General features: G+C 61.9%; 53 protein-coding genes (2 of these 53 cut by a window edge). 25 read left to right on the forward strand and 28 right to left on the reverse strand.

Features of this window, described 5'->3' with window-relative positions:
* Both ACSQ2W_RS10055 and ACSQ2W_RS10060 read right to left on the reverse strand, forming a co-directional pair.
* Positions 1-772: the 5' portion of an NAD(P)/FAD-dependent oxidoreductase gene (locus tag ACSQ2W_RS10055; RefSeq protein WP_436086114.1), read on the reverse strand. The gene continues 560 nt to the left of window position 1, outside the view; only the first 772 of its 1,332 coding nucleotides appear in the window; it begins with the start codon at positions 770-772; its stop codon lies beyond the left edge, outside the window.
* 104 nt (positions 773-876) lie between these two features.
* Complete coding sequence (locus tag ACSQ2W_RS10060) at positions 877-1,914, reverse strand: LacI family DNA-binding transcriptional regulator (protein WP_436086115.1); 1,038 nt, start codon at positions 1,912-1,914, stop codon at positions 877-879.
* A gap of 137 nt (positions 1,915-2,051) precedes the next feature.
* On the opposite strand from ACSQ2W_RS10060, the gene ACSQ2W_RS10065 reads away from it, so the two are divergent.
* The 8 genes from ACSQ2W_RS10065 to ACSQ2W_RS10100 all read left to right on the forward strand — a co-directional run bounded on the left by ACSQ2W_RS10065 (position 2,052) and on the right by ACSQ2W_RS10100 (position 9,882).
* Positions 2,052-3,077, forward strand: a complete 1,026-nt coding sequence (locus ACSQ2W_RS10065; protein WP_436087741.1) for a Gfo/Idh/MocA family protein — start codon at positions 2,052-2,054, stop codon at positions 3,075-3,077.
* Between the two features lie 13 nt (positions 3,078-3,090).
* Complete coding sequence (locus ACSQ2W_RS10070) at positions 3,091-3,993, forward strand: sugar phosphate isomerase/epimerase family protein (RefSeq protein WP_436086116.1); 903 nt, start codon at positions 3,091-3,093, stop codon at positions 3,991-3,993.
* A gap of 109 nt (positions 3,994-4,102) precedes the next feature.
* On the forward strand, positions 4,103-5,335 hold the full coding sequence (locus ACSQ2W_RS10075; RefSeq protein ID WP_436086117.1) for an ABC transporter substrate-binding protein: 1,233 nt from the start codon (positions 4,103-4,105) through the stop codon (positions 5,333-5,335).
* A 288-nt stretch (positions 5,336-5,623) separates the two neighbouring features.
* Positions 5,624-6,526: a carbohydrate ABC transporter permease gene (locus ACSQ2W_RS10080; RefSeq protein WP_436086118.1), complete on the forward strand. Its 903-nt coding sequence runs from the start codon at positions 5,624-5,626 to the stop codon at positions 6,524-6,526.
* Positions 6,523-7,350 (forward strand): carbohydrate ABC transporter permease, encoded by an 828-nt coding sequence (locus tag ACSQ2W_RS10085; protein WP_436086119.1) that lies wholly within the window; start codon positions 6,523-6,525, stop codon positions 7,348-7,350. The genes ACSQ2W_RS10080 and ACSQ2W_RS10085 overlap by 4 nt, the downstream gene beginning before the upstream one ends.
* Positions 7,347-8,414 (forward strand): ABC transporter ATP-binding protein, encoded by a 1,068-nt coding sequence (locus ACSQ2W_RS10090; protein WP_436086120.1) that lies wholly within the window; start codon positions 7,347-7,349, stop codon positions 8,412-8,414. Before ACSQ2W_RS10085 ends, ACSQ2W_RS10090 begins: the two co-directional genes overlap by 4 nt.
* A gap of 123 nt (positions 8,415-8,537) precedes the next feature.
* A complete protein-coding gene (locus tag ACSQ2W_RS10095) occupies positions 8,538-9,275 on the forward strand; it encodes an SDR family oxidoreductase (protein WP_436086121.1) in 738 nt (245 codons plus the stop codon).
* A gap of 199 nt (positions 9,276-9,474) precedes the next feature.
* Positions 9,475-9,882, forward strand: coding sequence for a winged helix-turn-helix domain-containing protein (locus tag ACSQ2W_RS10100; protein WP_436086122.1), 408 nt, complete (start codon positions 9,475-9,477; stop codon positions 9,880-9,882).
* On the opposite strand, the gene modC is transcribed toward ACSQ2W_RS10100, so the two are convergent.
* From modC to modA, 3 genes are all read right to left on the reverse strand, one after another.
* A complete protein-coding gene (gene modC, locus ACSQ2W_RS10105; protein WP_436086123.1) occupies positions 9,857-10,924 on the reverse strand; it encodes a molybdenum ABC transporter ATP-binding protein in 1,068 nt (355 codons plus the stop codon). The genes ACSQ2W_RS10100 and modC overlap by 26 nt on opposite strands.
* Entirely contained in the window at positions 10,921-11,622 is a 702-nt protein-coding gene (modB, locus tag ACSQ2W_RS10110; protein WP_436086124.1) for a molybdate ABC transporter permease subunit, read from the reverse strand. The genes modC and modB overlap by 4 nt, the downstream gene beginning before the upstream one ends.
* A 72-nt stretch (positions 11,623-11,694) precedes the next feature.
* Positions 11,695-12,489 carry a molybdate ABC transporter substrate-binding protein gene (modA, locus tag ACSQ2W_RS10115; RefSeq protein ID WP_436086125.1) on the reverse strand — a complete coding sequence of 265 codons (795 nt, stop codon included), beginning with the start codon at positions 12,487-12,489 and terminating at the stop codon, positions 11,695-11,697.
* Between the two features lie 185 nt (positions 12,490-12,674).
* Between modA and ung the strand changes: the two genes are divergently transcribed.
* Entirely contained in the window at positions 12,675-13,382 is a 708-nt protein-coding gene (gene ung, locus ACSQ2W_RS10120) for a uracil-DNA glycosylase (RefSeq protein ID WP_436086126.1), read from the forward strand.
* On the opposite strand, the gene ACSQ2W_RS10125 is transcribed toward ung, so the two are convergent.
* The 3 genes from ACSQ2W_RS10125 to ACSQ2W_RS10135 form a co-directional block, all read right to left on the reverse strand.
* The gene (locus ACSQ2W_RS10125; RefSeq protein ID WP_436086127.1) at positions 13,367-14,275 is read right to left on the reverse strand and encodes a DMT family transporter; all 909 of its coding nucleotides are present in this window, start codon (positions 14,273-14,275) and stop codon (positions 13,367-13,369) included. The genes ung and ACSQ2W_RS10125 overlap by 16 nt on opposite strands.
* A gap of 125 nt (positions 14,276-14,400) precedes the next feature.
* Positions 14,401-15,669 (reverse strand): HlyD family type I secretion periplasmic adaptor subunit, encoded by a 1,269-nt coding sequence (locus ACSQ2W_RS10130; RefSeq protein ID WP_436087742.1) that lies wholly within the window; start codon positions 15,667-15,669, stop codon positions 14,401-14,403.
* A 56-nt stretch (positions 15,670-15,725) separates the two neighbouring features.
* Complete coding sequence (locus ACSQ2W_RS10135; RefSeq protein ID WP_436087743.1) at positions 15,726-17,429, reverse strand: type I secretion system permease/ATPase; 1,704 nt, start codon at positions 17,427-17,429, stop codon at positions 15,726-15,728.
* 417 nt (positions 17,430-17,846) lie between these two features.
* Here ACSQ2W_RS10135 and cobF point away from each other — a divergent pair, with 417 nt between their 5' ends.
* From cobF to ACSQ2W_RS10160, 5 genes are all read left to right on the forward strand, one after another.
* Entirely contained in the window at positions 17,847-18,617 is a 771-nt protein-coding gene (cobF, locus tag ACSQ2W_RS10140) for a precorrin-6A synthase (deacetylating) (protein WP_436086128.1), read from the forward strand.
* A 147-nt stretch (positions 18,618-18,764) separates the two neighbouring features.
* On the forward strand, positions 18,765-20,135 hold the full coding sequence (gene cobG / locus ACSQ2W_RS10145) for a precorrin-3B synthase (RefSeq protein WP_436087744.1): 1,371 nt from the start codon (positions 18,765-18,767) through the stop codon (positions 20,133-20,135).
* Positions 20,136-20,137: 2 nt separating this feature from the next.
* Complete coding sequence (locus ACSQ2W_RS10150) at positions 20,138-20,770, forward strand: precorrin-8X methylmutase (RefSeq protein ID WP_113004303.1); 633 nt, start codon at positions 20,138-20,140, stop codon at positions 20,768-20,770.
* Complete coding sequence (locus tag ACSQ2W_RS10155; RefSeq protein ID WP_436086129.1) at positions 20,767-21,504, forward strand: precorrin-2 C(20)-methyltransferase; 738 nt, start codon at positions 20,767-20,769, stop codon at positions 21,502-21,504. The genes ACSQ2W_RS10150 and ACSQ2W_RS10155 overlap by 4 nt, the downstream gene beginning before the upstream one ends.
* Positions 21,501-22,265 (forward strand): precorrin-3B C(17)-methyltransferase, encoded by a 765-nt coding sequence (locus ACSQ2W_RS10160; RefSeq protein ID WP_436086130.1) that lies wholly within the window; start codon positions 21,501-21,503, stop codon positions 22,263-22,265. The genes ACSQ2W_RS10155 and ACSQ2W_RS10160 overlap by 4 nt, the downstream gene beginning before the upstream one ends.
* Here ACSQ2W_RS10160 and ACSQ2W_RS10165 read toward each other — a convergent pair.
* The gene (locus ACSQ2W_RS10165) at positions 22,229-22,999 is read right to left on the reverse strand and encodes a cobalt-precorrin-6A reductase (protein WP_436086131.1); all 771 of its coding nucleotides are present in this window, start codon (positions 22,997-22,999) and stop codon (positions 22,229-22,231) included. The two genes, ACSQ2W_RS10160 and ACSQ2W_RS10165, sit on opposite strands and share 37 nt — an antisense overlap.
* On the opposite strand from ACSQ2W_RS10165, the gene cbiE reads away from it, so the two are divergent.
* Together cbiE and cobM are read left to right on the forward strand one after the other, a co-directional pair.
* Positions 22,998-24,260 carry a precorrin-6y C5,15-methyltransferase (decarboxylating) subunit CbiE gene (cbiE, locus tag ACSQ2W_RS10170; RefSeq protein ID WP_436086132.1) on the forward strand — a complete coding sequence of 421 codons (1,263 nt, stop codon included), beginning with the start codon at positions 22,998-23,000 and terminating at the stop codon, positions 24,258-24,260. The genes ACSQ2W_RS10165 and cbiE overlap by 2 nt on opposite strands.
* The gene (gene cobM / locus ACSQ2W_RS10175; RefSeq protein WP_436086133.1) at positions 24,257-25,015 is read left to right on the forward strand and encodes a precorrin-4 C(11)-methyltransferase; all 759 of its coding nucleotides are present in this window, start codon (positions 24,257-24,259) and stop codon (positions 25,013-25,015) included. The genes cbiE and cobM overlap by 4 nt, the downstream gene beginning before the upstream one ends.
* Positions 25,016-25,024: 9 nt before the next feature.
* On the opposite strand, the gene mnhG is transcribed toward cobM, so the two are convergent.
* The 13 genes from mnhG to ACSQ2W_RS10240 form a co-directional block, all read right to left on the reverse strand.
* Positions 25,025-25,405: a monovalent cation/H(+) antiporter subunit G gene (mnhG, locus tag ACSQ2W_RS10180; protein ID WP_436086134.1), complete on the reverse strand. Its 381-nt coding sequence runs from the start codon at positions 25,403-25,405 to the stop codon at positions 25,025-25,027.
* A complete protein-coding gene (locus ACSQ2W_RS10185; protein WP_436086135.1) occupies positions 25,402-25,683 on the reverse strand; it encodes a K+/H+ antiporter subunit F in 282 nt (93 codons plus the stop codon). The genes mnhG and ACSQ2W_RS10185 overlap by 4 nt, the downstream gene beginning before the upstream one ends.
* Complete coding sequence (locus ACSQ2W_RS10190) at positions 25,680-26,168, reverse strand: Na+/H+ antiporter subunit E (protein ID WP_436086136.1); 489 nt, start codon at positions 26,166-26,168, stop codon at positions 25,680-25,682. The genes ACSQ2W_RS10185 and ACSQ2W_RS10190 overlap by 4 nt, the downstream gene beginning before the upstream one ends.
* A gap of 3 nt (positions 26,169-26,171) precedes the next feature.
* Positions 26,172-27,788 carry a monovalent cation/H+ antiporter subunit D gene (locus tag ACSQ2W_RS10195; protein ID WP_436086137.1) on the reverse strand — a complete coding sequence of 539 codons (1,617 nt, stop codon included), beginning with the start codon at positions 27,786-27,788 and terminating at the stop codon, positions 26,172-26,174.
* A 6-nt stretch (positions 27,789-27,794) separates the two neighbouring features.
* Positions 27,795-28,130, reverse strand: coding sequence for a Na+/H+ antiporter subunit C (locus ACSQ2W_RS10200; protein ID WP_113004313.1), 336 nt, complete (start codon positions 28,128-28,130; stop codon positions 27,795-27,797).
* The gene (locus ACSQ2W_RS10205; protein WP_436087745.1) at positions 28,130-31,042 is read right to left on the reverse strand and encodes a monovalent cation/H+ antiporter subunit A; all 2,913 of its coding nucleotides are present in this window, start codon (positions 31,040-31,042) and stop codon (positions 28,130-28,132) included. The genes ACSQ2W_RS10200 and ACSQ2W_RS10205 overlap by 1 nt, the downstream gene beginning before the upstream one ends.
* A gap of 608 nt (positions 31,043-31,650) precedes the next feature.
* Positions 31,651-33,099, reverse strand: a complete 1,449-nt coding sequence (locus tag ACSQ2W_RS10210; protein WP_436086138.1) for an efflux transporter outer membrane subunit — start codon at positions 33,097-33,099, stop codon at positions 31,651-31,653.
* Positions 33,100-33,521: 422 nt separating this feature from the next.
* The gene (locus ACSQ2W_RS10215; RefSeq protein WP_436086139.1) at positions 33,522-36,182 is read right to left on the reverse strand and encodes a bifunctional diguanylate cyclase/phosphodiesterase; all 2,661 of its coding nucleotides are present in this window, start codon (positions 36,180-36,182) and stop codon (positions 33,522-33,524) included.
* A 114-nt stretch (positions 36,183-36,296) separates the two neighbouring features.
* Positions 36,297-36,485, reverse strand: a complete 189-nt coding sequence (locus ACSQ2W_RS10220; protein WP_436086140.1) for a DUF3008 family protein — start codon at positions 36,483-36,485, stop codon at positions 36,297-36,299.
* Between the two features lie 45 nt (positions 36,486-36,530).
* On the reverse strand, positions 36,531-38,180 hold the full coding sequence (locus ACSQ2W_RS10225) for a cisplatin damage response ATP-dependent DNA ligase (RefSeq protein ID WP_436086141.1): 1,650 nt from the start codon (positions 38,178-38,180) through the stop codon (positions 36,531-36,533).
* 3 nt (positions 38,181-38,183) lie between these two features.
* Positions 38,184-39,194: a ligase-associated DNA damage response exonuclease gene (locus ACSQ2W_RS10230; protein WP_436087746.1), complete on the reverse strand. Its 1,011-nt coding sequence runs from the start codon at positions 39,192-39,194 to the stop codon at positions 38,184-38,186.
* A gap of 60 nt (positions 39,195-39,254) precedes the next feature.
* A complete protein-coding gene (locus ACSQ2W_RS10235; RefSeq protein ID WP_436086142.1) occupies positions 39,255-40,214 on the reverse strand; it encodes a nucleoside hydrolase in 960 nt (319 codons plus the stop codon).
* Between the two features lie 198 nt (positions 40,215-40,412).
* The gene (locus tag ACSQ2W_RS10240) at positions 40,413-41,648 is read right to left on the reverse strand and encodes an NAD(P)/FAD-dependent oxidoreductase (RefSeq protein ID WP_436086143.1); all 1,236 of its coding nucleotides are present in this window, start codon (positions 41,646-41,648) and stop codon (positions 40,413-40,415) included.
* A 189-nt stretch (positions 41,649-41,837) separates the two neighbouring features.
* Between ACSQ2W_RS10240 and ACSQ2W_RS10245 the strand changes: the two genes are divergently transcribed.
* Together ACSQ2W_RS10245 and ACSQ2W_RS10250 are read left to right on the forward strand one after the other, a co-directional pair.
* On the forward strand, positions 41,838-42,119 hold the full coding sequence (locus tag ACSQ2W_RS10245) for a hypothetical protein (RefSeq protein WP_436079982.1): 282 nt from the start codon (positions 41,838-41,840) through the stop codon (positions 42,117-42,119).
* Positions 42,120-42,341: 222 nt separating this feature from the next.
* Positions 42,342-43,130 (forward strand): hypothetical protein, encoded by a 789-nt coding sequence (locus ACSQ2W_RS10250; RefSeq protein ID WP_436086144.1) that lies wholly within the window; start codon positions 42,342-42,344, stop codon positions 43,128-43,130.
* A 44-nt stretch (positions 43,131-43,174) separates the two neighbouring features.
* Here the strand turns inward: ACSQ2W_RS10250 and ACSQ2W_RS10255 are convergent, their stop codons facing one another.
* The 3 genes from ACSQ2W_RS10255 to gltX all read right to left on the reverse strand — a co-directional run bounded on the left by ACSQ2W_RS10255 (position 43,175) and on the right by gltX (position 46,435).
* Entirely contained in the window at positions 43,175-43,348 is a 174-nt protein-coding gene (locus ACSQ2W_RS10255; RefSeq protein WP_264266696.1) for a DUF1328 domain-containing protein, read from the reverse strand.
* Positions 43,349-43,470: 122 nt separating this feature from the next.
* Positions 43,471-44,967 carry a lysine--tRNA ligase gene (gene lysS / locus ACSQ2W_RS10260; RefSeq protein WP_436086145.1) on the reverse strand — a complete coding sequence of 499 codons (1,497 nt, stop codon included), beginning with the start codon at positions 44,965-44,967 and terminating at the stop codon, positions 43,471-43,473.
* 10 nt (positions 44,968-44,977) lie between these two features.
* On the reverse strand, positions 44,978-46,435 hold the full coding sequence (gltX, locus tag ACSQ2W_RS10265; RefSeq protein ID WP_436086146.1) for a glutamate--tRNA ligase: 1,458 nt from the start codon (positions 46,433-46,435) through the stop codon (positions 44,978-44,980).
* Between the two features lie 279 nt (positions 46,436-46,714).
* Here gltX and ACSQ2W_RS10270 point away from each other — a divergent pair, with 279 nt between their 5' ends.
* From ACSQ2W_RS10270 to ACSQ2W_RS10280, 3 genes are all read left to right on the forward strand, one after another.
* Positions 46,715-47,062, forward strand: a complete 348-nt coding sequence (locus ACSQ2W_RS10270) for an ArsR/SmtB family transcription factor (protein ID WP_436079986.1) — start codon at positions 46,715-46,717, stop codon at positions 47,060-47,062.
* On the forward strand, positions 47,046-47,540 hold the full coding sequence (locus ACSQ2W_RS10275) for an SRPBCC family protein (RefSeq protein ID WP_436086147.1): 495 nt from the start codon (positions 47,046-47,048) through the stop codon (positions 47,538-47,540). Before ACSQ2W_RS10270 ends, ACSQ2W_RS10275 begins: the two co-directional genes overlap by 17 nt.
* Positions 47,541-47,623: 83 nt before the next feature.
* Positions 47,624-48,160 (forward strand): SRPBCC family protein, encoded by a 537-nt coding sequence (locus ACSQ2W_RS10280; protein WP_436086148.1) that lies wholly within the window; start codon positions 47,624-47,626, stop codon positions 48,158-48,160.
* A 315-nt stretch (positions 48,161-48,475) separates the two neighbouring features.
* Here ACSQ2W_RS10280 and ACSQ2W_RS10285 read toward each other — a convergent pair whose 3' ends face one another.
* From ACSQ2W_RS10285 to ACSQ2W_RS10295, 3 genes are all read right to left on the reverse strand, one after another.
* Complete coding sequence (locus ACSQ2W_RS10285) at positions 48,476-49,225, reverse strand: TerC family protein (protein WP_436086149.1); 750 nt, start codon at positions 49,223-49,225, stop codon at positions 48,476-48,478.
* Positions 49,226-49,370: 145 nt separating this feature from the next.
* Entirely contained in the window at positions 49,371-50,210 is an 840-nt protein-coding gene (locus tag ACSQ2W_RS10290; RefSeq protein WP_436086150.1) for an AraC family transcriptional regulator, read from the reverse strand.
* 113 nt (positions 50,211-50,323) lie between these two features.
* The gene (locus ACSQ2W_RS10295) at positions 50,324-50,995 is read right to left on the reverse strand and encodes a TetR/AcrR family transcriptional regulator C-terminal domain-containing protein (protein ID WP_436087747.1); all 672 of its coding nucleotides are present in this window, start codon (positions 50,993-50,995) and stop codon (positions 50,324-50,326) included.
* Between the two features lie 164 nt (positions 50,996-51,159).
* Here ACSQ2W_RS10295 and ACSQ2W_RS10300 point away from each other — a divergent pair, with 164 nt between their 5' ends.
* The 4 genes from ACSQ2W_RS10300 to xylB all read left to right on the forward strand — a co-directional run.
* Complete coding sequence (locus ACSQ2W_RS10300) at positions 51,160-52,386, forward strand: HlyD family secretion protein (RefSeq protein WP_436086151.1); 1,227 nt, start codon at positions 51,160-51,162, stop codon at positions 52,384-52,386.
* 158 nt (positions 52,387-52,544) lie between these two features.
* Positions 52,545-54,137, forward strand: coding sequence for a DHA2 family efflux MFS transporter permease subunit (locus tag ACSQ2W_RS10305; RefSeq protein ID WP_436086152.1), 1,593 nt, complete (start codon positions 52,545-52,547; stop codon positions 54,135-54,137).
* Positions 54,138-54,588: 451 nt separating this feature from the next.
* On the forward strand, positions 54,589-55,662 hold the full coding sequence (locus ACSQ2W_RS10310) for a LacI family DNA-binding transcriptional regulator (RefSeq protein WP_436086153.1): 1,074 nt from the start codon (positions 54,589-54,591) through the stop codon (positions 55,660-55,662).
* Between the two features lie 10 nt (positions 55,663-55,672).
* Positions 55,673-55,933: the start of a xylulokinase gene (gene xylB, locus ACSQ2W_RS10315; RefSeq protein WP_436086154.1), read on the forward strand. 1,194 nt of this gene lie beyond the right edge of the window; 261 of the gene's 1,455 nt are visible here — the first part of the coding sequence; its start codon is at positions 55,673-55,675; its stop codon lies beyond the right edge, outside the window.

Consider the following 55,933-nt stretch of genomic DNA (forward strand, 5'->3'; position numbering starts at 1 on the left):
AGGTGGCGGTGGCACCTGCGCCATCCGGCCCTCGGCTCACCGCGCTGGTGCGCAGCACCGAGTTACGCACTTTCAGTTGCGGCAGCCGGATGCCAAGTCCCTTGCAGAACAGACGAGACCAGGCGCCGCCGGCAAGCACGATGGCGGAAGTCTCGATGCGGCCCTTTTCGGTGATGACGGCGCTGACGCGGCCAGCGCTTTTTTCGACGCCGCGCACGGCGCAGCCTGTCAGGATGCGGGCACCTGCCCGGCGTGCGCCCGTCGCAATCGCCGGTACTGCCTTTTGCGGTTCGGCTCGGCCATCACTTGGCGTGTAGAGCGCGCCTTTGTATCGCCGCGCAGAGCCCAGCATCACGGCGGCCGTCTCGTCCGGGCCGATCTGCCGCGTATCGAGCCCATGCGCCTGCGCGAGTTTCAGCCAGGCGTCGCGATTGGCTATGTCCGTCTCGTTCTCCGAGATATAGAGAATACCGGATCGACGAAACCCAGTCTGGCCGCCGACGCGCGCATCCAATCCATCCCAGATTTTCAGCGCTTCGATGGCCAGCGGAATTTCCCGCCGATCGCGGCCCATGACCCGGACCCAGCCCCAGTTGCGGCTGGATTGCTCGCCACCGAGTACGCCCTTCTCGCACAGCACGACGTCGACGCCGCGTTCGGCAAGGAACAGCGCCGTGCTTATGCCGATGATACCGCCGCCGATGACGACGACGCCGGCTTTCTTCGGCAGGATTTGATCGGTTTCAATCGGGTCGAGCACGGGGCCGGGCATGTGGGCTGGTTTCCAGTGTCAGAGGTGGGCCTGTCTGATTTGCACGGGATACTGCCAGTGTTCAAGTCGCGAAGAATGACCCGTTGCTGCGGCTTCGGTGCCGATCAACCATGGGGCAACATGAAGGCGTCGCTTTCGCCTTCAATCAGCTCTTCCCGCCAGACCTTCCGCAGTTCCGCATTCGGGTAAAAATGGCTGAACGGGGGCATTGTTGCCAGCAGCGCTTCCGCGAGCGCGATGCCGAGATCGCGCCGGGAGAGTTCGAAGCCGGTAAGGCTTGGCGACAGGAAATGCGTCTGGGGGTTGTGGCGGCCAATCACGGCGATATCGCGCCCCGGCTTCAGTCCGGCTTCGCTCAATCCCCGGTAAAATCCGATCGCAATGGTCTCGTTGACCAGGAGTATTGCCGTTGGCCGGTCCTTCTTCGACAAAAGGTCGTGTGCGATCTGGTACCCGCCCGCCTCGTTGGGTGTCGAGCGGAAGATAAGATCGGGGTCAAGGGAAAGGCCGTGGGCTGCAAGCGTGCTGGCGGCCTGATCGACGAAGATATAACCGAGGTTGACGTCATCATGCGGCCTTGTCACGGCGATCCGCCGGTGGCCCCTGGCAACGAGCCTGTCGATCGCAGTCTGTGCCATGCCTTCGAAATCAAGGTCGAGCCAAGGCTGACCGACGTCGGTGAGGCTGCGCCCGAGCGTGGCAAAGGGGATCTTGCGCTTGGCAAGGAACTCCAGGCGCGGATCGTGCCGTTGGGTTGCCGAGAGGATGAGCCCGTCGGCGAATCCGCGGGCGACGACGCGCCGGAGATAGTCGTCCGGGTCCTCCTGAGACGAACAAAGGAGCGCGACGAGATCGAGATGGTGGCGGGCAAAGACGGTCTGCACGCCATCGAAGACGTTCATGAAGAAGGTGTCGCCCTGACCGGTGATCTCGGCTCCGGTCTGCATCATGAAGCCGATGATGTTGGTCGTGCCCTGCCGCAGGCTGCGGCCGGACTGGTTGGGCACGTAGCCGAGTTCGGCTGCGGCCTCGAGCACTCTTTTGCGCGTCTCCTCATTCACGTCCGGCCGCCCGTTCAACGCCCGCGAGACGGTTCCGATCGAAATGTCGAGATGTTGTGCAAGCCTGCGTATGCCCGTCATTCCAGCCGCTTTCAACGAGCGATTTCGGATGCCCGATGTCCATCTATTGACACGTTTCAAAATTTGTTCATAGTACCGTAAACGTTTACGGTGATCGAAAAGGAGCGAAAACCGTAGACTTTGTGGAGGAGAATCCCATTTTGCGTGCAGTTTTGTGCGGATGCGGAGCTATGGCCAGAGGCTGGCTGAAAGCGATCGCGGATACCCCTGAAATCAGAGCGGCTGTTGATGTCGTCGGCCTCGTCGATGTCAACCCGATGGCGGCAAAGGCGCTTGCCGACGAGTTCGGTCTGGTCGATGCCGTTGTCGGTCGCGACCTCGGGACCGTACTGGCAGAAACCGCGGCCGACGTGGTTTTCGACGTAGTTATTCCGTCTGCCCGTCACGATGTCGTCGCAACGGCTCTGGCGCATGGATGCCACGTGCTGAGCGAGAAGCCGATGGCGTCCTCGATCGAGGAGGGGCGGTCGATGATCGCCCAGGCCGCCGCCGCCGGAAAAGTCCATGCCATCGTCCAGAACCGGCGCTTCATATCGGGCATTCGCCGCATTCGCCGGCTTGTCGAAAGTGGCGGGCTCGGCGAACTCACGGCCATTCATTGTGATTTCTTCATCGGTGCGCATTTCGGCGGTTTTCGCGAAGAGATGGACAATGTGCTTTTGCTCGACATGGCGATCCACACGTTCGACGCGGCCCGCTTTGTCGCCGACAAGGTGCCGGTTGCGGTCTATTGCCATGAAAGCAACCCGCGCGGCTCGTGGTATGCGCATGGTGCCGCGGCCAATGCGATCTTCGAATTCAAGGATGACGTGACCTTTACCTATCGCGGCTCCTGGTGCGCCGAAGGCGCCAATACCAGCTGGGAAAGCCAATGGCGGATCATCGGCACGCAGGGCACGCTGCTCTGGGACGGCGCCGAGGATTTTCAGGCGACCAGGGTGGCGGGAACGGAAGGCTTCCTGCGGCCGGTCGATGCCATTCCGGTGCCTGAGCCCGAAAACGAGGCGGAGACCCATGGCCATGCCAGCGTCATCGCCGATTTTCTCACCGCCATCAGAACCGGCCGGCGGCCTGAAACCGAGAGCAATGACAATATCAACAGCCTTGCCATGGTGTTTGCGGCGATCGAAAGCGCCCGCACCCGGCAGCGCGTGACCCTATGAACAGGACGATTTCATGAGTAATCCGGCAAAAGCCATCCGCATCGGCACGATGATCAGCGCATCCGGCGGCAAGGCCGCCGATCGCATCAGTGAGATCGCCGGTATGGGTTTCGAGAGCTTCGAGCCCTTCTTCTGGCAGACGACCAACGGTCAGGATCTCGCCGAACTCGGCAGGCGTTGCGTCGAGGCGATTGGCGATCGCGACATCACCATCTCGACACTCGGCATGTTCGGCAATCCGCTGGAGACGACCGATATCGATCGCGACACGCTGCAGGGCTGGAAGGACTGCATCGACAACGCGCATCATTTCGGCGCCACCTGCGTCGCCGGCTTTACAGGGAGAATTCGCAACGCACCGCTGACCGATAGCCTGCCGCGCTACAAGGAAATCTGGAGCGAACTTGCCCGGCGCGCCGCCGACAGGGGCATCAAGATCGCCTTCGAGAATTGCGCCATGGACGGCAACTGGGCGACGGGCGATTGGAACATCGCCCACAATCCGGATGCCTGGGAGCTTATGTTCAACGAAACGCCGGATGATCATATCGGCCTTGAATGGGAGCCCTGCCACCAGATGGTCTATCTGATCGAGCCCATCCCGCAGATCCGCAAATGGGCGCACAAGATTTTCCATGTGCACGGCAAGGACGCGACGATCCGCTGGGACGTCATCCGTGAACACGGCATTTTCGGCAAGGAAAAGTTCGTCTTCATGCGCACGCCGGGCTTCGGCGACACCAACTGGACCGACGTCATTTCCGAGCTCCGGCTTGCCGGCTGGTCCGGCTCCATCGACATCGAAGGCTGGCACGATCCGGTCTATCGCGATCAGCTGGAAATGACCGGCCAGGTGCATGGTCTCAACTATCTGAAGGCTTGCCGGGGCGGCGACTTCGTCGTCGATCCCGCCTGATTGATCAGGCCGGCCTGACCGGTCAGGCAGGTCTGAATGGACTGAAATGGACTGAAGAAGGCCGGCATGGAGGATGACGGCCGACAAGGATAACCAACAGGAGGAAACTATGGGTATCCGCAAATATGCAGTCATCGGTGCGCTGGCGCTTGCAGGCGTGTCGCTGTATGGCCTGTCCGCCAAGGCGGAGGATGTGAAGCTTACCGTCTGGTCGCTCGACCGTGACATTCAGCCGGCGCCAAATCTGGTGGCCGAGTTCAACAAGCTCAACAACGGCATTCAGATAGAGTACCGGCAAATCCAGTTCGATGATGTCGTCAGCGAGGCCATGCGCGCCTATTCGACGGGCCAAGCGCCGGACATCATCGCCATCGACAATCCGGAACATGCGCTGTTTTCGTCGCGCGGCGCCTTCCTCGATCTCACCGACATGATCTCGACATCGACGGTGATCAAGCCGGAAAACTATTTCCCCGGGCCGCTGAAATCGGTCGAGTGGGACGGCAAATATTACGGCGTGCCGAAGGCGACCAACACGATCGCCCTCTACTACAACAAGGACATGTTCAAGGCGAAGGGGCTTGACCCCAACAAGCCGCCGCAGACGTGGGACCAACTGGTGGAGGCGGCGCGCAAGCTGACCGATCCCGCCGCCAACGTCTACGGTCTCGCCTTCTCGGCCAAGGCCAACGAGGAGGGTACCTTCCAGTTCCTGCCCTGGGCGCAGATGGGTGGCGGCAGCTATGAGAACATCAATACCGAGGGCGCGGTAAAAGCGCTCGAAATCTGGAAGACGATCATCGATGAAAAGCTCGCTTCGCCCGATACGCTGACGCGTGGTCAGTGGGATTCGACCGGTACCTTCAATTCCGGCAATGCCGCCATGGCGATCTCCGGCCCGTGGGAACTCGACCGCATGACACAGGAGGCGAAGTTCGATTGGGGTGTGACGCTGCTTCCGGTGCCGAAGGAAGGCGCCGAACGCTCCTCCGCCATGGGCGACTTCAACTGGGCTATCTTCGCGTCGTCCAAGCATCCGGCCGAAGCCTTCAAGGCGCTCGAATATTTCGCGTCGCAGGACGACAAGATGTTCAAGAACTACGGCCAGCTTCCGGCCCGTTCAGACATCTCGATCCCCGAAACCGGCCAGCCGCTCAAGGACGCAGCCCTCAAGGTCTTCCTCGAGCAGCTGAAATACGCAAAGCCGCGCGGCCCGCATCCGGAATGGCCGAAGATCTCCAAGGCGATCCAGGATGCCATCCAGGCGGCCCTGACCGGTCAGGCGACACCCAAGGAGGCGCTTGATCAGGCGGCCGAAAAGATCAAGGCTGTCCTGGGCTGATCTGACGGGCGATGAAACGGATCTTGCTGCTCTTCTCCCCGGCGGGGAGAAGAGCCGAGAAAAGCGAGATGATGAGGGGATGTGAGCGTCGGCGACGCGACTGCCCCGAGCACAAGCGAGGACAGCCTTATGTCGCACTCTCCCTCATCCAGCCCTACGGGGCGCCTTCTTCCCGTTGGGGAGAAGAAATCAAACCGGATGGCTGACGCGCCATCCAGCATTTCCTCCCGGGAGGGGTTGTCATCTGCTCAAGCGTTTGGCAGCCCCGTTCGGGACCTCGGAGGCCCGATGAAGAGGCTCCTTTCCAGTGTCAGGGATGGCCGCGGTTTCGATATCGTGCTGGTCGCCTTCCCGCTCGGTTTTCTGTTTCTGATGGCAGGATTGCCGCTGCTGTACAACGTCCTGATGAGCTTTCAGGAGGTCGACATGTTCAGCCTCGGCACGCTGTTGCGCCCCTTTGTCGGCTTGAAGAACTATCGTGACCTTTTCGCCCAGCCCGAAACGCTACCGATCCTTGCCAATACGGCGATCTTTGTCACCGGCTCGATCGCCGGACAGTTTCTCCTCGGCTTCGGGCTCGCGCTGTTCTTCTGGGTCAATTTTCCCGGCGCCTCCTGGCTGCGCGGCCTTTTCCTCGTCTCCTGGGTCATGCCGGGTCTCGTCGTCGGCGCCATCTGGAACTGGATCCTGTCGGGGGATTTCGGTGTCCTCAACTTCATCTTGAGGGAAGGCGGTGTCATCTCCGGCAATATCTTCTGGCGCTCGGATCCGAACTATTCGCTCTATGCCGTTATCATCGCCAATATCTGGCTCGGCACCGCCTTCAACATGATCCTCCTCTCGGTCGGCCTCGCGGGTATCCCCGCCGATCTCTACGAGGCCGCCGAACTCGATGGCGCCAATGCCTGGCAGCGCTTCTGGACGATCACCTTGCCGATGATGCGCTCCACTATCGGCGCCATCATCTCGCTTGGCCTGATCTTCACGCTGCAGCAGTTCGACCTCTTTGCCGCAATCACCTCCGGCGGGCCGAACAACTCGTCCAACGTGGCGCAATACTGGGCCTGGGAGCAGTCCTTCCGACAGTACGACTTTGCCAAGGGGGCGACGATTTCGGTCCTGATGATCATCTTCGTCATGATCGCCTCGGTCGTCTATGTCCGCTCGACACGTCACGAGGTGCGCGGATGAGCGACACTGCCCGCGACCGCCTGATGTTCGTAATCGCCCTCATCATGGCGGCGATCTACCTCTTTCCGCTCTACTGGATGTACATCACCGCGCTTAAAAGCGGTTCCGAGATGTTCGCCACGCCGCCGACATTCTGGCCGTCCGTGCCGCAGTGGAGCACCTATGCCTATGTCTGGGAAAGCCGGGGCATGGGGCGCTATATCTGGAACTCGCTGGTCATCGCCTCCGGAGCCGTGGTGCTGATCACCGTGCTCGGCGTCGGTTGCGCCTATGTGCTGGCGCGTTACCGCAATGCCTGGGTCGATATCGGCCTGTTCCTGATCCTCATGCTGCAGGTCCTGCCGGCCTCCTTGATGATCACGCCGATCTTCGTCGGCTTTTCGCAACTCGGCATGCTGGACTATCCTCGTCTTGCCGTGATCATCGCGATTGCCGCGAAAAGCATGCCGTTCTTCGTCGTGCTCGTGCGGGCCACTTTCATGGCCGTGCCGATGGAACTGGAGGAAGCGGCGCTGGTCGACGGCAATTCACGGGTCGGCGCCTTCTTTCATATCGTGCTGCCGCTTGCCCGCAACGGCATCCTGATCAGCGCCATCCTGATCTTCATGCAGGCCTTCGGCGAGTTCGTCTATTCGAAGTCGATCATCCAGGCCATCGAACTTCAGCCCGCCAGCGTCGGCCTCAACTCCTTCATGGGGCCGAACACCAATGAATGGAACAACATCATGGCCTACGCCACGATTTACGTGACCCCCATTCTCGCCATCTTCGTGCTGCTGCAGCGGCGCATCGTCTCCGGCCTTACCTCGGGAGCCATCAAATGACCAAGCAGATCGAACTCTCGGGCGTCAACAAATATTACGGTGCCTTCCACGCGCTGAAGGATATCGACCTCAGCATCGAGAAGGGCAGCTTCGTCGCGCTCGTCGGCCCCTCCGGCTGCGGCAAGTCCACGCTGCTGCGTTCGCTGGCCGGGCTTGAGAGCATTTCGACGGGCGACTTGAAGATCGCCGGCGAATTGATGAACAAGGTGCCGCCGCGCAAGCGCGACATCGCCATGGTGTTCCAGTCCTACGCGCTCTACCCGCACATGACGGTCGAGCAGAACCTCACCTACAGCCTGCGCATTCGCGGGGTCGCCAGGGCCGAGGCCAAGAAGGCGGCAGAGGAGGTCGCGGCCACGACCGGGCTTTCGCATCTTCTCGGACGCTATCCGCGCGAACTCTCCGGCGGCCAGCGCCAGCGCGTCGCCATGAGCCGCGCCATCATCCGCCATCCCAAGGCCTTCCTGTTCGACGAGCCGCTGTCCAATCTCGATGCGGCGCTGCGCGTCCATATGCGCAAGGAAATTCGCACCCTGCACGACCGGCTGCACGCGACGTCGGTCTATGTCACGCACGACCAGATCGAGGCGATGACGATGGCCGATCATGTGGTGGTGATGAAGGATGGCGTGATCGAACAGCAGGGCGCGCCGCTGGAGCTTTACGACCGGCCGGCCAACAGGTTCGTCGCCGGCTTCATCGGTTCGCCGGCCATGAATTTCGTACCTGCGACGGTCGGCGAGGATGGCCGCTCGCTGGAGGTCGATATCGGCGAAAAGCAGACCATTCCGCTTGATCGCCAGCTCCAGCCGGGCCGCAAGGTGACCGCAGGACTGCGGCCGGAGCACCTGCATTTCGTCGAGCCGGGACAAGGCGTCTTCCGCCTTCCGGTCGGGATCGTCGAGACCACCGGTTCGGCGACCTACATCACCACGTCGACGGCAACCGAAGTGACGGTCGTCGACACAACCCGCAGGCCGGTCAGGGCCGGGGACGTCATCGATGTGTCCATCCGCCCGGCGGATGTGCACATCTTCGATGACGAAACAGGATTGAGGGTGTAGCCAGAGCTGCATTTGGTTTTTTCTATATAAAAATACGTTTCCTGCCCTTGACAAGCGGGGACCCGGCGATATTCCCTGTCGGCAATCGGATGCGGGTCGTAGCCGCGACAAGGGAGGAATGAGATGGGTGGACTTCTGGCCGGCAAACGCGCCGTGATCACGGCAGCAGCACAGGGCATTGGCCGCGCCGCAGCCGAGGCGTTCCAGCGCGAAGGGGCGATTGTCACGGCTACGGACCTCAATGAGGAAAAACTCGCCGAACTTTCCGCCCTTGGCATGAAAGTCGCGAAACTCGATGTCATGAATGCCGACGCGATCTCGGCCTTTGCCGCAGAAACCGGAACCATCGACGTGCTGTTCAACTGCGCCGGGACGGTGCATGCCGGAACGATCCTCGAGGCCAGCGAGCGGGACTATGATTTCGCCTTCGATCTCAACGTCAAGTCGATGTTCCGGCTGATCCGCGCCTTCCTGCCGGCCATGATCGAGAACGGCGGCGGCTCGATCATCAACATGTCGTCGGTTGCGGGTGTACCCATGGGTGTGCCGAACCGTTTCGTCTATTCCGCCAGCAAGGCGGCCGTTGTCGGCCTCACCAAGTCGATCGCCCTCGATTACATCAAGCAGGGCATCCGCTGCAACGCGATCGCGCCGGGCACGGTCCAATCGCCATCGCTCGAGGAGCGGATGAAGGCGCAGGGCAATTACGAGGAAGCCCGCGCTGCCTTCATCGCCCGCCAGCCGATGGGCCGCATCGGCCAACCGGAGGAGATTGCGGCGCTTGCCGTTTATCTCGGCAGCGATGTTTCCAACTATACGACGGGTCAGGTGCACGTCATCGATGGCGGCATGAGCCTGTAGTTGCACGCTGCTTACTGCATAATTCCTTAGGTCCTATTCGATCTAAGGATAAAATTATGCAGCAATTCAAAGTGCTACAGCGACCTTTGCGCGTCTGATAAGACGCGCGGCGCTGTAGCAGGCCAATGTTGCGGCCGCTATACATCGACAGACGCGCGTTATAGTCTCTGCCGATCGAGAGAAGGCGTGCAGCAATCGCATGACAGCAAAAGAAAACACCGGCCTCAAACCCGTCCTGAGGATCGATTTTCCGCATGCAGAGCGGCTGGGCCGGGGCAAGATTGCGCTGCTGGAACATATTCGCGAGACAGGCTCGATTTCGGCGGCGGGCCGCGCCATGGACATGTCCTATCGGCGGGCCTGGCTGCTGGTGAGCGCACTCAATAGCATGTTCAAGCAGGAGGCGGTCTTGTCGCAGCGCGGCGGAAAGCAGGGCGGCGGCGCGGTCGTCACGCCTTTCGGAGAAGAACTGGTCCGCCGCTTCCGGGCGATGGAGGAAAAGACGGAGGCGGCGCTTTCGGGAGAACTGGCCTGGCTGGAGAGCAATCGCAATCCCCATGCGATGCCGGCCGGCGTGCCGGTCACAGATCCAGCGCGACACTCTTGATGACGGCATGAACCGGCTTGCCGGCCTGCAGACCGAGCACGTCGCGCGAAAGCGTGGTTATCCGGGAAATGATCGTCACTCCGCCGCAATCGAGACGCACATCCACCATGCCCTGTACCGCCTCGCCGATCCCGACGATCGCGCCCGGAAGGATGTTGAGCGCGCTTAAGCCTTCCGGCCGGCTGGTGGCCAGCATGACATCGCGGGCCGCGATGTGAAGACGCACCGCCTTCCCGACTGGCGCCTCCAGGTGCGGCACTTGAATCAGCACGGTGCCAGAGCGAACGATCGTGATCTGGTGCGAAACATCGCTGGTTTCAACGACACCTTCGATCAGCGCGCCCGCCTCGCGGCGGCTGATAGCCGAGGATGGCGCGCTCAAAACCGTCGCCGCATCTCCGGATGCGCTGATCCGGCCGTTTTCGAGCACGATGACCCTGTTGGCCAGCCGCGCGACTTCGGCGACGGAGTGGCTGACATAGACAATCGGAATTGCCGTTTCATCCCGCAATCGCTCCAGATAAGGCAGAATCTCCGCTTTCCGCTCCTCGTCGAGCGCGGCCAGGGGCTCGTCCATCAAAAGCAGGCGCGGGCTTGAGAGCAACGCCCGGCCGATAGCGACGCGCTGTTTTTCTCCCCCTGAAAGATTGGCCGGCGCGCGGTTGAGAAGCGCTCCGATGCCGAGCAGATCGACAATCTTGTCAAAGTCCGGTCCTTCACCGGCGTACCGCGCGAACCAGCGGCCGTAGCCGAGATTGCGCCGGACGCTCAGGTGCGGAAAAAGCCGAGCCTCCTGAAAGACATAACCGAAGCGGCGTTTGTGCGGCGGCACGAAAACATGGGCCTCGCTATCGACGAGAACATCGCCGTTGAATGCAAGCCGCCCGTCGTCGGGGCGCAGCAACCCGGCAATGATGTTGACCAGCGACGTCTTGCCCGATCCGGAGCGGCCGAAGAGGGCGGTGACACCCTTGTCCGCAGAGAATGCCGCCGTGATCGAAAACGCGCCGAGACGATGGCGGATAGCGACCTGGAGGCTCATGCGGCGTCCATCTTCTTCACCGCGAGATTTGCCAGGACCTCCGAGACCATCAACGCTGCCATGGATATGACGATGGAAATGACGGTCAGGCGAAGCGCGCCTGCATCGCCGCCGGGCACCTGGGTGAAGGTATAGATCGCCGAGGAAAGCGTCTGGGTTTCGCCGGGAATATTGGAGACGAAGGTGATCGTCGCGCCGAATTCACCCATCGCCTTGGCAAAAGCGAGAATCATGCCGGCGATGATGCCGGGCAGGACGAGGGGGAGCGTGACTGTCAGGAAAACCCAGACAGGCCCGGCGCCCAGTGTGGCCGCCGCCTGCTCGAGCCTGCGGTCGACCGCCTCGATCGACAGCCGGATGCTGCGCACCATCAGCGGAAAGGCCATGATGGCGCAGGCAAGTGCTGCCCCCGTCCAGCGGAAGGAAAAGACGAGGCCGGTGTATTCGGCGAGAAAGGCACCGATCGGCCCGCGTTTGCCAAACAGGATCAGCAGGAGAAAGCCGGTGACGACCGGCGGCATGACCAGAGGAAGGTGAACTATGCCATTGAGGACGGCTTTTCCCCAGAAGCGGCCGCGCGCCAGGATCAAGGCAATGCCGAGCGCGAAGGGCAGGCTGGCAAGCATGGCGACAGACGATACGCGCAGGCTGAGAAGGATCGCCATCCACTCCGCATCGCTCAAAACCAGCCAGTCCAAATGCCGTGCTCCCGTCCTCGACGGTCAGACGATAGGCGCTCCATCCTCTGACGAATAGAGCGCCTCCTATGCTTATTTCAGGATGGTAAAGCCCTGCGCCTCAAAAAGCGCTGCGGCCTTTGCCGATTTGACGAAATCCAGATAGGCGGCGGCGTCCGGATTGCTGCTCTCTGCCGTGAGTGCGATCGGGTAGACGATCGGCGGATGGCTGTCTTCCGGGAAGGTGCCGACGATCGCCACGCCCTTGTCGGCGGCGGCGTCCGTCTTGTAGACGATGCCATAGGGCGCTTCGCCCTTGGACACCAGGAGAAGCGCCGCGCGAACGTTTTCGGCACCGGCCACGTTCTTTTCGACGGAAGACCAGACGCCGAGCTTTTCCAGCGCGGCCTTGCCGTATTTGCCGGCCGGAACGGAATCGACGGCGCCCATCGCAAGTTTCTCGTCGCCCAGCAGGACCTTCAGGTCGAAACCCTGCTTGATATCGACGGGTGCCGTATCCTTGCTGCCTGCCACCAGCACGATCTGGTTGCCGAGCAGATTGGCGCGGGTGTCGTCCTTGATCAGCTTCTTTTCGGCGACGTAGTCCATCCAGGCCAGATCGGCGGAGATGAAGACATCGGCCGGCGCGCCGGCTTCGATCTGCTTGGCGAGCGCCGAGCTTGCCGCATAGGAAACGGTCGTTTCCTTGCCGGCTTCCTTTTGCCATGCGGCGTTAACCGCATCGAGCGCGTTCTTCAGGCTGGCCGCGGCAAAGACTGTCACGTTTTCGGCGGCGGCGGCGGGCTGGGCAAACGGCATTCCGCTCAGCCAGAGAGTGGCGGCAGCAGCCCCGACAAATTTCAGCAAGGCTCGGCGTTCTCTGCGCATGCGGTTCCCCAATGGTCGAGATATTTCTTTAGATATAACCGCAAGAAGCGAATGACCAGCGTTATGTTTCAACAAATATATTGAAATTCATTCGCCGTCCCGCCACGTTCACGCTTGCCATGGACCAATCCGGCGTTACATTCGGCGGCGTCCGATGGGCGGGAATGGAGAGGCCGGAAAACGCAATGGAATCGAATGTGACGCTCGAGAAAAGCTGGAAAGCGGTCTTGGCGCCGGAATTCTCCAGCCCCTACATGGCCGAGCTGAAGGCATTCCTCCTTGAGGAACAACGCAACGGCAAACAGATTTTCCCCAAGGGACCGGAGTACTTCCGTGCCCTGGACCTGACGCCGCTCGAGACGGTGCGGGTCGTCATTCTCGGGCAGGATCCCTACCATGGCGACGGGCAGGCACATGGGCTTTCCTTCAGCGTCAAACCCGGTGTGCGGTTGCCGCCATCGCTGGTGAATGTCTACAAGGAACTTGAGAGCGACCTCGGCATTGCCCCCGCCCGCCATGGTTTTCTCGAAAGCTGGGCGCGCCAGGGCGTGTTGTTGCTCAACAGCGTTTTAACGGTCGAGCGCGCGATGGCGGCGTCCCATCAGGGCAAGGGTTGGGAACGGTTCACCGATGCGATCATCCGGGCGATCAACGAGCAGCCTCATCCGGTCGTCTTCATCCTGTGGGGATCCTATGCACAGAAGAAGGCCGCCTTCGTCGATAGGTCGCGCCATCTTGTGATCCGCTCGCCGCACCCGTCGCCATTGTCGGCCCATAACGGGTTCTTCGGCAGCAAGCCCTTTTCCAAGGCCAACGATTTCCTCGTCGTGAATGGGCGCGAGCCCATCGAATGGGCGCTGCCGGCCAATCCCGAGGTTCAACTCAACGTCTGAGAGGGCGGCGGCTGCGGCGATCTGGCCTTCCGCCGGGAAACGACGCTTTCGCGCCAGACTGTGAAAATCCCTGCACAGACGACGATGGCCGACCCGGCAATCAAATTCGGGCCTATCGTTTCACCAAAAATGACGACGCCGATGATCGAGGCGAAGACAAGCTGAAGATAGGTGAGCGGCTGGACCTCGGCGGCATCGAGCAGTTCATAGGCCTTGATCAGGAAAAAGTGGCTGGTCGTTCCGGTGATGCAAAGCATCAGCATCCAGATCCAGTCCAGTGGTGCAAGTGTCGTCCAATAGAACGGACCTATGGCAGTGATCGCCACGGCGCCGGCGACGCCCGTATAAAAGAAGCTGGTCATCGCGGTATCGTCGCGGCTGACCAGCCGCGTCGAGATCACATAGATTGCAAAGATCAGCGATGACGAGATCGGGATGAGAAGCTTGAGATCGAAGCTGCCGCTACCTGGTTTCAGGATCAGCAGAACACCCAGCAAGCCGATGATGATCGCGGTCCAACGCCGCCAGCCGACACGCTCGCCGAGCAGCGGCATGGAGAGAAGGGCGACGAAAAGCGGCCCGGAGGAGAAGATCGCCTGCGAATGCGCAAGGCCGACCGTGGCAAAGGAAAAGATGACGATGACGATCTGGAAAGCAAGCAGGACGCCACGTAGAATCTGCAGGATCGGCCGCTTCGTTTTCGCGGCAGCCGAAAGACCGCCCTGCGTCCGGGATGCCATCGCGATCGCAAAAGCGGCAAAGGCCCAGTAGCGGATCATGGTGATCAGGACGGGTGGGTAGAGGCCGCCCAGATGCTTGGAAAGCGCGTCCTGGATCGAGAAAATCGAGATCGCCAGCAGGACGAAGATGTAGCCGGTGCGCTTGGAAGTCATGAGTACGGTCTTACACCGGCTGCGCCGCAGGCGGCCACGCTATTTTTGCAGTGCAGCAAGGAGTTTTCCCACCGGCGCTTTCCGGCAACACGCGCGATACTGCGCTGCGCGTGTTGCCGGGCAGTCTATTCCTCGCGGAACGTGTGTTGCAGCTGTTCGGTCAGCGGTTTTGCGAGGTAGGATATCACGGTGCGGTCGGCGATCTTGATGAAGACCTCCGACGGCATGCCGGGGTAGAGCGACAATCCCTTCAGCTTGGCGAGGCTGTCCGCCTTGGGCTTGATGCGCAGCGGGTAATAGGTGGCGCCGGTGCGCTGGTCGGTGACAACGTCCGGCGCGATGGTCACGACCTCCGCATTGACGATCGGCGTGGTACGCTGGTTGAAGGCGCTGAAGCGGATTTCAACCGGCTGCCCCAAGCGTATCTGGTCAATGTCGTGCGTCGCGATCTTGGCCTCGACTGTCAGACCGTCTGCGCCAGGCACGACGAGCATCAACACCTCACCGGGATTGATGACGCCGTTCACCGTGTGCACGGCGAGCTGGTAGATCCGCCCGTCCAGCGGCGAGGTGATGTCGAGCCGCTTGAGCTGGTCGTGCGCGGCAATGCGGCGATCTTCATATTCGGCGATCTTGCCCTCGACGTCGGTCAATTCCTTGGCGTTTTCGGTATGGCGATCCTCGTCGAGCTGCAGGATCTGCAGGTCTATTTCACTGGATTTCCCGGCGGCCTGCGCCCGGGAGGCGATGCGCGCACCGCGGTCGCCTTCAAGCTGGGCGCGGTTGCGCTTGAGCTCGGTCAGCCGCTGCATGGAGACCAGGCCCTGGCCATAGAGCTTGTCGAGACCCGACAGTTCCTCACTGATCAGCTTCAGCGCATCCTCGATGGCAACCAGCTGAACCGTCAGCCCCTTGGTTTCATCGGCCAGCTGGCCCTTGCGCGATGCGAGCTGGCTTTTCATGCCGACAAGCGCGTTCTTGCGGCTGATGAAGAGCTTGCGCTCGCTTTTTTCGAGAAGCGCGGCAGGCGTGCTCGAGCCTGATGTGAGCGCGTTCAGGTCTTCCGGGATGGTGAATTCCTCGGCTCCGGTCTGTTCGGCCAGCAGGCGGGCGCGGCGGGCATAAAGCTGCGCGAGGGTGTTCTGCACGATCGACAGGTTGGCGCGAACGGTCGTGCCATCGAGCTTGATCAGGGGCTGCCCGGCCTTGACGCTATCGCCTTCCTTCACCAATACGTCGCCGACGATGCCGCCGGTCAGGTGCTGGATTTTCTTGACGTTGTTCTCGACCACGACGGTGCCGGAAGCCACGATTGCGCTCGACAGTTCGGTCGTTGCCGCCCATCCGCCAACGCCGACGACGAGGGCAAGCGCGAGGATCGAGACGGCGGTCATGTGCCGGGCGAGCGAACGGCGGGAGTTCACCGGTTGTTTTTCCACGGAAATATCGGTCACGATGCGGACTCCTGTCCTTCACCCACGATTTTCAGCGTGGCGGGGCCGGCAATTTGCGGCTGGTGGTCTTGCCTACGCAGGATTTGCGCAAGCACCTGGTCCTTCGGCCCGAAGGCCTGCATCCGTCCTTCGCTCATCATCAACACCATATCGGCGGCTGCAAGCGCGCTCGGCCGATGGGCAACGACGATGACAATGCCACCGCGGGCGCGCACGCTCATGATCGCCTGGGTGAGGGCCTGCTCGCCCTCGGCGTCGAGATTGGAGTTCGGTTCGTCGAGAACCACCAGGAAGGGGTCGCCGTAGAGCGCGCGTGCCAGCGCGATACGCTGGCGCTGCCCGGCGGAAAGCGCTGCGCCGCCTTCGCCGATCTCGGTATCATAGCCGTTCGGCAGTTTCAGAATGAGATCGTGGACACGCGCGGCGCGGGCTGCGGAAACAACGGCCCCGGGCGAAGCGTCGGCCGCAAACCGCGCAATGTTCTGTGCCACGCTGCCTGCGAACAGTTCGACATCCTGCGGCAGATAGCCGATATGGCGGCCAAGCCTGTCGGTATCCCACTGGTCGAGCGCTGCGCCGTCAAGCCGGACGGAGCCGCGATAGGATGGCCAGATACCGATCAGCGCGCGCGCCAGCGATGACTTGCCCGAAGCGCTTGGGCCGATGACGCCGAGCGCGCTGCCGGCCTTCACGGTGAAATTGACGTCGCCGAACGTCAGGCGCTGCGCCCCGGGCGGGCCGCCGGCAAGGTTTTCCGCGCTCAGTCGTTCTTTCGGCACCGGCAGTTCCAGCGGGGCGTCGCGTTCCGGCAGGGCGGTCAGCAGATCCTTCAACCTTTGCCGGCTTTGCATCGCGGAAACGAAACTGCGCCAGTTACCAATCGCCAGTTCGACAGGGGCAAGCGCGCGTGCCGTCAGGATTGAACCGGCGATGATGATGCCCGGAGAAGCCGAGCCCTCGATGACAAGAACGGCGCCGGTTGCCAGCACAGCGGATTGCAGCGCCATGCGGAACACCTTGGAGAGCGCGCCATAGCCATTGCCGACGTCGGAGGTTTCGCGGTTCTGTTCCCGGAAGCTGTTGTTTCGCACGTCCCAGAGCTGCGACATGCGGCCGAGCATGCCCATGGCCTGCATGACCTCGGCATTGCGCTGCGAGGACTGAGCGAAGGCGTTGCGCTGATTGCCAGCCTCCGATGCTCTTTTGGAGGGCCCCTGGGTGCCGCGATTGGTGAGGAACGTGAGCGTGATCAGGATAATCGAGCCGGCGACCGCTACGATGCCGATCCAGTAGTGGAACATGAAGCAGATGGCGAGATACAGCGGCAGCCAGGGCAGATCTAGGAAAGCTGCCGGTCCCGATCCCGAGAGGAAAGAGCGGATCTGGTCGAAATCGCGCAGTGCCTGGAGGCCGTCGCCCTGCGTGCGCAATTTCAACGGCGCTTGCACCACGGCACGATAGATGCGGCCGCTCATGGCTTCATCGAGCGCGCCCGCAATGCGCACGAACATGCGGCCGCGCACCATTTCGAATGCACCTTGGAAAGCATAGAGCAACAGAGCTAGCAAACAGAGCGCGAGAAGGGTCGGCACGCTTCTGCTCGGCAGGACCCGGTCATAGACCTCCAGCATGAAGAAGGAGCCCGTCAGGTAGAGTATGTTGACGAGAGCACTTGCAACGAACACGCCGCCGAAGGCCATCTTGCAGTCGCGCAAGGCCAGAATCGGATCTGCAATGCTCTGGGTACTTTTCGAATGTTTCACCGTGGAAGTCCTCGCGAGACGCCTGTCGTCTCAATGGTTGCACCAATGTGCCACAATTTCTCTAAAGTCGCACGACCTGAGGTCTGTCGCTTGCGGAACATGCTTTTGCGCGGTCGTTTCCGGCTTTTTTGCGCTAAATATATGAATTTTTCGCGTTCTTTGTGGAACTTGCTGGATATTGCCATATTTTACGCTGTGTTTCTCGAGATTATTTATTGTGTTTAATCCGATACTTAAGCGGTAGTTCAGGTAGGTTGACGCGGCTGCGCGGATATTTCTGCCAGAAGCAGGGGGCCTTGCTTCAATCCGGTCTATCGGCCAAAGACGGGCACGCGGTGTGGCAAAGGCTTGGGCATGAAAAACGTTCTGATCGTGGGTATAGGCACCGGCAATCCGGAACATATGACCATTCAGGCGATCAACGCGCTGAACAGTGCCGACGTTTTGTTCATCCCCACGAAGGGCGATGCAAAGGCGCAGCTTGCCGATATTCGCCGCGATATCGTTTCGCGCTATGTCACGCGGCCGCAGTTCCGCGTCGTCGAGTTCGCGGTCCCGGTCCGCCAGACGGCGGAGCGCTCCTACCACCAGAGTGTCGATCAGTGGCATGCGGTGATCGCCGCAGCTTATGAACGGCTGCTGCTCGACGAGTTGAAGGACGGAGAGACCGGCGCCTTTCTCGTCTGGGGCGATCCGATGCTCTATGACAGCACGATCCGCATCATCGAGCGGGTTCGCGCCCTGGAAACCGTGACATTCGACTATTCGGTCATTCCCGGCATCACCAGCATCCAGGCGCTGGCCGCCAGCCACCGGATACCGCTCAATCTTGTCGGCAAGCCAGTGGAGATCACCACGGGACGCCGGCTTGCGGAGAGCTTTCCGGACAAAACCGAGACTGCGGTCGTGATGCTGGATGGCGAGCAGGCCTTCATGAAGATCGAGGATCCGGATGCGCAGATCTATTGGGGCGCCTATCTGGGCACAGCGCAGGAAATCGTCATGTCCGGCCGGCTCGTCGACGTGCGGGACGATATTGTGAGAACCAGGGCCGAAGCACGCGCACACAACGGCTGGATCATGGATATCTATCTCCTGCAAAAGGGCAAGGATTTCGAGGAATAGCGGCCGGCGCGATCGATCCCGCTATCCGCCGTCGCATGGCGACTGGTTTGCCCGCGTCGTAGAATGCTATATGGACGGATCGGAAGGCTCCCGGCGATCTGAAACAATGGGCCGCGCCTTCGAATGGGAGATGACCAGCCAACCGCGATGACGATCTGTGCTGCACCAGTTGAGAATCCGGCCGGACATCGACGCTCGATGCGCCGCGGCGCTTGTCCGTCGATGGCAACGCCGATGGTGACGGGCGACGGTCTTCTCGTGCGGCTGCGCCCGGCAAAACCTGGCTTTGGGCTGCGTGAATTGATCGCCTTGGCGGAGGCTGCCGAAGTCTGTGGAAACGGCATTCTGGAAGTCACGGCTCGAGGAAGCTTGCAAATCCGCGGGCTGAGAGCGGAGACGGTGTCGCTTCTTGCCGTGAAAGTCGCCGAAGCCGGGATCGAAGTCGCCGAAGGCCTCGCGATCGAAACGCCGCCCCTCGCAGGGTTGGATATATCCGAAATCGTCAATCCGCTGCCTCTCGCTGCGCAATTGCGGGCGACGGTTGCGGCATGTCAACCACGGCTTATCCTTGCGCCGAAATTGTCGATTACGGTTGACGGCGGCGGGCACCTGCATCTCGGTGGGGTAACCGCCGATATCCGCCTGCGCGCCGTCCGCGTCGATGGAAAAACATTGTGGCTGCTGGCCCTTGCCGGAACGGAAGCGACATCCAGGCGGATCGCCCTGTTGGATGAACCGGCTGTGGTTCCGGCTGTCATGGACATTCTGAAAGCGCTTGCCACGATCGGTGACAGTGCCCGCGCGCGCGACATCGATGCCGCCATCCTGAAGGCCGGTTTAGTCTCGGTGGCGGATGTCGATGCCGTAGAGCCGGCGGAGCCCGCGCCCAATCCTGCGGGCATTCACGAGCTTGGCGCGGACAGGAACGCCTTCGGTCTCGGTCTGGCATTCGGGCAAATCCGGTCGCAGGAGCTTCGAACATTCGTCGAGGCGCTCGACGTTTTCGGTGCGACGGAAATTCGCCTGGCGCCCGGTCACGCTTTGATGGTCTTGGGAATAGCCCCCGACCGGATTGCCGCCGCCCAGGCCCTGGCATTGGGCCATGATCTCAGAGCGTTTCCGCTCGATCCGCGCAATCACATTGCCGCCTGTGCCGGCGCGGGCGCCTGTGCTTCCGCTTTGATCGATACGCGGGTTACGGCGCAAACGGTGATCGACGCTGCGCCGTCGCTTCTCGATGGCTCGCTGACCGTCCACGTCTCCGGCTGCGCAAAAGGGTGCGCCAAACCGTCTGCGTCTACGCTGACGATTACGGCTGCGCCAATAGGCTATGGCCTTGTCGTAAATGGTGCTGCCTCGGCCGCGCCGAACGCCTACATCGAAGAGAAAACCATAAGATCCGCGATGGAACGCCTCGAGGCACTGGTGCGGCAGAGGAAACGGGCTGGCGAATCGGCACGGTCCTGCCTTACACGGCTCGGAGCGGAGGTCATCATCGCCGCGGTTCAACAGGGATAGAGATGCCTGAATACGATTACATCCGAGATGGCGACGCCATCTACGAGCGCTCCTTTGCCATTATCCGCAGCGAGGCTGATCTTTCCCGCTTTTCCGAAGAGGAGGCCGATCTTGCCGTTCGTATGGTGCATGCCTGCGGATTGGTGGAGGCCGCTCAATATTTCGAATTCGCCCCCGGTTTCGTGTCCGCTGCCCGCAATGCGCTCAAGAACGGCGCACCGGTCTTCTGCGACGCCTTCATGGTCGCCCACGGCATCACGCGCGCGCGCCTGCCGGCCGATAACGACGTGATCTGCACCCTGCGCGAGCCGCAGACCGCCGATATCGCCCGTGAGATCGGCAATACCCGCTCGGCGGCAGCCTTGAAGCTCTGGGTCGAGCGCCTGGCCGGCTCCGTCGTTGCCATCGGCAATGCGCCGACGGCGCTGTTCTATCTGCTGGAACTGTTGCGTGACGGCGCGCCGAAACCGGCGGCGATCATCGGCATGCCGGTCGGCTTCGTCGGTGCGGCAGAATCGAAGGATGCGCTGGCTGAAAATTCCTATGGCGTGCCCTATGCCATCGTGCGCGGTCGCCTCGGCGGCAGCGCGATGACGGCGGCGGCCGTCAACTCGCTGGCGAGGCCGGGCCTGTGAGCGCGCTTTCTCCAGGCAGGCTGATCGGTGTCGGCACTGGTCCGGGCGATCCCGAGCTCCTCACCCTCAAGGCCGTTCGGGCGCTGGAAGCGGCCGATGTGCTCGCCTATTTCGCCAAGGAAGGGCGGCGTGGCAACGGCCGGGCCGTGGTCGAGGGGTTGCTGAAACCGGGTCTTACCGAACTGCCGCTCTATTATCCGGTGACGGTCGAGATCGACAAGGAACACGACGACTACAAGAGCCAGATCACCGGCTTCTACGATGCCTCGGCCGCCGCTGTTGCCGAACATCTGGAAGCGGGGCGTACGGTTGCGATCCTCAGCGAAGGCGACCCGATGTTCTATGGCTCCTACATGCACCTGCACGTGCGGCTGGCCGGGCGTTTCCCCGTGGAGGTCATTCCGGGCATCACCGCCATGTCCGGCTGCTGGTCGCTCGCCGGCCTGCCGATCGTACAGGGCGATGATGTGCTGTCCGTCCTTCCCGGTACCATGGCCGAGGCGCAGCTCGTTCGCCGTCTTGGCGATACGGAAGCCGCCGTGATCATGAAGGTCGGCCGCAACTTGCCGAAGATCCGCCGGGCACTCGCCGCCGCCGGCAAGCTCACCCAGGCGGTTTATGTCGAGCGCGGCACGATGGCCAATTCCGCCATGATCCCGCTTGCCGAAAAGGCCGATGACGAGGCGCCCTATTTCTCGCTGGTGCTGGTGCCCGGCTGGAAGGATCGGCCATGAGCGGCACGCTTTATGTGATCGGCACTGGTCCCGGCGGCCCGCAGCAGATGACGCCGGAGGCGGTCGATGCCGTGTCGAAGTCGACGGATTTCTTCGGCTATGGTCCCTATCTCGATCGCCTGTCGCTGCGCCCCGATCAGAACCGTATCGCCTCTGACAATCGCGAGGAACTCGATCGCGCTCAAGCGGCACTTCGCCACGCGGCTGAAGGCGCCAATGTTTGCGTCGTCTCGGGCGGCGACCCCGGCGTCTTCGCCATGGCCGCAGCCATCTGCGAGGCGATCGACAAGGGACCGGGCGAATGGCGCGGGATCGACCTCGTCGTCACGCCCGGCGTCACCGCGATGCTCGCCGTCGCCGCCCGCATCGGTGCACCGCTCGGCCATGATTTCTGCGCCATTTCGCTTTCCGACAATCTGAAGCCCTGGGATGTCATCACGCGCCGGCTGAAGCTGGTGGCGGAGGCCGGTCTGGTGATCGCGCTCTACAATCCGATCAGCAAGGCGCGGCCCTGGCAACTGGGCGAAGCCTTCGACATCCTGCGCACGGTGCTGCCCGCCGAAACGCCGGTGATCTTCGGCCGGGCGGCCGGGCGCCCCGACGAGCGCATGCTGGTGATGCCGCTCGGAAGTGCCGACGCGCAGAAGGCCGACATGGCCACCTGCGTCATCATCGGCTCGCCGGAAACACGGATCATCCCGCGTCCGGACAAGCCGGATCTCGTCTATACGCCGCGGTTCATTTCCGGGGAGAAAAGGTGATCGACAAGGCCGAGCGCTTCCTCGACGGTACCCACGGTGCGGACATCGGCCGACTGCTGGCGCTCGACCATGATCACGTCGATGCCAAGCGCGCGCGCGGCCGCGATCTTGCCGTAGGTGGCCGAGCCGCCGCTGTTCTTGGCGACGACAACCTCGATCTGGTTACCTATCAGAAGCTCTCGTTCTGCCTCTTCCTCGAACGGACCGGTCGAGAGCAGGTAGCTTGCGTGGGGAACGCGGAGCGACGGCGTGACGGGATCGACGCTGCGGATCAGGTAATGATGCTTGGGCGCGCTTTCGAAGTGGAAAGCCTCCTGCCGGCCGATGGCGAGGAAGACGCGTCTCGGCGTTTCGCCGAGCGCCCCGGCTGCTTCGGCAACGGAGGCAACGCTGGTCCAGCGATCGCCGGCCTGCCGTTCCCAGTCGGGACGGCGCAGGGCGAAGATAGGAGTTCCGGTTTCCCTCGCTGCCATCGCCGCATTCTGCGAAATCCGCGCCGCGAAGGGATGCGTCGCGTCGATCAGGAGGTCGAATTTCTCCGCGTTGAGGAATTCAGCAAGGCCGTCGCCGCCGCCGAAGCCGCCGCTGCGCACGGGTACCGGCTGGGCCATGGGCTCCGCCGTCCGTCCGGCCAGAGAAAGCAGCAGATCGCAGTCCGCGCGATCCGCCAGGGCAGCCGCCAGTTGCCGCGCTTCCGTGGTGCCGCCGAGAATCAGGATGCGGTGTTTGCTCATGTCTGACGCTCAGTCCCTTTCTTCCGGAAAAAATGCGCCCTGGCTGACGATCATCGGCCTCGGCGAAGATGGTTTAGCGGGTCTCGGCGACGAGGCCAAGCGGTGGATCGCCAGCGCATCTGTCGTCTTCGGCGGGGCGCGTCACCTGGAACTGGCCGGGCCACTGGTCCATGGCGAGCGCCATGTGTGGCTGAGCCCGTTCGAACGTTCCATGGAGGCCGCCGTGGCGCTTCGGGGAACGCCGGTCGTGGTGCTCGCCTCCGGCGATCCGTTCTTCTTCGGCGTCGGCGTCACGCTCGCCCGGCATATCGATCCCACCGAGATGCGGGTGCTGCCGGCGCCATCCTCCTTCAGTCTCGCCGCGTCGCGCCTCGGCTGGGCGCTCCAGGACACGGCGGCGGTTTCCCTGCATGGCCGGCCCGTCGATCTGATCCGGCCGCATCTGCAGCCCGGCAGCCGTGTTCTTGCGCTGACCTCGGACGAGCAAGGCCCGGCAGCGCTGGCTGCGTTGCTCGCCGGCAGCGGTTTTGGCCGATCCAGATTGACCGTGCTCGAGGCCTTGGGTGGCGTGCATGAGCGGGTTACCTCGCAGATTGCTTCTGACTTTTCCTTGAGTGGCATCAACCCGCTGAATATCTGCGCCGTCGAGGTCGTGGCGGGTGAAGGCGCGCGTGTCCTGCCGCTGACGAAGGGGCTGGATGACGGCTTGTTCGAACATGACGGCCAGATCACCAAGCGTGAAATCCGCGCGTTGACCCTGTCAGCGCTGGCGCCACGTCGCGGCGAATTGCTCTGGGATATCGGCGCCGGCTCCGGTTCGATCGGTATCGAATGGATGCTCTCCGATCCAGCCATGAAGGCAATCGGCATCGAGGGTTCCGCAGAGCGCGCGGAACGCATCGGGCGCAATGCTGCAAGTCTGGGTGTGCCAGGACTAATCGTCGTTCAAGGCACTGCTCCTGCTGCGCTGAAAGGATTGCCAAGCCCGGACGCGATCTTTATCGGCGGTGGAGGCAGCGAAGACGGCGTGATGGACGCAGCCCTTGCGGCCTTGAAGCCCGGTGGCCGCATGGTCGCAAATGCCGTCACGACACAGATGGAAGCCGTGCTACTGGAGCACCATGCCCGACTTGGCGGCTCGCTCATCCGCATCGATATCGCCCGCGCTTCGCCGGTGGGAGCGATGACAGGCTGGCGCCCGGCCATGCCGGTGACGCAATGGTCATGGGTGAAGCCGGAATTTCAAGAGGAATCAGCATGACAGTTCATTTCATCGGTGCCGGCCCCGGTGCCGCAGACCTGATCACCGTTCGCGGCCGCGATCTGATCGCCCGCTGCCCGGTCTGCCTCTATGCCGGCTCGATCGTTTCGCCGGAATTGCTGCAATATTGCCCGAAGGACGCGCGTATCGTCGATACCGCGCCGATGTCGCTCGATGAGATCGAGGCCGAATACGTGAAGGCGGCCGAGGCCAACCATGATGTTGCGCGCTTGCATTCCGGCGATCTCTCGGTCTGGAGCGCGGTTGCCGAGCAGATCCGCCGGCTGGAGAAACACGGGCTCGACTACACGATGACCCCCGGAGTTCCGGCGTTTGCGGCGGCTGCCGCCACCCTTGGCCGGGAACTCACCATTCCCGCCGTCGCCCAGAGCCTCGTATTGACCCGTGTTTCCGGCCGCGCCTCGCCGATGCCGAACGCGGAGACGCTGGCCGGTTTCGGTGCGACGGGTGCGACGCTGGCGATCCATCTGGCGATCCATGCGCTGCCGCAGGTGGTCGGGGAACTGACGCCGCTTTACGGCGCCGACTGCCCGGTTGCCATTGTCGTCAAGGCGTCCTGGCCGGACGAACGGGTGGTGCGGGGCACGCTTGGCAATATCGAAGCCAAGGTTGCGGCGGAGCCCATTGAGCGCACGGCCCTGATCTTCGTCGGCCGGACGCTGGAAGCCAGCGGCTTTCGCGAGAGTTCGCTCTATGATGCCGCCTACCAGCGCCGCTTCCGCGGTCGCGAATAGCCTTTGCGATCAGATATCGATCGCGGACAGATCCGGCTCCGGACCCGACGTCTTGCGCGGCACGTCTGTACTGCCCTCGATGCGATCGCGATAGAGCGCCGCCTGCCCGAGCAGCATCAGCGTCACCGGCGTCGTCAGGATGACGAAGATGACGATCAGGACCTCATGGAAAATCCAGCGGTTCTGAAGCACGGCAAAGGCAATCATCGAGGCGAGACAGATCAGGATGGTGCCGGCGCTGGAGCCGAGCGTCGGCGCATGCAGGCGGCCGTAGAAGGTCTTCAGCCTGATCAGTCCGATCGAGCCGGTCAGGGTGATGGCTGAACCAGCGAGAAGCAGTAGGCAGACCGGGATCGCCGCCCAGACCGGAAGGTCGGTCAAATGGCTCATTCGATCACCTCGCCGCGCATCAGGAATTTGGCAAAGGCGATCGTGGAGACGAAGCCGAGCAAGGCGATGACCAGGGCCGCTTCGAAATAGATCGAATTGGCGGTGCGGATGCCGAACGTCAATAGAAGCAGCATGGCGTTGATGTAGAGCGCATCGAGTCCGAGGATGCGATCCTGCGCGCGCGGACCGCGGGCGATGCGATAAAGGCCGCAGCCCATCGCCAGGCCGAGCAATATCTGAGAGATGAGAATCGACCAGATGATGAAGAGTTCGTTCATTCGAATATCTCCTTCAGCGGAGCTTCGTAGCGGCGTCTGATCAGCTCTGACCAGCGCTCGCCGTTTTCGAGATCGAGGACGTGGATCATGAGAACGCCGGTCTGCCGGTCGAATTCCAGCCAAGCCGTGCCGGGCGTCGCCGTCAGGATGCAGCCGAGCAGCGCCAGCGCATTGTCGTCACGCAGGCTGAGGTCGATCGCCACGAAACCGGAATTCACCGGACGGTTGCCGCCGCGCAGGATTACTCCCATGACGGCCAGATTGGAGCGCAGCACGTCGATGGCGACGTGGCCGATGAGGACGGCAATGCGGCGAAAATTTCGCAGCCGGGTCTTGTCCGGTTGCAGGTTGACCATGATCCAGGCCCATGAAATGCCGAGCGTGCTGCCGAGCAGGATATGTCCGGTCGAAAGAGACTGGTTGATCAGAAGCCAGAGAGCGAGAAGCGAAAGGGAGAGCAGCGGATAGGGGAACCAGTAGCGCATGGCTCATTCCCCTCCCACTGAGCCGGCGCGCGGCGCCGACATCACCCGGCCGATGTAGTTTTGCGGTTCGGACAGCGCCTTGGCGGTGGCGTCCATATAGCGCATCGCGGAGCCGGCCTGCAGGCTCAGGAAGGCGCAGACCGCCAGAAGCATGAGGACAGGGGCGATCTCGATCAGGAAGACGCGCGGAATGGTGCCTTCGATCGAGGTCCAGAAGGTGCGGATACCGACGCGGTTCATCGCGATCATCGCGGCGAGACCGGAAAGGATGAGTAGCGCGGTATAGGTCCATTCCGCTGCCGAAACGGGGGCGTCACCGCCGAAGCTGCCGGGATTGAACAGGCCATGCAGCATCGCGAACTTCGCAAGGAAACCGGAGAGCGGCGGAAGCCCCGAAAGCAGGACGGCGCAGGCGGAAAAGCAAAGGCCGAGAACAGCCATCGTACCGGGCACGGCAACGCCGACCTCCTTTTCCTCCTCGTTCTCGTCAATATCGCCATAGGCTTCCATGGTGACGGCCAGAACATCGGCGCCGGCGTCACGGGCGCGCTCCACCAGTTCGATCAGGAGGAAAAAGGCGCAGATCGTCAGCGTCGAACTGACGAGATAGAACAGCGCGCCGCCGATGACAGCGCCGTTGCCGAGCCCGATGGCCGCCATCAGCGTGCCGGAGGAAACCAGCACGCAATAACCCGCCAGCCTGCCCATCGCCTGCGAGGCAAGGACGCCGATCGCGCCGAAGCCGATGGTCAGCAAGCCGCCATAGAGCAGGATCGGTTGTCCGAAACCGGCTGAGTTCCCGGCGTCGCTGCCGAACAGCAGCAGGGAAAGCCGCAGAAGGATATAGACGCCGACCTTGGTGAGGATCGCAAAGATCGCGGCGACCGGAGGCGTCGCCGCCGAATAGGCTGCGGGGAGCCAGAAGCCGAGCGGCCACATGCCGGCCTTGACGAGGAAGGCGATGCCGAGAAGGGCAGCCCCCGCCTCCATCAGCATCCGGTTTTCCTGTCCGATCGTTCCGATCCGCAGTGCAAGGTCGGCCATGTTGAGCGTTCCGGTCGCACCATAGATCATGCTGACGCCGATCAGGAACAGTGAAGATGCGGCGAGGTTGACGGCGATGTAGTGCAGCCCGGCCTTGACGCGCATCGGCCCTGAGCCGTGCAGCAACAGGCCATAGGAGGCGGCCAGCATCATTTCGAAGAAGACGAACAGGTTGAAAAGGTCGCCGGTCAGGAAGGCGCCGTTCAACCCCGCCAGCATGAGTTGGAACAGCGAATGGAAGTGGTGGCCCATCCGATGCCACTTCGCCATCGAGAACACCTGTGTCGCGAGCGCCAGAACCGATGTCAGGACCAGCATCAGGGCAGACAGGCGGTCGAGCACGAGGACAATACCGAATGGTGCCGGCCAGTTGCCGAGCAGGTAGACGCTTGCGCCGTCCTGGGAAGTGGCGGCGACCCGCATGAGAACGACGCCGGCAAGAAAGATCAGCATGGTCGAGGCGAAGCCCAGGACACCCTTTGCCGTGCGATTGCGCTCATCGACAGGGATCAAGATGGCTGCGGTCACCAGCGGCAAGAGGATCGGCAGGACGATCAGGTGGTGGAGCCAGTTCACGCCGCGCTACTCCCTGCCGTCCACATGGTCGGTTCCGGTGAAACCGCGCGAGGCGAGCAGCACCACGAGGAAGAGCGCCGTCATGGCAAAGCCGATGACGATGGCGGTCAGCACCAGCGCTTGTGGAATGGGATCGGTGTGCGTCAAGAGCCCGCCGGTGCCGCCCGGCTCGAGCAATGGCGGCGCATTCACCCTGAGGCGTCCCATGCCGAAAATGAAGAGATTGACGGCATAGGACAGGAGCGAGAGGCCAATGATCACCTGATAGGTGCGTGGCCGGAACAACAGCCAGACGCCGGAAGCGGTCAATACGCCGATGCCTGCAGAGAGCACGAGTTCCATCAGGTGCCCTCCTTCGCAGCGGCTCTCGCAGCCCGGATGAGCTGGGCGCGTGGTGCGCGTACCGACTGGTGGGCGAGCGCGATCAGGATCAGCACGGTGGCGCCGAGCACCAGCGAGAAGACGCCGAGATCGAACAGGATTGCGGTCGCCAGCGGGATCTTGCCGATGATCGGCAGCGATGCGTACTGGGCGTGCGAGGTGAGGAACGGATAGCCGAACAGCCATGAACCAAGACCTGTTGCCGTCGCAATGACAAGGCCGATCGCCATCCAGCGCAGCGGGTGGATGCGCAGCCGTTCCTCGACCCAGCGCGTGCCGCCGGCCATGTATTGCAGAATGAAGCCGATCGACATGGCGATGCCGGCGGCAAAACCGCCGCCTGGCAGATCATGGCCGCGGAAGAACAGGAAGGCCGCCAGCATGCCGATGACGGGGAACATCCAGCGCATGATGACCGACGGCACGAGCAGGTATTCGGCGATGCTGTCGCCCGTCTTGCGGTGCGGATGCTCGTCGTCGAAGGCGTTCTGCACGCGCTGCTGTTCGGGCGTTTCCAGGCTCTCGGCCGCCGGGCGGAAGCGCAAAAGCAGCGCAAACACCGTCAGCGCGACGATGCACAGCACAGCGATCTCGCCGAGCGTGTCGAAGCCGCGGAAATCGACGAGAATGACGTTGACGACATTGGTGCCGCCGCCTTCGCTATAAGCGCGCTCGAGGAAATAACTCGAAATCGTCTCCGGCATCTCGCGGCTCATCATCGTGTAGGAGACGAGCATCATGCCGATGCCGCAAAACAAAGCGACCACGAGATCCCGCAAGCGGCGCAAGCGTACGGGCATTGTCATCATTTCAGGATCATCGGGGTTCTCGATCCGCTTCGGCAGCCAGCGCAGGCCGAGCAGGATCAGAACCGTGGTGACGATCTCGACGAGCAACTGCGTCACCGCGAGATCCGGCGCCGAAAGCCAGACGAAGGTGATGCAGGTGACAAGCCCCGCGCCGCCAAGCAGCACGAGGGCCGCCAGCCGGTGGAATTTCGCCTGATAGGCAGCGCCGACGGCGCAGATCATGCCAATCAGCCAAATCAGCGCAAAGCCCGGATCGATGCCGCGCAGAACGATCGCCGCTGGTTTGAAACCTTGCGTCAAAAGCGTGGTCGAGCCAGCGAGCAAAGCAACGGCAACGAGGATGCGCATTTGAGGCTGCAGGCGGCGCGTGCCGGCTCGCATCTCGATCGACCGCGCCCACTTCCACGACAGCGTGACGAGCACGCGCTCGAAAATGCGCTGGCCTTGGAGACGACGGAAGAAGGGCGGACCCTCGATGCTGGTGGCCAGGTAGCCGTTCATGATGAGGAACAAACCGACGCCGCCGACAAGCGCGATCACGCTCATAAGCAGCGGCACGTTCCAGCCATGCCAGACCGCCAGGCTGTAGACCGGCGTTGCGTCGCCGAGCACCGATTTGACGGCCGTATGCAGGAAGGGGCCGATGGTCCAGGAGGGGACGATACCGACGACGAGGCAGGCGAGCACCAGGAATTCGATCGGCGCGCGCATCCAGTGCGGCGGTTCGTGCGGCATCTTCGGCAGGTCGCGCGGCGGCGGCCCGAAGAAGACGCCGTGGATGAAACGCAGCGAGTAAGTCACGGCGAACATGCTCGCCAGTGTCGCGACATAGGGCGTCATCGTGTCGAGAATGTTGTATTTGTGGGTTTCGATCGCTTCGGCGAAGAACATTTCCTTCGAAAGGAAGCCATTGAGCAACGGCACGCCGGCCATCGCGGCACTGGCGACCATGGCGAGCGTCGCCGTAAACGGCATGTATTGGAACAGGCCGCTCAGCCGCCGCATGTCGCGCGTACCGGTTTCATGGTCGATGATCCCAGCCGCCATGAACAGCGAGGCTTTGAAGGTTGCGTGGTTGATCGTATGGAAGATTGCGGCAACCGCAGCCAAGGGGCTGCCGAGGCTGAGCAGCACGGTGATCAGACCGAGATGGCTGATCGTCGAATAGGCGAGCAGGCCCTTCATGTCCTGCTGGAAGATCGCAAAATAGGCCCCGAGCAAAAGCGTGCTCAGCCCTGCCAGACCGACGATCCAGAACCAGGCATCGGTGCCCGCCATGACCGGCCATAGCCGGGTGAGCAGGAAGATGCCGGCCTTCACCAGCGTTGCGGAGTGAAGATAGGCCGAGACCGGCGTCGGTGCGGCCATGGCATGCGGCAGCCAGAAATGGAACGGGAACTGCGCGCTCTTGGTCAGCACGCCGAGCAGGATGAGGATCAGTACGGTCGTGTAGAGCGGATCGGCGCGGATCACGTCACCCGAGGAGAGGACGGCATCGAGATCGTAGCTGCCGGCAATATGGCCGATCAGCATCAGCCCGACGAACATGCAAAGGCCGCCGGTGCCGGTGATGGTCAGCGCCATGCGGGCGCCTTCGCGGGCATGCGCATTGTGGTGCCAGTAGCCGATCAGCAGGAAGGAGACGATGCTGGTCAGCTCCCAGAAGATCGCCAGCAGAATGAGATTTCCGGAAAGGACGAGGCCGAGCATCGCGCCCATGAAGGCAAGAAACAGCGAAAAGAAGCGCGGCACGGGGTCGCTTGTCGACATGTAGTAACGGGCGTAGACGACCACGAGCAGACCGATCGCCGTTACCAGGCTGGCGAACATCCAGGCAAAACCATCCATGCGCAGGGTGAAATTCAGCCCGAGTTCCGGCAGCCAGTTCACGTCGTAGCGCAGGATCCTGCCGGATGCGATGATGGGATAGAGGCCGGCCGCCGTCGCAAGGCAAAACAAGGCAACGCCCCCGGAAAGCCAGGCGGCGGGCGTGCCCTTGTTGGCCGGAATGCAGATTGCAGCGAGGCTTCCCGCGAAAGGTGCGAGGACGAGGACCAGAAGCAGTGTTTCCGCGATCTCGATGTGCCCGTTTCCTTAACGTTTTCCGACTGGGAAGACCGCAAGGGGTCTGCGAAGGCCTTTGCATCTGGGCGCGAGGATCGCGCCCGAAGCGCACCGGGAAACGGCGCAAAGGCATTGTGTTTTTATGTCTGCTTTCCACCCTGATGCCAACCCGCCGCCGTGATAAAAAATGGCCGCTGCGGCAATTCGTTGCTCTTGAAGGCGCTGCATTTGCTGCTGGTCGATTCAACTGCGGCGGGCGTCGAACGGAGCATGCCGGGAAATAGTCAGGCGGCGGTTTTGTAACAAAATGCAATGGCTTCGTGGCCAGAAATATTTCGACACGGAAGACGGCCGTGTCGACCGGCCGGGCCGCGTGCGTTTTGGTCGGCGGAAGCGGCCGGAGGCCATGTTCGACCAGGCGCTGGCGGAAAAGGCGGAGCTGACGGCGCTGCTGCTGCGGGCCGACCCGTCGGCCGCGGCGCCGACCACCCCTCGACGTTTCCGATTGTTTCAAGCGCTGCGAGGACGGCGTTGCGCACCCATCGATGCTGCAAACAAAAACGCGGCCGATCGAAATCAGCCGCGCTCTATATTTTCATGTCTGTCCGTCAGTAACCCGCGGCCGTCTTGCCCTCGTTGCCCTTACCGTTCGGCGGCTCGATGGCCGAGCCGCCGCCGAGGGCGACGTTCAATGAAACGTAGTTGTTGGCGAGGTTGCGGATGCCGGCCGCGAGCGCGACCCGCGACGTCGCAAGTGAGCGTTCCGCATCGAGAACGTCGAGCAGCGAGGTTGCGCCGCCCTTGTAGCTTTCGCGCGCAAGTCCGAGCGCCTCCTCGTAGGAATCGACGACCTTGCGCAGTGCTGCGACTGTCTCGTAGTCATTGCGCAGCGCAACCAGCGCGTCCTCGACCTCCTCGATGCCGTTCAGCACAGCCTGCTTCCAGGCGAGATACTGCTGTTGAGCGGAGGATTTGGCGATATCGACATTGGCCTTCAGCCGGCCGCCGTTGAAGATCGGCAGGTTGAGGCTCGGACCGAAGGACCAGCTGGTGAGACCGCCGCTGGCAGCGGAAGCAACGATGCGCGAAGCATCGATTGAACCGCTCAACGTCAGGCTCGGATAGAGCTGGGCTTCCGCGACGCCGATCGATGCCGTGGCGGCTGCCAACTGGCGTTCTGCCCGGCGGATATCCGGACGGTTGCGAACCAGGTCGGCGGGGACGCCGATCTTGGTGTTATAGCGCGGCGAAGGTTGCGCCGAACCCTTGGTCAGGCTGGCGGTGACGGAGGTCGCCGGCAGGCCGAGCAGGGTGGCGATATGGTTTGCTGCCTGATTGAACCCTGTCTGATAGCCAGGCAATTCCGCGAGCGTCGAGTTCACGAGGCCTTCCGCCTGGACGACGTCGAGACTGGAAGCCGCACCCGCCGCCTTGATGTCCTCCGTCAGCTTCAGGGTTTCGCGCCGTGAGGAGAGGCTCTGCTGCTGCAGTGCGTAGGCCTCCTGATTGTAGCGCGCCTCGATATAGGACGTGGTGAGGTCGGATAGATAGGCGAGCCGAGCCACGTTGACGTCATCGTAGGCGGCGTCGAGCGACGCAGTCGCCGATTCCTTGGCGCGGCGATACTGGCCGAACAAATCGATCAGCCACGAAGCGTCAGCACCGCCGGAGAGCGTTTTGGTTTCGCTGTGATCGCCTGAGCCGCTGTTTCGCCGGAAAGAGCCATCCTGTCCTTCGACGGTGCCGGATCCGCCTGCGTTGATTTGCGGCAGACCGCCTGCGCCGGCAACGATAACGTTGGCGCGGGCTTCGACGATACGTTCCAGCGACTGCTGGACGTCAAGGTTTTCGCCCATGCCCTGGGCGACGAGGCTGTCCAATTTCTTGTCGCGGAAGGCTTCCCACCAGGGGTTCAGCGTTACATTGACAGCCTCCGCACGGCCGCGCTGCGAGAATTTTGCCGGAAGTGCTGCGTCGGGGGCTTTGTAATCGGGGCCGACGACGCAGCCGGAAAGAAGAAGAAGGCTCAAGGGCAGGAGCACTTTTACTGTTTTCATCTGGATCCCCATCCGGCCCGTCCCGAGCCGGTAACAAACGATTCACTTTGTCCGTCTTTAACATTTTCCTCGCCGCTGGCGAGGGAACAATTGCAAACATGGGATGTAATATGGCCATCCCCAGGGCCAGGTGTTTCCCAAGTGCCACGGCTTGGTCATTGCGCTTCGGATTTCAAGGGGTACGAAGAAAATTCCCCGGCAGGCGTTGCCAACCCGCGGTTTGGCCAGCGAGTTGCCCGAATCACCAGACACAGCGTGACCCACAAAGGTTACGCATATCTGAAATTTTTCGGAGCGCTATTCGCGGCCGCGCGCGTTGAGCCGAGGTTGCAAGAGCAGCCTGGGTTCGGCAATCAAAGATTATTCCTCCGCGGAAGGCGATTCACGCGGTTCCTGGCGCGATTCACGAATGAGGAGACGAATCACGCCGCGAGCCACCGCCGTTCACGCGCAAAATTTGCAAGGTCATTGGCGCTCATTGGCCGGGCAAAGGCATAGCCTTGCAGGCCATGACAGCCCAGATCCCTGAGGATGCGGGCATGCTCCATCGTTTCGACCCCTTCGGCGATGACCTCGATGCCGAGCGACGTGCCGATATCGATGATGGAGGCGACGAGCTGGCGCTGTTTCGCGGAGGTGAGGATCGGGATGACCAGCTGCCGGTCGATCTTCAGGCGGCGCGGCGTCAGCTTCAACAGGCTGACGATCGAGGCATAGCCGGTGCCGAAGTCGTCGATTTCGATGTCGATGCCGAGGTTTTTGATCTGCTCGATATTGGACAGAACCGTCATGTCGCTCTCGTCGAACGAAATCGATTCCAGCAATTCGAACGAGACTTTACCCTTTGGAATAGTCAGCCGGCTGAGGCGATCGACCAGTTTTTCGTCATGCAGCCGGTGATAGGAGAGGTTGACCGATACCTTTGGAATATCGATGCCGCTCGCATCCCAGCGGCGTGACTGGAAGAGGGCCTGTTCGAAAATCCTGTGGTCGATCTCCGAGAGGACGTTGATGTTTTCCGCCGTCTTGAGGAAAGCGTGCGGCGCCAGCAGTCCCTTGGTCGGGTGGTCCCACCGCGCCAGCGCTTCGACGCCGATGATATTCAGGCCGACAGGACAGAACTGCGGTTGGAAGTAGGCGATGAACTCGTTTTGCTCGAGCCCCCGCAGGATTTCGTCCGCGGTCTGCTTGGTGGCGAAAACCGCCGTCTTCAGGGAATGGGTGAAAACTTCGTATCGGTTTCGGCCGCGGCGCTTTGCTTCGTAGAGTGCAATGTCGGCATTGACCAGCACGTGGGTCAGTGCCTCTTCCCGTCTCGCCTGGTGGGCGATACCGATGCTCACACCGATGCGGCAGTCCTGCTCCTTGTATTTGACCGGCACGCTCATGGCATCGATGATGCGCTGCGCGAGAGCGAGGTGCTGACCCTCGACACCGCCATTGCGGGAAATGATCACGAACTCGTCCCCGCCGATCCGGCCGACGAAATCGTCATCGCCGGTGTTGTCACGCAGGATCTGGGCGGCATGCCGCAGGATTTCATCGCCGGCCGCATGGCCGAGGGTGTCGTTGATTTCCTTGAAGCGATCGAGATCGATGTGAAAAATGCTGGCAAGGTCCCGCGTCGCAGTGCTGGAACGCCGATCGGCCAGAATCTCGTCGAGATAGCGCCGGTTCGGCAAGGCCGTCAGCGGATCGTGCAGGGCATTGAATTCCATGCGATGCCGGGCAGCCTCCAGTTCGGCGCTGTGCGCCTCGGCCTGTCCTTTGGCTGCTTCAAGCCGCTCGCTGTTCTCGACATCGGCGGTCACGTCCCAGTTGACGCCAACGATTTTTTCTCTGCCCCCCGCACCGGTATATATCGAGCCGACGGCGCGGATATGCCGTGTCTGGTTGCCGGGCAGGCGAATGCGGAATTGCGAAATATAGTTTGTCCCATGGAGAAGGGCGTCGCTGAATTCCTGTTCGGCCCGTTGCAGGTCGCCCGGATGCAGTGCGTCACGCCAGTCCTCGTAGACCTCGCGCACGCCCCCGCGCATCCCGTAGAGTTCCCTCATGCGGTCGTCCCAGAGGAGTTTGCCGGAGGAAATATCAAGCTCCCAGATGCCGATCTGCGATGCATCGAGCGCGATCTTCAGGCGGTGGGACAGTTCCTGCAACTGATCCTTGTTGTGTTGCAGCACCCGGATGTTGCGCTGTCGCTCCTGCATCAGACGACCAGTGACGAACATCGGCACGACGATGAAGAGACCACCGAGCGCGACGAGGCTTCGGATCAGCCATGCGTTCGGCGGCGTGTCGACCCAGCCGCCCTTGGGCGCGGCGCTGATCACCCAGGAGCCGCCGGGCAGGAAGACGTTGACTTCGACCGGGTTGGCGTCTTTGACGGCGCTATTGCCATAAAACAACGCCCCCTCTTTCCCCAGCCCGTCGCGTCCCGAGATTGCGATGTCGAGGTCCAGCGCTTGCGAACGAAGGCCGCTGTCCTGGTAGAGCCGATCGACGTCGATGACCGCGGAGACGATGCCCCAGAAGTGGTTGGACGCGCCGCCCAAGGAAAGGGAGACAGGGAAGCGGCCGATCAGGCCATTGCCGCCCTGGATAAGCTCGAGTGGGCCGGCCAGCACCATCTTGCCGGAGGATTGAACCCGCATCGCTGCGGCACGCTGGTTCTTGTTCTTGCGGTAGTCGAGCCCCAGGGCCTTCTCGTTTCCCTTCATCGGATAGACGAGGGAGACGATGAGATTTGGCGCTGCCACTATGTTGCGCAGGCGCGAGCGCTCGTTGAAAAGGCTGCGTGCCAGCTCGGAGAACCGCTTCTGGTTCATCCCGGGCTCTGTTGCAATCGTCGCGATCAGGCCGCGGACGAGCTGGATATCGCCGTTGATGTTGGCTTCAAGCCGCGAGCGGATCGGGCTAAGTTGAGCAGCAACGGCAGCGCGGGCCCTGGCGGCGTGCACCGCGCGGTTTTGCTGCTCGGCAAATATCCCCGCTGTAACCACGATCATGAGAGCAATATAGGTCGGCAGATAGTTCGGTTTGAAAAACCGAACTATCTGTGATGTTCTGAATACAGTCGACATTCTCGAAAACACGCAAGCCCCAAAGCCGTTCGTTTCATCGCCAGCAATTGGGCCGCAGTGTCGCAAAGCCGTCTTAACAATAAGTGCGCAAAGGCTGAATTTCAGACGGCGCGCTTACTTGGATTTTTTCTTCTCCGGCAGTTTCTTACGATCTGTTTCGGCCAGTTCCTTGAGTTCCTTTTCCGACATGGATTTCTCCATGCCCTTGGAAGCCCCCTTGAGCTCGGATTTCTTCATGTCGCCGCGTTTGGCGGCGAGGGCTGCGCCGGCCGCCTTCTGCTGGGCTTGGGATTTTGCAGGCATCGTCCTTCTCCTTTGGTGAGATGCTGCTTCATTAACCATCGCCCTCTAAATTGGTTCCCTGATCTCCTCCAGATCGGTTCCCGGCTTGCCGATCATGGCGAGCAGCGTTTCGAGGCGGTCCGCCTCCCGCGGCAACTTGTCCGTTCGAAGCCTGGAAATGCGCGGGAAGCGCATGGCGACACCGGATTTGTGCCGGGTGGAAAAGTTGATGCCCTCGAAGGCAACCTCGACCACGAAACCATGGTCCGGTTCGGCCCGGATGGAGCGAACCGGACCGAACCTTTCTACGGTATTGTTGCGCACATAGCGGTCGAGGACCTCCAGCTCCGCGTCGGTAAAGCCGAAATAGGCCTTGCCCACCGGCACCAACACATCCTTGCCGTCGCTTTCCATCCAGACGCCGAAGGTGAAGTCGGAGTAGTAGCTCGACCGCTTGCCGTGCCCTCGTTGCGCATACATCAGCACAGCATCGATATTGTAAGGCTCGCGTTTCCATTTGAACCATGGCCCCTTCGACCGGCCGGAGGTATAGGGGGAATCCAGGCGCTTCAGCATGATGCCTTCGATGACAGGATGAGGCGGATCGGCGCGCAGCTGGTCAAGTTCCTCCCAGGTCGAAAAAGGGACGAGCGGCGAAAGATCGAACCGGGAGGGTGCTGCCTTGTCGATGAGCGCGGAAAGCTCGGCCCGCCGCGTCAGGAAACTTTCCTGCCGGATATCGCGCCTGCCGGTAAACAAGAGGTCGTAGCCGCGGATGAAGGCGGGATATTCCTCCAGCATCTTGCGGCTCACGGTCTTTCTGTTCAGCCGTTGCTGCAGATCGGAGAAGGTCCGGGTGGCGCGGTTGGTGCGGATCGTGCCACCGACCAGCAGCTCTCCATCGATGATACCCTCGAAATCAGCCTCCTCCAGGATGTCCGGGAAAGCATGGGAAATATCGTCGCCGCTGCGCGAATAGAGCCGCCGCGTGCCCGCCAGGTTGGCAAGCTGCACACGGATGCCGTCCCATTTCCACTCGGCAGCGAAGTCCCTCGGATCGAGTGATGCAAGATCGCTGTCGCCAACCGGTGTTGCCAGCATGACGGCGTGGAAGACGGCCGGCATGTCGAGTTCCGGCTTGTCCGCCTTGCCGTCGAGCCAGCGAAACAGTGACGTATACGGCGGCGAGAGGCCATGCCACAGCGTCTCGATCTCGGTGATATCGACATTGCCCATGTCGGCAAGCGCCTGCTTGACGAGCCGTGCCGAAACGCCGATCCGCAAGCCGCCGGTGATGAGCTTGAGGAGGGCGAAGCGGCTCGACCCATCGAGCTGATCGAGCAGGTTGCGGACGACGCCGTGCACATTGGCGCGTCCGGCCATTTCAAGCTGATGCATGACGGCGCCAAGCGAAAGGTCCTGCACAGCCGTATCGCTGCCGGATGGTCTTTCCCAGACCAGCGATATCGTCTCGGCGAGATCGCCGATATAGTCATAGGAATAACGGAACAGGACCTCGTCCATCCGCTCCAGCACCAGCTGGCGGAGCACGTTCGGCTTGACGGCCTTGAGCGTCAGGGTGCCGGCGATCGCCGCCAGCGCATAGCCACGATCGGGGTCCGGGGCGTTGCGAAAATAGTCGGCCATCAGCTTGATCTTGGCGTTGCGCTGCGGGGTGAGGACCAGCCGGTCGAGCAGTTCGGCGAAGGCGCGCATCGGCTATTCCCCCTCGTCGTCATAGCCGACGAGATGCAGCGGCCGGGCGGCGATGCCCTGCAATTCGCACCAGCGCACGAGGGCCTCCTCGCGGCCATGCGTCACCCAGACCTGGCCTGGATTGATCTCGCGAATGGTCTCGGTCAGTTCCGGCCAGTCGCAATGATCCGAAATGATCATCGGCAATTCGACGCCGCGCTGCTTGGCCCGCTGGCGCACCAGCATCCAGCCGGAGGCGAAGATGGCGACGGGATCGGGAAAGCGCCTCGCCCATCTGTCGGCGAAGGCGGCAGGCGGGCCGATGACGACCGCCCCGGCGAAGGATTGCTTGTCCTCGACGTCGAGGGTCGCCGGGCGAATGTCGCCGAGGTCTACGCCTCGTTCCTCGTAGTAATCGCAGAGCCTGGCCAGCGCGCCATGGATGAAGATCGGCTGGTCGTAGCCTGCTTCCCGCAGAAGGGCGATGATCCTTTGCGCCTTGCCGAGCGCATAGGCGCCAACCAGATGGGCGCGCTCGGGGAACTGCCGCAGCGATGTGATGAGCTTGGCGACCTCGCCGCGGTCATCGGGATGGTGGAAGACCGGCAGCCCGAATGTCGCCTCGGTGATGAACACGTCGCAGGGGATCGGCTCGAAGGCGAGACAGGTCGGGTCGCGCCGCCGCTTGTAGTCGCCGGAAACGACGATGCGGGTGCCATTGGCTTCCACCGCGATCTGCGCCGAGCCAAGGACATGGCCGGCCGGGTGAAAGCTGGCGGTGACGTCGCCGATCGTGGTCCGGGCGCCGAGCACGGCTTCCTCGGATTTGCTGCAGAAGGCATCGCCATAGCGGATGCGCATGATGTCCAGCGTTTCGCGCGTCGCCAGCACATGGGTATGACCGGCGCGGGCGTGATCCGCATGGCCATGGGTGATCAGCGCCTTTTCGACCGGCTGGACGGGGTCGATATAGAAGCCGCCCTTCTCGCAATAGAGACCCTTGGGCGTCGGATAAAGCAGCGTTTCCGGTTTCATGGAAACGAAGATAGCTGGCAATCCACCGGCTGCCAGCTATCGCGGTTGAATTTTTATGCGTCAGGCTGCCGGGTTCAGCGCGAGGGTCTCGGAGATCAGGTCCAGCACCGCATCCGCATCGATCCCGACGCAGACGTTCTGGCTCGGCAGGTTGTCCCAGGCGCTCGGCGGAAACAGGTGGTCGTCGGCCTTCTGGATGGTCTGGCCATCGGCGATGCCGCCGCAGACAACGCGGATCGCACCGCTGCGCAGCGTGAAGAGGTGCGGTGCGACGACATAGACGCAGGCGCAGCTGTCATGGATCACCATGCCGTCCTCGACGTGCTGCTCGTAAAAATCGATGTAGAATTGCGAGATGTCGGAGAGCAGCTTCGCCCGTTCGCCGCCGGTTGCGACGATCGCCGCGAGCCGCGCGCGCGTCATTACCGTCTCCTCGGTGACGTCGAGCCCGACGACGACGACCGGCCAGGGAGCCGTCATCACCGCATCGGCGGCTTCCGGGTCGCCGTGAATATTGGCTTCGGCGGCAGGCGTGATGTTGCCGCGCATGTCGAAAGCGCCGCCCATGATGACGACTTCCTTGACGAGCACGGCAATATCCGGATCGTCGCGCAGCGCCAATGCCAGATTGGTCATCCGGCCGACGGCGACGAGCGTCACTTCGCCGGGATTGGCGCGCACGGTCTCGATGATGAAGCGATGGGCCGGCAGGGGATGGCAGGGAAGGTCGACGACATCCGGGGCGCCGATATTGCCAAGACCATCATGGCCATGGATGCCGGTCGGCCAGTCGACATGCGGGCGCGACGGATTAAGCGTTTCGCCAAGGCCTCTGGCGACGGGGGCGGGGATGTGCCATTGCTGCTTCAGATACAGCGCGTTGCGCGTCGTCGTCTCGACCGAGGCATTGCCGAACACGGATGTGATGCCGACCAGGTCGATCTCGGGATGATTGTGCAGGAAAAGCAGCGCCATCGCGTCGTCGACGCCGGGGTCCGTATCAAAAATTACCTTGTGCATGATGCTTTCTTTATCTTTGTCTTGAATGCTCTGGGCTGTCGCGACTGAAACCGGCATGGCCGTCAAAAGTCAACCGGGAGACGCCGCGCTACTGCATAATTCCTTAAACCGGAATCGATTAAGGATAAAATTATGCTGCACTTTCAAAGTTCTACAGCGTCCTTTGCGCGTCTGAATAGACGCGCGGCGCTGTAGGCATCATTGGAAGCGCTGGATGCTGAAGGGGGTGAGGTCCGGCGTTTCTCCGGAGTTCAGGAGCTCGGCGATCTTCCGGCCGGTAATGGCCGAAAGCGTCAGGCCGAGATGGCCGTGGCCGAAGGCGAGCGCGATGCGCGGATCGTTCGGGCAAAGGCTGATGACGGGCACTGAATCCGGCGTCGAGGGCCGGCGGCCCATCCATTCCGTCCCACCGGTTTCCGGCAGGCTCGGAACGTAGCGCCGCATCTTCTGGCGCATGGCAGCAGCCCGGGCGAAATTGGCCGGCGCATCCGGCTTGGCCAGCTCTACCGCTCCGCCGACACGAAGCGCGTTTTGGAGGGGCGTGGCGACGAAACCGTGTTCGGCGAAAAATACGGGCAGGTCCAGCGTCACCTGCGGGTTGGTGAAGGTGGTGTTGTAGCCGCGCTCGGTCTCGAGCAGGACCCTCAGGCCAAGCCCGCGCACCAGCGTGCGCGACCAGACGCCGGCCGATATCACCACCTTGTCGAAGGTCGCGGGCGTTTGTCCCCTGGCGAAGAAGGTGACGCCGCCGGCCTCCTGCCGAACGCTCTCCACCTCCGCATCGACAAGCGTGGCGCGTTCGCGGACATAGGCCTGGAGATGCCTCAGCAGGGCGAGCGGATCGAGGAAAGTCTGGTAGCCGGCGGAAAAGACGCCGCCGGCGAAGTTGCCTTCCAGCGCCGCTACTCGGGCCCGGGCCTGTCTGGCATCGAGCTTCTCGACCGTGTGTCCAAGCAGCGCTGCGTTCTCGCGTCCGCGGCGAAAGGCATCGTCAACTGCCTTTTCGCTGTCGAAGATCGTTAGCGCGCCGGTCGGCTTGATGTGCCCGGACAGGCCGGTCATGCGGGCAAGGTCTTCGTGCGCGCCAAGAGCCTGACGCATCAGCCCCAGCAGGGCGGCGCGCGAGCGCTCGACCTTGGCCGGCGTAGCGGCCATGAGGAGATTGACCAGCCAGGGCGTCAGCGCCGGCAGGTCCTGCCAGCGCAGGGTGAGCGGCCCGAGTGGATCGAGCAGCCATTTTGGGGCCGAGAGGATCATGTCGGGACGCGCCAGCGGATCAATTTCCGGCACGGCGAGAATGCCGGCATTGCCGACCGAGGCGGGCAGGCCGTCGATGTCCTTTTCGAACACCGTGACGTCGTGGCCCCGCTCGATCAGGTGAACGGCGGTGGCGCATCCGATGATGCCTGCCCCTGCGATGCCAATGCGTGCCATGTTCTGCCCCGAGCCTACCTGCTGCCTCCGCCTGTCTTCGCCCGCCCTCTGGTTTCGATCAAGCCGTCTCCTCCAATTTTCACTGCAATTTCCCTGTTCCGCTAGGAACAGCGTGCAACCCTGGCTTTTGAGAGGATCGGTTTCAGAAGAGGGGATTGGCCTCTCTTGGACAATCGAAGGAGAAACGGCATGCGCAAGATTATACCTTTCGTCCTCATCCTGGCCACTGCCATGGGCTCGATCGCCGTTCAGGAAGCCGCGGCGAAGGGCGGCGACAATGGCCGGGGCGGGCGCGGCGGCGGCGAAAGCATGGGGTCACGCGAACACGTCTTCACGCACTATCAGAGCCCGAACAAGCGTCACCGGAAGGTTCTTTGCACCGTCAACGGAACCTCCGGGATGGTCTACGATCAGGACCTGCGCGGCTGGCGCCGCGTGCCGAGTTGCAGTGGCCGCTACTTTTTCGACTGACAGTCCGGTTCGATCACCTGTCTCCGCGGCGGCTGCCATGATGGCGGCCGCCGCGAAAACATCTTTATTCCGTTCGTGGCCGCCAAGGTCGGCAGCGTTTAAACTTCCGAAACGTCACCCGCGTAGACTGCCGTCTCGTTTCACAATGGTTGGAGTTGAGCGAATGACGGAGCGGCGCGCGTGAAGTCGGTCTTCAAGAAGATACGCCCCCCACGGAAGGTCATGTTCGTCATCGCCGGCGCGCTGGTCCTGTCCGGCGCATCGGGCGCGTTTGCCGTCTATTCCGGCAAGGACGCGCTCCTGGGTCTCGGCAAGGAAAAAGCCCCTTCGCTCTCGGGCCTCGCCTGCACCACCGTCGAGACCCTGAAAATACGGCGCAACGGCCAGCGCTGGATCCGCAAATTTGTGAGCACGGAAACGGCTGACGGTGTGGATCGGGTGCGCACGGCGTTGCGGATCGCGGGCCTGCTCGCCAAGGAAGAAAAGGCCGACCTCTACCAGGTCGTTGTTCTGGACCAGGGCGGACCGCGGGATCGCGCCGGGCGCCGTGGAGCCGCCATCGGTGCGGAAGTGCTGTTCGCGCCCGATCCGACCCGGATGCCGGGCATGAGCACACCGTTTGTTGCGCGCTACAATGACGGCAAGGCGAATACTGTCGGCCTGTTCTATGGCCGCGACGTCGCTCTCTCGACAGACGATATCAAGAGCACGATGACGGCGATGGACGACAAGTCCGATTGCTTCGATCCGGTCGCCGCTGCCGCCGCGGCAGGAGCCGCCGGATCGGCATCGGGTGCGCATGGCGAAGAGGCTGCGGGTGACGATGGCGAGGCTGCTGCACCGGCGCATGGCCAAGAGCCGATACCCGAGCACGGCGAAGTGAAGGTGGAACAGAAGGATTTCTTCGGCTCCATGATGGCGATGGTTTGGGGCGAAAGCACAGAGCCAGCCGCGGATGCGCCCGTCGATCATGCCATCGAAAAGGTTGAAGGCGAAGCAGCCGGCCACTAACAGTCTTGCCGGCCGTGCGCCGTGTCAGCGCAAGACGGCGTGTATCAAACGACTGCGCTGCCCGCGATGAAAGCAAGCACCAGGAAGATCAGGAAGATGATCAGGGCGATGGCGAAGAGCACGCGCGCGATCGTCGCGGTTGCCGCCGAGACGCCCGAAAAACCGAGAAAACCTGTAATCAGCGAGATCACCAGGAAGATAAGCGCCCATTTCAGCATGGAAGGTTCCTTTTTCGATTCTGCCCGGATTGACGCGCAGTATCGGAAAAAGTTCCATGTGCCGAAAACGGACACGCCGCCGCATGGAGACGGCGGCGTGTTCCTGAGGGTGGCTTTCTTCCTCAGTCCGCCTTGCTGCGGCGGGCCGGGAACAGGATGATGTCGCGGATCGACGGCGCGTTGGTGAGCAGCATGATCAACCGGTCGACGCCGATGCCGAGACCACCGGCGGGCGGCATGCCCTGGTCGATGGCGTCGAGGAATTCATCGTCCAGCTGCTTTGCCTTTTCGCCGCGCGCATGCGCCTGCTCCAGCTGCTCGACCATGCGGGCGCGCTGCTCTTCCGGATCGTTGAGTTCGGAGAAGGCGTTGCCGAGTTCCCAGGTGTTGCAATAGGTCTCGAAGCGTTCGACGAGGCGCGGCTCGCCCGGCACCTCCTTGGCAAACGGCGAGATGTCTTTCGGGAAATGCGTCACATGCGCCGGCTGGATCAGCGTTGGCTCGACCTTCTCCTCGAAGATGAAGGCCAGGCATTCGCCCCACGTCGCATCCTTTTCGATCTCGAAACCGGCAGCCTTGGCCGCCGCACGGGCCTCCTCGTCGGTCTTGAGGCTGAGGAAATCGATACCGGTCGCTTCCTTCACGGCATCCGGCATCGGCACCCGGCGGAACGGACCCCTGAAGGAGATTTCCTTGTCGACGAAGGTGAACTCCGTGCCGCCATGGATCGATATTGCGAGCTCCGTGAACAGGCGTTCGACGAGGTCCATCATGTCCTCGTAATCGGCATAGGCCCAGTAGCACTCCATCATGGTGAACTCGGGATTGTGCCTTGTGGAAACGCCTTCGTTGCGGAAGTTGCGGTTGATCTCGAACACCTTGTCGGTGAGGCCGGAAACCAGGGTGCGCTTGAGGTAGAGCTCCGGTGCGATGCGCAGGAACATGTCGAGCTTCAGTGTGTTGTGATGCGTCTTGAAGGGCTCGGCCGTCGCGCCGCCATAGACCGACTGTAGCATCGGCGTCTCGACTTCCAGGAAGCCGTCACTCTCCATGAAACGGCGAATGCCGGAGACGATCTTCGAACGCTGAAGGAAGCGGAGCTTCGAGTCGTCATTGGTCATGATGTCGAGATGGCGCTTGCGGTAGCGCAGCTCGATGTCGGACAGGCCATGCCACTTTTCGGGCATCGGCAGCAGCGACTTGGTCAGCATGGTAATTTCTTGCGCATTGATCGTCAGTTCGCCGCGCTTGGTGCGGCGCACAATGCCGGTCACGCCGATGATGTCGCCAAGGTCGATCATCGGCAGCAGCGAGCGCGCCTCTTCCGGGGTCGTGTCCTTGTGGGAAAAGATCTGGATCTTGCCGGAGGCATCACGGATATCCATGAACATGCCCGAATTGCGCGAGGAATAGACGCGGCCGGCGACGGTGACGACGTCCTGCGTTTCCGTGTCAGGCTCGAGGCTCTCGTATTTTTCCGCCAGCTCGCCATTGGTGATCGTGCGGTGGAAATGCGCCGGATAAACGTCGCCGATCTGCTCGCGCAGCAGCTTCAGCTTCTGGGCGCGCACTTCCGTCACGTCGGAGGAGAGGGCTGTTTCCTGGGTCTTGCTGTTCATCGTCTTTTCCTTACTTGCCGCTGACCGCCATCGAGGCGACGACCTGGCCGGCGACCTTCAGGCGCTGGCGCACGACCGAGCGGCCAAGAATCGCCATGGAATCAAACAGCGGCAGCGAGCGCGACGAGCCGGAAACGGCCACGAAAAGCGGTGCCACCACGACCTTCAGCTTCTTGCCGAGGCGATCGGCGATCGCGCGCAACTCCGCTTCGATCGACTCGACGTTCCATTCGAGGATCTTTTCGAGATCCGGCTGGACCGTATTGAAGATCTCGACCAGTTCTTCCGGCGTCGACTTGATCTTGGCAAAAGACGAAGCATCGAGGCCGAGATCGGACTTGAACAGGAAGCCTGCGAGATCCGGCAGTTCGCCGAGCTTGGAGATGCGCGACTGCGAAAGTTTGAGGCCCTGCTTGATGCGGTCGTTTTCCATCGCCCAGGAGAGCACGCGGGCGGCAAACTCTTCCTCCGTCAGGCCTTCGCGCAGCCAGCGGCCGTTCAGCCAATCGAGCTTCTGGATATCGAAGATCGCGCCGGCCTTGGAGAGGTTGGCCGGGTCGAACTTTTCGGCGAGCTGATCCATGCTCAGCATCTCCTCGCCTTCGGCGATCTGGATGAAGAACAGGCCGAGGAAGTTCATCAGCGCTTCCGGCAGATAGCCGAGCGCGGTGTAGTAGGAGATCGAGGTCGGGTTCTTGCGCTTCGACAATTTCGACTTGTCGGCATTTCGCATCAGCGACAGGTGCATGAACACCGGCGGCTCAAGACCAAGATACTGGTAGATCAGGATGTGCTTCGGCACCGAGGACAGCCATTCCTCGCCGCGTGCCACATGGGTGATCTTCATCAGATGGTCGTCGACGACGTTGGCCATGTGATAGGTCGGCATGCCGTCGGCCTTGAGCAGCACCTGCATGTCGACGGCATCCCACGGAATATCGACTTCGCCGTAGACACCGTCGACGAACTTGCAGGAGCCTTCGGTCGGGATCTTCATGCGCACGACATGCGGCTCGCCGCTCGCGACCCGGGAGGTCACTTCTTCGGCGGACAGATGCAGGCAGAGGCCATCATACTTCGGCGGCTTGCCGGCAGCGCGCTGCGCCTCGCGCATTTCCGCCAGCCGCTCGGGCGTGCAGAAGCAGCGGAAGCCATGGCCGGCCTCGACGATTTTCTCGACATAAGGCTTGTAGATGTCCTTGCGATCGCTCTGGCGGTAAGGGCCATAGGGGCCACCGATATCCGGGCCTTCCGACCATTTCAGACCACACCATTTCAGCGCATCCAGCACCTTCTGTTCGAACTCCGGCGTCGACCGGGTCGCGTCGGTGTCCTCGATGCGCAGAATGAACTCGCCGCCCTGTTTCTGCGCGAAGAGATAGTTGAACAACGCGATATAGGCAGTGCCGACATGGGGTTCGCCGGTGGGAGAAGGTGCGATGCGCACCCGGACTGGTCTGTCTGTCATGATCCTGGCCCGTGCTTTACGTGCTTTCGGCCCTGCTGCCGGAGAATGCTGTCCGGATGCGAAGGCGCATGCTTTTAAGGGAAGGAAGTGCCCGATTGATGCCTGAAATGGCGGAAAATACCGGAAATTCCATTTGGCTGGCGTGAGACCATATTCAAAAGGGCGCGTCAAGGAAAACTGCGCCTCGATAGGCCCATCAGCCTTTCAAAAGGCAGTTGACAAAATCTCCGATGCGATTTACTTAACCACTAAGTTAATTAACTTGCTGGTTTAATAGAAATGACCCCCGATCGCCTTAGCACGACCCTCTCGGCACTCGCCGACCCGACGCGCCGGGCGATCCTGGCGCGTCTGGCATCGGGCGAGGCATCGGTGAACGAACTGGCCGAGCCCTTCGCGATGAGCCTGCCTGCGGTTTCCAAACACCTGAAGGTGCTGGAAAAGGCAGGGCTGATCAGCCGCGGCAGGGAGGCGCAGTGGCGCCCCTGCAAGCTGGAGGCGGGGCCGCTCAAGGACTTGAACGCCTGGCTCGAAAACTACCGCCGCTTTTGGGACGAGAGCTTCGACAGGCTCGATCTCTATCTGCAGAAGCTTCAAAGGGGAGATGAGAATGACCGCAAGAGCTGAATTCGTGCCGGCCGAAAAGGCGAACCTCGTATTGACGCGGACGTTCAATGCTCCGGCGGCGCTGGTCTACAAGGTCTGGACCGACCCATATCACCTCGCTCAGTGGTGGGGGCCGCATTGCTTTACCAACCCCGTCTGCGAGGTCGACCTCAGGCCGGGCGGTGTCATCCGCATCCATATGAAGGGTCCCGACGGGCGTATGTATCCGTCGAATGGCACCTTCAAGGAGATCGTTGAAAATGAGCGCCTGGTCTTCACTAGCACCTATGACGGCGAGGACGGCGTCACCATGCTGGAAGCCCTCAATACGGTCACCTTCACCGAGAAGGACGGCAAGACAGAGTTGACCCTCCACGCGCAGGTGCTCAGGGCAACCGAAGCCATGGCCCCGGCGCTCGACGGCATGGAGGAAGGCTGGAGCCAGAGCCTCGAAAAGCTGGCAACGGTTGTCGCCGCTGCGGCGGAAAACGCCGGCTGATTTTTTGCTTACCCCTGTCTGAAAGCACATACCATCAATGCTTTCAGGCAGGTCTCAATCCATCCCGTTTCAGGAACCCGAATATGTTGAAAATTCTGCTGATTATTGTTGCTGTCATCGTTGTCGTGCTGCTCGCCGTCGTTGTTTTCGCCTCAACCAAGCCGGATGTCTTCCACGTCGAGCGAACGGCGACGATCAATGCGCCGCCGGAGAAAATCTTCCCGCTGATCACCGATTTCCACCAATGGCAGTCCTGGTCGCCCTATGAAAAGCTCGACCCGTCGATGACCCGCTCGATCACCGGTGCTGAAAGCGGGCAGGGGGCCGTCTACGCCTGGGACGGCAGCGGCAAGGCCGGGGCAGGGCGGATGGAGATTGTCGAATCGGCGCCGTCCTCGAAAATCCTGATCAAGCTCGATTTCAGCCGCCCGTTCGAGGCCCACAACACGGCCACCTTCACGCTTGCGCCGGCGGCTCAAGGGACAACCGTGACGTGGTCGATGGACGGGGCGAGCCCGTTGATCGCCAAGATCATGGGCCTGTTCTTCGACATGGACCAGATGATCGGCAAGGACTTTGCGCAGGGCCTGGAAAACCTCAAGGCGATCGCGGAAAAATAGGAAAAAAGGGTGGAACTATTGCTGCCGTAGGTCGTTTTTCTCATGAGGAATGCGGGTCCGTGACAACCGGACGCGAGGGAGATGGAGAACACGGAGATTTTTCCGGTTTCTCTTCGTGGCCAACGAAAAGGCAGACGAGCTCCTACCCCTTCGGCTTCGCATCCCTCACTGTGTGCAAACGTTGAAAAGCCTCGGGATGGGCGGTCCCGGGGCTTTTTCACGCGCATGCGTTCCGTGGTCTCGTCCTGCCGAATCCCCCGGTAGAAACGACACGATGAAGCCGGGGCAGCCTGACCCCGGCTTCTTTTTGTGTGGTTACTGTTTCAGCGCCTTTTCCCTCTGCCGCTTGCGGCGCGACAGCATGTTGAGCACCTCGACCAAGGCCGAGAAGGCCATGGCGGCATAGACGTAGCCCTTCGGCACATGGAAGCCGGCGCCTTCGGCGATCAGCGTCGTGCCGATCATCAGGAGGAAGCCGAGCGCCAGCATGACGATTGTCGGGTTCTTCTCGATGAAACGGGCGAGCGGGCCGGAGGCGACCAGCATGACCGTCACTGCGACGATGACGGAGATCACCATGATCGGCAGATGGGGCGTCATGCCGACGGCGGTGATGATGCTGTCGACGGAGAAGACGAGATCGAGCAGCAGGATCTGGCCGATCGCGGCGGCGAAGCCGGTCGTCACCGAGCTGGCGATGAAATCCTCATCGTGATCCACCGGATCGACGTTGTGGTGGATTTCCTTCGTGGCTTTCCAGACGAGGAACAGACCACCGGCGATCAGGATCATGTCCTTCCAGGAGAAACCATGGCCGAAAGCTTCGAACACCGGCGTCGTCAATTGCACGATCCAGGCGACGGTGCCGAGCAACGCAAGCCGCATGACCAGCGCGAGGCCGATGCCGACGCGGCGGGCACTTTCGCGATGCACTGCTGGTAGTTTATTGGTCAGGATCGAGATGAAAATGAGGTTGTCGATGCCGAGCACGACTTCCATGACGATCAGCGTGATCAGGGCGATCCAGGCAGTCGGATCTTGCATGAGGAGCAAAATGTCCTGCATCGGGGGTGGTTCCTTCCTCGATTCAACGGGCACATAAGTGAGCCCGCGCAACCGGTGGGCAGCGCGGGCGAAAAGACTTTCCCTATGTATGTGGAATCTGCGCCGTGACAAGCGCTGAAGGCTGATCCGGCGGCCATTGATACCGTTAATTCGTCACCGGAATCCATATTTCGGTCAGTCCCCTGCCTGTTTGCGGGTCGAACCGTTCGTCATAACGCTCCATCAGGTCCGGAAATCCGGTGTGCTTGTAGCCGGAAGAGGGCAGCCAGTCGGTGAAGATCGCATGGCTGGTGGCCTGGATGTCGGCGATGTGGCCGCGATGGGCAAACACCGCGTAGGTCTGGGCGGGAAGCTTCAGGCATTGGAAGCCGGCCGGCAACCCGTCGGTACCGCGCACTTCGACAGCGGTCATATATTGGAAGCTGGCATCCTGGCCTTCTTCCTGCGTGCAGATGCCGTAGGCGACGTTGCCGGCCTGGCCCGGAATTTCGCCGAAATACGCGTTGAACTGCTGCCATTGCGAGGGAATGCCGGCGTTGCCGCCATAGTCATAGGTCTGCTGCAGCCCTGCCATCAGCATGGCAGGCGTGGTTTCAAATCGGGGTTCTTCCAGTTTGGTGAGAGGTGCTGTGTCCATGCGGATAGGCTCCATAAGGTCGAGATCGCCAATGTGACGCCGGTTGCGGACCTCTTCCGGCGTCACGCCGAAATGATCGCGGAAGGCACGGGTGAAGGCTTCATGCGAGTTGTAGCCCGCATCAAGGGCGACTGCGAGAATGCTGGGTGCGCCATCGGCCAGCGCTGCGGCCGAAGCGCTGAGACGCCGGGCCCGGATATAACCACTGATCGACCGGCCTGTGGTCAGACCGAAGACACGCGACAGGTGATAGCGGGAGAGACCCGCCGTCTCGGCGATGTCCTCCAGTGAAATATCCCTGGCGAAGTGGCTTTCGATGAACCACACCGCCTTGCCGATTGCATTCATTTCGCCTCCCGCAGCAAACCGGATATCGTTTTAGCTCCTGTAACCGAGCCGCGTTTGATCGTGGTTGCTGAATAGGAAGAAAACTGGCGCGGGCAAGCGACAAGGCAAGGCGGTCAGCGATTTTCCGGTTTGGGGCCGTAGCCCGCCTGGAACAATCTGACGGCCGAGGACGCGGCTTTTTCGATGTAGCTTCGCTCGGGTACTTCGGTCATTTCGCTGAACAGGCGGCGCTTCAACATGCCAGCCAGGCAGAGTTCGATGAATTGCCGGGCTGCCAGGTCGGTATCCTCGATGTCGAGCGCGCCGGTGGCGACCTGCCTGTCGAGATAGGCCTGAAGAACGGTAAAGCCGCTTTCCGGCGTCGCCGCGAAAAAGCGCTTGGCCAATTGGGGCATGCGGTCGCTGACGCCCACCACCATGCGCATGGCGCGGATAGTGGGATCAGCGGTCATGTGCGTGGTCAGCGTCACGCCGAAGTCGAAAAGGGCCTCTTCGATCGCCTCGTGATCGTCGAGCGCATGCTTGACGGTCTGAACGACGCGGTTGCGCTCGCGTTCGATCATCGCCGCAAACAGATCTTCCTTGTTTTCGAAGTAGACGTAGATGGTACCCTTCGACACGCCGGCTTCCCGGGTGATGTCGTTCATGCTGGCGGCGTCGAAGCCCATGCTCATGAACACGCGCTTGGCGCCGTCGATGATCTGGCCGCGTTTTGCCGGGTCCTCACCGGCGGCGCGGCGGCCGGGTGAGGGGCACTCGTCGGACAAGCAACCTTCGCCTTTCATGATGTCTGCCAATTTTTCTTCGTGTCCGGACATTGTTGTCTCGTTGTTAACTTTTTCGAACCGATCGGTTCGATTTCCCCTTGATATGCGATCCAATTGGCCTTATGTCAATCGAACTGAACGGTTCGGTTCGAATTCTCCCATACAAGGGTTGGTGACGCAATATGTCAGTTTCAAGCAAGACCGGTGCTGCGCATGTCCGCCCTGTCGGCGACGATTTCGAAGCTCCGAACGAACACATCGCGGCACCGGAAGCCAAGAGCGTAACCGAGCCTGCCGTCGAGGCGCAAGCGGCATCGCAGGCTGTCGCGGCTGAGGAAAAGCCGGCGCCGAAGCGCCGCAGGGTTCTCATGCCCATGATTGCCGTCGCCGCGCTCGCTGCCGGCGGTTGGTATGGCTATGACTGGTGGACCAATGGCCGCTTCATGATCTCGACCGACGATGCCTATATCGAGGGTGATATCGCGTCGATCTCGCCGAAAGTTTCCGGCTATGTCGAGACGGTCAATGTGGTGGCCAACCAGCATGTGAAGGCTGGCGACCCGCTGATCACGCTCGACAAGGAAGACTACCGGATCGCCGCCGACCAGGCTGAGGCGCAGATCGACACCGAAAAGCTGTCGCTGCAGCGTTTCGATGCCCAGATCGCCGGCGCCAAGGCCAGCCTGCAGCAGACGCAAGCCCAGAAAACCGCCCTTGAGGCGACCGTCCGGGGTGCCGAAATCACGCTCAAGCGTGCCAGCGACCTCCAGTCAAAGGCAGTCGGTACGGTCGCCTCGCTCGATAGCGCGCAGGTCGCACTGGACCAGGCCAGGGCCAATCTCGCCGGTGCGGATGCCAATATCGTTGCCGCGAACGCCAACATCGCGGTCCTCGCCGCGCAGCGCGCCGAAGCCGAAAGCACCATTCGTTCGCTCGAACTCGCGCGTGACAAGGCCGAGCGCGACCTGGGCTTCACGGTCCTGAAAGCGCCTTATGACGGTGTTGTCGGCAATCTCGCCGTTCAGGACGGAGACCTGGTGTCCGCCGGCCAGCGGCTGGCTGCGCTCGTTCCGGTCGACCAGCTCTATATCGATGCCAATTTCAAGGAAACGCAGATCGCCCACATGGTTCCGGGATCGAAGGTCAATATCCACGTGGATGCCTTCGACGAGGAGCCGATCACCGGTACTGTCCAGTCGATCTCGCCGGCCTCCGGCTCGGTCTTCTCGCTGCTGCCGGCGGAAAATGCCACGGGCAATTTCACCAAGGTTATCCAGCGCGTACCGGTCCGCATCGTCTTCCCGAGGGACGTGCTGGACAGCGGCCGGTTGCGCGCCGGCCTCAGCGTCGTCGTCGATGTCGATACCCGCACGGCGCCGCACAAGCAGGATGTCGCCGCGGTCAAGTGATCGGGTGATTGGAAAATGATGCCGCGCTTTCTGGAGGCGCGGTTCAGCCGGGGATTGCCCGTCGTTTTCGGCTGCACTCGTGCCGAAAACTTGATGTTTCTATTTTTGATTGGCCGCACCGTTCGTCGGAACGGGAGCCGGGCCGGGAGCAAGAGCCGATGGCTGCCACTGCCACCGCGGGCACGATCCCGCTTCCTGCCGCCGGTGCTGAAGAGCGGATGGATCCGAAGCGCTTCATCGCCTTCCTCGCGATGGTCTTCGGCATGTTCATGTCGATCCTCGATATTCAGATCGTCTCCGCCTCGCTTGCGGAAATCCAGGCGGGCCTCAGCGCCGGCTCCGACGAGGTCGCCTGGGTGCAGACGGCCTACCTGATCGCCGAAGTGATCATGATCCCGCTGTCGGGCACGCTGGCGCGCATCGTTTCCACCCGCGTCCTGTTTTCGGTTTCGGCGGCCGGCTTCACCATCGCCAGCGCGCTTGCGGCAACCGCAACCAATATCGATCAGATGATCGTCTACCGCGCGTTGCAGGGCTTTATCGGCGGCGGCATGATCCCGTCGGTGTTCGCGGCAGCCTTCACCATCTTCCCGCCCTCCAAGCGCAGCATCGTCTCGCCGATCATCGGCCTTGTCGCGACGCTCGCCCCGACCATCGGCCCGACGGTCGGCGGCTATCTCAGCCATGCCTTTTCCTGGCACTGGCTGTTCCTCGTCAACATCGTTCCCGGCATCATCGTCACGATCATCACCTGGAACTTCATCGATTTCGACAAGCCGGAACATGGCCTGATGAAGAAGTTCGACTGGTGGGGTCTTCTCTCCATGGCGGTCTTCCTCGGCTCGCTCGAATACGTGCTCGAGGAAGGCAATGCCAATGACTGGTTCAGCGACGAATATATCTTCATGGGCGCCATCGCATCGGCGATCGGTGCCCTGATCTTCTTCTACCGCGCCTTCAAGGTCGAGTTCCCGATCGTCGATTTGCGAGCGTTCGCCAACCGCAACTTCGCATTCGGATCGCTGTTCTCCTTTGTCATGGGCATCGGGCTTTATGGGCTCACCTATCTCTATCCGCTCTATCTCGGCCGGATCCGCGGCTATGATTCGCTGATGATCGGCGAGACCATGTTCGTCTCGGGCCTTGCGATGTTCTGCACCGCGCCCGTCGCCGGCAAGCTCTCGACCAAGCTCGATCCGCGCGTGATGATGGCGATAGGCTTTGCCAGTTTCGCCACCGGCACTTGGCTGATGAGTCATCTCACGGCAGACTGGGATTTCTACGAGCTTCTCGTCCCGCAGATCCTGCGCGGCTGCGGCTTGATGCTCTGCATGGTGCCGATCAACAATGTAGCGCTCGGCACGCTCTCTCCTGAACGCGTTCGCGCCGCGTCCGGCCTGTTCAACCTGACCCGCAACCTCGGCGGCGCTGTCGGCCTGGCAGCGATCAACACGATCCTGACCCAGCGCCAGGAAGAGCATTATGCCCGGCTGCAGGAGCATGTTCAGTGGGGCAACCCGGAAGCCATCGACCAGCTCAACAACATGGTCGCGAAATACAATTCGCACGGTCTCGATGGTGCGACGATCGCGATCCAGAAGCTCTCCGGCATGGTGCAGCAGCAGGCGACGATCCTCTCCTTCATCGACGTCTTCCTGATCCTCACCTACCTGTTCGGAGCCCTGGTCGTATGCGCCTTTCTGATCAAGAAGCCGCAGGCAGCCCCAAGTGGTGGCGGGGGCGGCCACTGACCTGCCCCTGTCGCGAAAATCCCTATACGCCACCGGTTTGATCAACCAGAATGCCCTGAGGTAATACTTCGGGTCATTCTGCATGAATGGCGACACTTTTCTCCCGCTTTCCAATGGGCAGCCTTGCTCTCCTTGCTGGAGGGCCACAATATCGTTGGCCTGTTTCAGGGGCACGGAGCAGCCGATGATCTACGGCCGGGCGGGTGCCTCGATCTGTTCAAGCCGGCGACTTTTCATGGGCGGCTTTGCGCTCGGCCATGTCACAAATCGCTATATGGATGTGGTTCTCGCACAAGCTGTGAGAGAAGCGATGGCGGTGTTGCCTGCACGAGCGCCTTAGCAAACGTCTTGCCTGGCGCTCGACGGCGTGCCAAACCGCTTTCAAAATGGCGGAATGATTTTCTGATTTACGTACCTCAAATTTTCCGTTAAGGGTTCTCGCGGAGGAAACATGCGCCCGACAGTTCACGATATTGCCGCTGCGGCGGGAGTCAGCCTTGCGACCGTCGACCGGGTGTTGAACCAGCGCGCAGGCGTCCGCAAGGTGACGCGCGAAAGGGTCGAGCAGGTCATCGAGCGCATCGGCTATGTCCGTGACATGGCGGCTGCGAACCTCGCCAAGAGCCGCGTCTATCCCTTCGTTTTCATCCTGCCTTCGGGCGACAATTCCTTCATGCGCGGCCTTGAAGCGCAGGTGCATGCGGCGATGGCCCGCGCTCCGTTGGAGCGGATGGTGATTGCCATCGTCAAGGTACCGGCCTTCAACGCCGAAGCGCTGGTTACGGCATTGGACGAGGTCCGCGCAACTGCTCCGGCCGGCGTGGCGGTGGTCGCCGTTGAATCCCCGGATGTGATTGCGGCCGTAAACCGCCTGCGAGCCGACCGCATTCCGGTGGTGACGCTGGTTTCCGATCTGGCCGGCTCCGCGCGCGATCATTTCGCCGGCGTGGACAACGTTGCGGCGGGGCGAACGGCGGCAAGCCTGCTGGGCCGCTTTCTCGGTGGCCGACCGGGACCGATCGCGGTGCTTGCCGGTTCGATGCTGGTGCGCGACCATCGCGAACGCCTCGACGGGTTTCGCGCAGTGCTGAATGAGGACTTTCCCGGCCGCACGCTGCTGCCGGTTATCGAGGGACAGGATGATTCTGTGCTGACGGAAAAGCTTGTCGGCGAGGCGCTCGCCGCATCACCGGGAACCGTGGGCATTTACAGTCTCGGTGCCGGCAATCGCGGCCTGATCGCCGCCCTGAAACAGCGAAAAAACGCCCCGCCGGTCTGCGTCATTGCCCATGAACTGACGCGGCATACGCGCGCGGCGCTGAATGAGGGGCTGATCGACGCCGTCCTCAATCAGGATGCCGGCCACGAAGTGCGCAGCGCCGTGCGGGTGCTGAAGGCCAAGGCCGATGGCGCCGCGGTCATCGGCGCGCAGGAGCGCATCTATATCGACATTTTCCTGAAGGACAATTTGCCCTTCGATGAAGGTGACGAAAACCAAAGGCCCGAACACGGCGAAGAACTTTAGGGAGACCTTCATGTATCTGGGGATTGACCTCGGCACGTCCGGGGTAAAGGCGCTGTTGATCGACGATGGCCAGCGGGTCATCGGGTCGGCATCCGCTGCTATCGACGTCTTGCGTCCGCATCCCGGCTGGTCGGAGCAGGATCCGGCGGACTGGATCCGGGCGACGGAGGAGGCGATCGCCGGGCTGAAGGCGTCGCATCCGGCGGAACTTGCCGCCGTCAAGGGTATTGGCCTTTCCGGCCACATGCATGGCGCGACACTGCTCGATGCC

The organism is Pararhizobium sp. LjRoot255, assembly GCF_964252905.1.
In the GTDB taxonomy this organism is placed as follows: Bacteria; Pseudomonadota; Alphaproteobacteria; order Rhizobiales; family Rhizobiaceae; genus Pararhizobium.

Bases quoted from the DNA above. Each gene is read 5' to 3' on its own strand.
- ACSQ2W_RS10060 (WP_436086115.1), bottom strand. From the start codon at position 1,914: ATGACGGGCATACGCAGGCTTGCACAACATCTCGACATTTCGATCGGA.
- ACSQ2W_RS10070 (WP_436086116.1), top strand. From the start codon at position 3,091: ATGAGTAATCCGGCAAAAGCCATCCGCATCGGCACGATGATCAGCGCA.
- ACSQ2W_RS10075 (WP_436086117.1), top strand. From the start codon at position 4,103: ATGGGTATCCGCAAATATGCAGTCATCGGTGCGCTGGCGCTTGCAGGC.
- ACSQ2W_RS10080 (WP_436086118.1), top strand. From the start codon at position 5,624: ATGAAGAGGCTCCTTTCCAGTGTCAGGGATGGCCGCGGTTTCGATATC.
- ACSQ2W_RS10085 (WP_436086119.1), top strand. From the start codon at position 6,523: ATGAGCGACACTGCCCGCGACCGCCTGATGTTCGTAATCGCCCTCATC.
- ACSQ2W_RS10090 (WP_436086120.1), top strand. From the start codon at position 7,347: ATGACCAAGCAGATCGAACTCTCGGGCGTCAACAAATATTACGGTGCC.
- ACSQ2W_RS10095 (WP_436086121.1), top strand. From the start codon at position 8,538: ATGGGTGGACTTCTGGCCGGCAAACGCGCCGTGATCACGGCAGCAGCA.
- ACSQ2W_RS10100 (WP_436086122.1), top strand. From the start codon at position 9,475: ATGACAGCAAAAGAAAACACCGGCCTCAAACCCGTCCTGAGGATCGAT.
- modC (WP_436086123.1), bottom strand. From the start codon at position 10,924: ATGAGCCTCCAGGTCGCTATCCGCCATCGTCTCGGCGCGTTTTCGATC.
- modA (WP_436086125.1), bottom strand. From the start codon at position 12,489: ATGCGCAGAGAACGCCGAGCCTTGCTGAAATTTGTCGGGGCTGCTGCC.
- ung (WP_436086126.1), top strand. From the start codon at position 12,675: ATGGAATCGAATGTGACGCTCGAGAAAAGCTGGAAAGCGGTCTTGGCG.
- ACSQ2W_RS10125 (WP_436086127.1), bottom strand. From the start codon at position 14,275: ATGACTTCCAAGCGCACCGGCTACATCTTCGTCCTGCTGGCGATCTCG.
- ACSQ2W_RS10130 (WP_436087742.1), bottom strand. From the start codon at position 15,669: ATGACCGCCGTCTCGATCCTCGCGCTTGCCCTCGTCGTCGGCGTTGGC.
- ACSQ2W_RS10135 (WP_436087743.1), bottom strand. From the start codon at position 17,429: ATGGCCTTCGGCGGCGTGTTCGTTGCAAGTGCTCTCGTCAACATACTC.
- cobF (WP_436086128.1), top strand. From the start codon at position 17,847: ATGAAAAACGTTCTGATCGTGGGTATAGGCACCGGCAATCCGGAACAT.
- cobG (WP_436087744.1), top strand. From the start codon at position 18,765: ATGACGATCTGTGCTGCACCAGTTGAGAATCCGGCCGGACATCGACGC.
- ACSQ2W_RS10150 (WP_113004303.1), top strand. From the start codon at position 20,138: ATGCCTGAATACGATTACATCCGAGATGGCGACGCCATCTACGAGCGC.
- ACSQ2W_RS10160 (WP_436086130.1), top strand. From the start codon at position 21,501: ATGAGCGGCACGCTTTATGTGATCGGCACTGGTCCCGGCGGCCCGCAG.
- cbiE (WP_436086132.1), top strand. From the start codon at position 22,998: ATGTCTGACGCTCAGTCCCTTTCTTCCGGAAAAAATGCGCCCTGGCTG.
- ACSQ2W_RS10165 (WP_436086131.1), bottom strand. From the start codon at position 22,999: ATGAGCAAACACCGCATCCTGATTCTCGGCGGCACCACGGAAGCGCGG.
- cobM (WP_436086133.1), top strand. From the start codon at position 24,257: ATGACAGTTCATTTCATCGGTGCCGGCCCCGGTGCCGCAGACCTGATC.
- mnhG (WP_436086134.1), bottom strand. From the start codon at position 25,405: ATGAGCCATTTGACCGACCTTCCGGTCTGGGCGGCGATCCCGGTCTGC.
- ACSQ2W_RS10185 (WP_436086135.1), bottom strand. From the start codon at position 25,683: ATGAACGAACTCTTCATCATCTGGTCGATTCTCATCTCTCAGATATTG.
- ACSQ2W_RS10190 (WP_436086136.1), bottom strand. From the start codon at position 26,168: ATGCGCTACTGGTTCCCCTATCCGCTGCTCTCCCTTTCGCTTCTCGCT.
- ACSQ2W_RS10200 (WP_113004313.1), bottom strand. From the start codon at position 28,130: ATGGAACTCGTGCTCTCTGCAGGCATCGGCGTATTGACCGCTTCCGGC.
- ACSQ2W_RS10210 (WP_436086138.1), bottom strand. From the start codon at position 33,099: ATGAAAACAGTAAAAGTGCTCCTGCCCTTGAGCCTTCTTCTTCTTTCC.
- ACSQ2W_RS10215 (WP_436086139.1), bottom strand. From the start codon at position 36,182: ATGTCGACTGTATTCAGAACATCACAGATAGTTCGGTTTTTCAAACCG.
- ACSQ2W_RS10220 (WP_436086140.1), bottom strand. From the start codon at position 36,485: ATGCCTGCAAAATCCCAAGCCCAGCAGAAGGCGGCCGGCGCAGCCCTC.
- ACSQ2W_RS10225 (WP_436086141.1), bottom strand. From the start codon at position 38,180: ATGCGCGCCTTCGCCGAACTGCTCGACCGGCTGGTCCTCACCCCGCAG.
- ACSQ2W_RS10230 (WP_436087746.1), bottom strand. From the start codon at position 39,194: ATGAAACCGGAAACGCTGCTTTATCCGACGCCCAAGGGTCTCTATTGC.
- ACSQ2W_RS10235 (WP_436086142.1), bottom strand. From the start codon at position 40,214: ATGCACAAGGTAATTTTTGATACGGACCCCGGCGTCGACGACGCGATG.
- ACSQ2W_RS10240 (WP_436086143.1), bottom strand. From the start codon at position 41,648: ATGGCACGCATTGGCATCGCAGGGGCAGGCATCATCGGATGCGCCACC.
- ACSQ2W_RS10245 (WP_436079982.1), top strand. From the start codon at position 41,838: ATGCGCAAGATTATACCTTTCGTCCTCATCCTGGCCACTGCCATGGGC.
- ACSQ2W_RS10250 (WP_436086144.1), top strand. From the start codon at position 42,342: ATGTTCGTCATCGCCGGCGCGCTGGTCCTGTCCGGCGCATCGGGCGCG.
- ACSQ2W_RS10255 (WP_264266696.1), bottom strand. From the start codon at position 43,348: ATGCTGAAATGGGCGCTTATCTTCCTGGTGATCTCGCTGATTACAGGT.
- lysS (WP_436086145.1), bottom strand. From the start codon at position 44,967: ATGAACAGCAAGACCCAGGAAACAGCCCTCTCCTCCGACGTGACGGAA.
- gltX (WP_436086146.1), bottom strand. From the start codon at position 46,435: ATGACAGACAGACCAGTCCGGGTGCGCATCGCACCTTCTCCCACCGGC.
- ACSQ2W_RS10270 (WP_436079986.1), top strand. From the start codon at position 46,715: ATGACCCCCGATCGCCTTAGCACGACCCTCTCGGCACTCGCCGACCCG.
- ACSQ2W_RS10275 (WP_436086147.1), top strand. From the start codon at position 47,046: ATGACCGCAAGAGCTGAATTCGTGCCGGCCGAAAAGGCGAACCTCGTA.
- ACSQ2W_RS10280 (WP_436086148.1), top strand. From the start codon at position 47,624: ATGTTGAAAATTCTGCTGATTATTGTTGCTGTCATCGTTGTCGTGCTG.
- ACSQ2W_RS10285 (WP_436086149.1), bottom strand. From the start codon at position 49,225: ATGCAGGACATTTTGCTCCTCATGCAAGATCCGACTGCCTGGATCGCC.
- ACSQ2W_RS10290 (WP_436086150.1), bottom strand. From the start codon at position 50,210: ATGAATGCAATCGGCAAGGCGGTGTGGTTCATCGAAAGCCACTTCGCC.
- ACSQ2W_RS10295 (WP_436087747.1), bottom strand. From the start codon at position 50,995: ATGAAAGGCGAAGGTTGCTTGTCCGACGAGTGCCCCTCACCCGGCCGC.
- ACSQ2W_RS10300 (WP_436086151.1), top strand. From the start codon at position 51,160: ATGTCAGTTTCAAGCAAGACCGGTGCTGCGCATGTCCGCCCTGTCGGC.
- ACSQ2W_RS10305 (WP_436086152.1), top strand. From the start codon at position 52,545: ATGGCTGCCACTGCCACCGCGGGCACGATCCCGCTTCCTGCCGCCGGT.
- ACSQ2W_RS10310 (WP_436086153.1), top strand. From the start codon at position 54,589: ATGCGCCCGACAGTTCACGATATTGCCGCTGCGGCGGGAGTCAGCCTT.